At 64.6% G+C, this 55,296-nt stretch carries 47 protein-coding genes and 1 pseudogene; 14 read left to right on the forward strand and 34 right to left on the reverse strand.

What is annotated here, in order from left to right; all coding sequences use genetic code 11:
* Positions 1 to 325 precede the first annotated feature (325 nt).
* From RY1_RS27760 to RY1_RS27780, 5 genes are all read right to left on the reverse strand, one after another.
* Positions 326 to 1,336, reverse strand: coding sequence for a 3-isopropylmalate dehydrogenase (locus RY1_RS27760; protein WP_072807276.1), 1,011 nt, complete (start codon positions 1,334 to 1,336; stop codon positions 326 to 328).
* A 40-nt stretch (positions 1,337 to 1,376) separates the two neighbouring features.
* A complete protein-coding gene (gene serA / locus RY1_RS27765) occupies positions 1,377 to 2,972 on the reverse strand; it encodes a phosphoglycerate dehydrogenase (protein WP_072807277.1) in 1,596 nt (531 codons plus the stop codon).
* A gap of 173 nt (positions 2,973 to 3,145) precedes the next feature.
* Positions 3,146 to 4,147: a ketol-acid reductoisomerase gene (ilvC, locus tag RY1_RS27770; RefSeq protein WP_174565493.1), complete on the reverse strand. Its 1,002-nt coding sequence runs from the start codon at positions 4,145 to 4,147 to the stop codon at positions 3,146 to 3,148.
* Between the two features lie 61 nt (positions 4,148 to 4,208).
* Positions 4,209 to 4,712, reverse strand: coding sequence for an acetolactate synthase small subunit (ilvN, locus tag RY1_RS27775; RefSeq protein ID WP_032397758.1), 504 nt, complete (start codon positions 4,710 to 4,712; stop codon positions 4,209 to 4,211).
* Positions 4,709 to 6,667 carry an acetolactate synthase large subunit gene (locus tag RY1_RS27780; RefSeq protein WP_072807279.1) on the reverse strand — a complete coding sequence of 653 codons (1,959 nt, stop codon included), beginning with the start codon at positions 6,665 to 6,667 and terminating at the stop codon, positions 4,709 to 4,711. Before RY1_RS27780 ends, ilvN begins: the two co-directional genes overlap by 4 nt.
* A gap of 355 nt (positions 6,668 to 7,022) precedes the next feature.
* Here RY1_RS27780 and RY1_RS27785 point away from each other — a divergent pair, with 355 nt between their 5' ends.
* The gene (locus RY1_RS27785) at positions 7,023 to 7,427 is read left to right on the forward strand and encodes a PH domain-containing protein (RefSeq protein ID WP_245819989.1); all 405 of its coding nucleotides are present in this window, start codon (positions 7,023 to 7,025) and stop codon (positions 7,425 to 7,427) included.
* 80 nt (positions 7,428 to 7,507) lie between these two features.
* Positions 7,508 to 9,349 carry a dihydroxy-acid dehydratase gene (gene ilvD / locus RY1_RS27790; protein ID WP_072807280.1) on the forward strand — a complete coding sequence of 614 codons (1,842 nt, stop codon included), beginning with the start codon at positions 7,508 to 7,510 and terminating at the stop codon, positions 9,347 to 9,349.
* Between the two features lie 59 nt (positions 9,350 to 9,408).
* Here ilvD and RY1_RS27795 read toward each other — a convergent pair whose 3' ends face one another.
* On the reverse strand, positions 9,409 to 10,365 hold the full coding sequence (locus tag RY1_RS27795; protein WP_072807281.1) for a DoxX family protein: 957 nt from the start codon (positions 10,363 to 10,365) through the stop codon (positions 9,409 to 9,411).
* Positions 10,366 to 10,479: 114 nt separating this feature from the next.
* Here RY1_RS27795 and RY1_RS27800 point away from each other — a divergent pair, with 114 nt between their 5' ends.
* Positions 10,480 to 11,619 carry a PQQ-dependent sugar dehydrogenase gene (locus RY1_RS27800; RefSeq protein WP_072807282.1) on the forward strand — a complete coding sequence of 380 codons (1,140 nt, stop codon included), beginning with the start codon at positions 10,480 to 10,482 and terminating at the stop codon, positions 11,617 to 11,619.
* Positions 11,620 to 11,632: 13 nt separating this feature from the next.
* Here the strand turns inward: RY1_RS27800 and RY1_RS27805 are convergent, their stop codons facing one another.
* From RY1_RS27805 to RY1_RS27815, 3 genes are read right to left on the reverse strand one after another with little or no spacing between them, the layout of a single operon-like run.
* Positions 11,633 to 13,342 (reverse strand): glycerol-3-phosphate dehydrogenase/oxidase, encoded by a 1,710-nt coding sequence (locus RY1_RS27805; protein ID WP_072807283.1) that lies wholly within the window; start codon positions 13,340 to 13,342, stop codon positions 11,633 to 11,635.
* Complete coding sequence (gene glpK, locus RY1_RS27810) at positions 13,339 to 14,859, reverse strand: glycerol kinase GlpK (protein WP_072807284.1); 1,521 nt, start codon at positions 14,857 to 14,859, stop codon at positions 13,339 to 13,341. The genes RY1_RS27805 and glpK overlap by 4 nt, the downstream gene beginning before the upstream one ends.
* Positions 14,860 to 14,896: 37 nt before the next feature.
* Positions 14,897 to 15,721, reverse strand: coding sequence for an MIP/aquaporin family protein (locus RY1_RS27815; RefSeq protein ID WP_072807285.1), 825 nt, complete (start codon positions 15,719 to 15,721; stop codon positions 14,897 to 14,899).
* Positions 15,722 to 15,872: 151 nt separating this feature from the next.
* Between RY1_RS27815 and RY1_RS27820 the strand changes: the two genes are divergently transcribed.
* Positions 15,873 to 16,850 (forward strand): sugar-binding transcriptional regulator, encoded by a 978-nt coding sequence (locus RY1_RS27820; protein WP_072807286.1) that lies wholly within the window; start codon positions 15,873 to 15,875, stop codon positions 16,848 to 16,850.
* A 14-nt stretch (positions 16,851 to 16,864) separates the two neighbouring features.
* Here RY1_RS27820 and gatB read toward each other — a convergent pair whose 3' ends face one another.
* Positions 16,865 to 18,370, reverse strand: coding sequence for an Asp-tRNA(Asn)/Glu-tRNA(Gln) amidotransferase subunit GatB (gatB, locus tag RY1_RS27825; protein WP_072807287.1), 1,506 nt, complete (start codon positions 18,368 to 18,370; stop codon positions 16,865 to 16,867).
* Between the two features lie 94 nt (positions 18,371 to 18,464).
* Between gatB and RY1_RS27830 the strand changes: the two genes are divergently transcribed.
* On the forward strand, positions 18,465 to 18,968 hold the full coding sequence (locus tag RY1_RS27830) for an acyl-CoA thioesterase (protein WP_245819991.1): 504 nt from the start codon (positions 18,465 to 18,467) through the stop codon (positions 18,966 to 18,968).
* Here RY1_RS27830 and RY1_RS27835 read toward each other — a convergent pair.
* Positions 18,938 to 19,969, reverse strand: coding sequence for an ATP-dependent 6-phosphofructokinase (locus RY1_RS27835; RefSeq protein WP_072807315.1), 1,032 nt, complete (start codon positions 19,967 to 19,969; stop codon positions 18,938 to 18,940). The two genes, RY1_RS27830 and RY1_RS27835, sit on opposite strands and share 31 nt — an antisense overlap.
* A 181-nt stretch (positions 19,970 to 20,150) precedes the next feature.
* Here RY1_RS27835 and RY1_RS27840 point away from each other — a divergent pair, with 181 nt between their 5' ends.
* Positions 20,151 to 21,059, forward strand: a complete 909-nt coding sequence (locus RY1_RS27840; RefSeq protein ID WP_072807289.1) for an SDR family NAD(P)-dependent oxidoreductase — start codon at positions 20,151 to 20,153, stop codon at positions 21,057 to 21,059.
* Positions 21,060 to 21,120: 61 nt separating this feature from the next.
* Here RY1_RS27840 and RY1_RS27845 read toward each other — a convergent pair whose 3' ends face one another.
* The 3 genes from RY1_RS27845 to RY1_RS27855 all read right to left on the reverse strand — a co-directional run bounded on the left by RY1_RS27845 (position 21,121) and on the right by RY1_RS27855 (position 23,738).
* Positions 21,121 to 21,660 carry a TetR/AcrR family transcriptional regulator gene (locus tag RY1_RS27845; protein WP_084727939.1) on the reverse strand — a complete coding sequence of 180 codons (540 nt, stop codon included), beginning with the start codon at positions 21,658 to 21,660 and terminating at the stop codon, positions 21,121 to 21,123.
* A 155-nt stretch (positions 21,661 to 21,815) separates the two neighbouring features.
* Positions 21,816 to 22,478 carry a response regulator gene (locus RY1_RS27850; protein ID WP_072807291.1) on the reverse strand — a complete coding sequence of 221 codons (663 nt, stop codon included), beginning with the start codon at positions 22,476 to 22,478 and terminating at the stop codon, positions 21,816 to 21,818.
* Between the two features lie 21 nt (positions 22,479 to 22,499).
* Positions 22,500 to 23,738 carry a sensor histidine kinase gene (locus RY1_RS27855; protein WP_072807316.1) on the reverse strand — a complete coding sequence of 413 codons (1,239 nt, stop codon included), beginning with the start codon at positions 23,736 to 23,738 and terminating at the stop codon, positions 22,500 to 22,502.
* Positions 23,739 to 23,949: 211 nt separating this feature from the next.
* Between RY1_RS27855 and RY1_RS27860 the strand changes: the two genes are divergently transcribed.
* Both RY1_RS27860 and RY1_RS27865 read left to right on the forward strand, forming a co-directional pair.
* The gene (locus RY1_RS27860; protein WP_174565492.1) at positions 23,950 to 24,594 is read left to right on the forward strand and encodes a hypothetical protein; all 645 of its coding nucleotides are present in this window, start codon (positions 23,950 to 23,952) and stop codon (positions 24,592 to 24,594) included.
* Complete coding sequence (locus RY1_RS27865) at positions 24,591 to 25,973, forward strand: alpha/beta-hydrolase family protein (RefSeq protein ID WP_072807293.1); 1,383 nt, start codon at positions 24,591 to 24,593, stop codon at positions 25,971 to 25,973. The genes RY1_RS27860 and RY1_RS27865 overlap by 4 nt, the downstream gene beginning before the upstream one ends.
* On the opposite strand, the gene RY1_RS27870 is transcribed toward RY1_RS27865, so the two are convergent.
* Genes RY1_RS27870 through gatC form a run of 3 tightly spaced genes read right to left on the reverse strand, consistent with a single transcriptional unit; the run spans position 25,970 to position 28,876 of the window.
* A complete protein-coding gene (locus RY1_RS27870) occupies positions 25,970 to 27,100 on the reverse strand; it encodes an alpha/beta hydrolase (RefSeq protein ID WP_072807294.1) in 1,131 nt (376 codons plus the stop codon). The two genes, RY1_RS27865 and RY1_RS27870, sit on opposite strands and share 4 nt — an antisense overlap.
* 7 nt (positions 27,101 to 27,107) lie before the next feature.
* Positions 27,108 to 28,580, reverse strand: a complete 1,473-nt coding sequence (gene gatA, locus RY1_RS27875; protein WP_072807295.1) for an Asp-tRNA(Asn)/Glu-tRNA(Gln) amidotransferase subunit GatA — start codon at positions 28,578 to 28,580, stop codon at positions 27,108 to 27,110.
* Positions 28,577 to 28,876, reverse strand: coding sequence for an Asp-tRNA(Asn)/Glu-tRNA(Gln) amidotransferase subunit GatC (gene gatC / locus RY1_RS27880; RefSeq protein WP_072807317.1), 300 nt, complete (start codon positions 28,874 to 28,876; stop codon positions 28,577 to 28,579). Before gatC ends, gatA begins: the two co-directional genes overlap by 4 nt.
* A 309-nt stretch (positions 28,877 to 29,185) precedes the next feature.
* Between gatC and RY1_RS27885 the strand changes: the two genes are divergently transcribed.
* On the forward strand, positions 29,186 to 29,836 hold the full coding sequence (locus RY1_RS27885) for an ACT domain-containing protein (protein ID WP_072807296.1): 651 nt from the start codon (positions 29,186 to 29,188) through the stop codon (positions 29,834 to 29,836).
* A gap of 3 nt (positions 29,837 to 29,839) precedes the next feature.
* Here RY1_RS27885 and ligA read toward each other — a convergent pair whose 3' ends face one another.
* The 8 genes from ligA to RY1_RS27925 form a co-directional block, all read right to left on the reverse strand.
* A complete protein-coding gene (gene ligA, locus RY1_RS27890) occupies positions 29,840 to 32,002 on the reverse strand; it encodes an NAD-dependent DNA ligase LigA (RefSeq protein ID WP_072807297.1) in 2,163 nt (720 codons plus the stop codon).
* An 81-nt stretch (positions 32,003 to 32,083) separates the two neighbouring features.
* A complete protein-coding gene (locus tag RY1_RS27895) occupies positions 32,084 to 33,103 on the reverse strand; it encodes a methionine synthase (RefSeq protein ID WP_072807298.1) in 1,020 nt (339 codons plus the stop codon).
* Entirely contained in the window at positions 33,100 to 34,191 is a 1,092-nt protein-coding gene (gene mnmA / locus RY1_RS27900; RefSeq protein WP_072807299.1) for a tRNA 2-thiouridine(34) synthase MnmA, read from the reverse strand. Before mnmA ends, RY1_RS27895 begins: the two co-directional genes overlap by 4 nt.
* Positions 34,191 to 35,429 (reverse strand): cysteine desulfurase family protein, encoded by a 1,239-nt coding sequence (locus tag RY1_RS27905; RefSeq protein ID WP_072807318.1) that lies wholly within the window; start codon positions 35,427 to 35,429, stop codon positions 34,191 to 34,193. The genes mnmA and RY1_RS27905 overlap by 1 nt, the downstream gene beginning before the upstream one ends.
* Before the next feature lie 68 nt (positions 35,430 to 35,497).
* Positions 35,498 to 36,451, reverse strand: a complete 954-nt coding sequence (locus tag RY1_RS27910) for a lysophospholipid acyltransferase family protein (protein WP_072807300.1) — start codon at positions 36,449 to 36,451, stop codon at positions 35,498 to 35,500.
* Complete coding sequence (locus tag RY1_RS27915; protein ID WP_072807301.1) at positions 36,448 to 37,272, reverse strand: GNAT family N-acetyltransferase; 825 nt, start codon at positions 37,270 to 37,272, stop codon at positions 36,448 to 36,450. Before RY1_RS27915 ends, RY1_RS27910 begins: the two co-directional genes overlap by 4 nt.
* 167 nt (positions 37,273 to 37,439) lie before the next feature.
* Positions 37,440 to 38,396 (reverse strand): electron transfer flavoprotein subunit alpha/FixB family protein, encoded by a 957-nt coding sequence (locus RY1_RS27920; protein ID WP_072807319.1) that lies wholly within the window; start codon positions 38,394 to 38,396, stop codon positions 37,440 to 37,442.
* A gap of 80 nt (positions 38,397 to 38,476) precedes the next feature.
* Positions 38,477 to 39,277: an electron transfer flavoprotein subunit beta/FixA family protein gene (locus tag RY1_RS27925; RefSeq protein ID WP_072807302.1), complete on the reverse strand. Its 801-nt coding sequence runs from the start codon at positions 39,275 to 39,277 to the stop codon at positions 38,477 to 38,479.
* A gap of 248 nt (positions 39,278 to 39,525) precedes the next feature.
* Between RY1_RS27925 and RY1_RS27930 the strand changes: the two genes are divergently transcribed.
* Genes RY1_RS27930 through RY1_RS27940 form a run of 3 tightly spaced genes read left to right on the forward strand, consistent with a single transcriptional unit; the run spans position 39,526 to position 43,085 of the window.
* Positions 39,526 to 40,296: a class I SAM-dependent methyltransferase gene (locus RY1_RS27930; protein ID WP_139280007.1), complete on the forward strand. Its 771-nt coding sequence runs from the start codon at positions 39,526 to 39,528 to the stop codon at positions 40,294 to 40,296.
* A gap of 32 nt (positions 40,297 to 40,328) precedes the next feature.
* Positions 40,329 to 41,837, forward strand: coding sequence for a 1,4-alpha-glucan branching protein domain-containing protein (locus RY1_RS27935; RefSeq protein ID WP_072807320.1), 1,509 nt, complete (start codon positions 40,329 to 40,331; stop codon positions 41,835 to 41,837).
* Positions 41,838 to 43,085 (forward strand): glycosyltransferase family 4 protein, encoded by a 1,248-nt coding sequence (locus tag RY1_RS27940; protein WP_072807304.1) that lies wholly within the window; start codon positions 41,838 to 41,840, stop codon positions 43,083 to 43,085.
* Here RY1_RS27940 and RY1_RS27945 read toward each other — a convergent pair.
* Entirely contained in the window at positions 43,068 to 43,844 is a 777-nt protein-coding gene (locus tag RY1_RS27945) for an acyltransferase (RefSeq protein ID WP_072807305.1), read from the reverse strand. The two genes, RY1_RS27940 and RY1_RS27945, sit on opposite strands and share 18 nt — an antisense overlap.
* Positions 43,845 to 44,179: 335 nt before the next feature.
* Between RY1_RS27945 and RY1_RS27950 the strand changes: the two genes are divergently transcribed.
* The gene (locus RY1_RS27950) at positions 44,180 to 45,487 is read left to right on the forward strand and encodes an outer membrane protein assembly factor BamB family protein (RefSeq protein WP_245819990.1); all 1,308 of its coding nucleotides are present in this window, start codon (positions 44,180 to 44,182) and stop codon (positions 45,485 to 45,487) included.
* On the opposite strand, the gene RY1_RS27955 is transcribed toward RY1_RS27950, so the two are convergent.
* Genes RY1_RS27955 through RY1_RS27975 form a run of 5 tightly spaced genes read right to left on the reverse strand, consistent with a single transcriptional unit; the run spans position 45,475 to position 50,315 of the window.
* Positions 45,475 to 46,656 (reverse strand): THUMP-like domain-containing protein, encoded by a 1,182-nt coding sequence (locus RY1_RS27955; protein ID WP_072807307.1) that lies wholly within the window; start codon positions 46,654 to 46,656, stop codon positions 45,475 to 45,477. The two genes, RY1_RS27950 and RY1_RS27955, sit on opposite strands and share 13 nt — an antisense overlap.
* A gap of 28 nt (positions 46,657 to 46,684) precedes the next feature.
* Positions 46,685 to 47,734 carry a class I SAM-dependent methyltransferase gene (locus tag RY1_RS27960; RefSeq protein ID WP_072807308.1) on the reverse strand — a complete coding sequence of 350 codons (1,050 nt, stop codon included), beginning with the start codon at positions 47,732 to 47,734 and terminating at the stop codon, positions 46,685 to 46,687.
* 56 nt (positions 47,735 to 47,790) lie between these two features.
* On the reverse strand, positions 47,791 to 48,570 hold the full coding sequence (locus RY1_RS27965; RefSeq protein WP_072807321.1) for an enoyl-CoA hydratase/isomerase family protein: 780 nt from the start codon (positions 48,568 to 48,570) through the stop codon (positions 47,791 to 47,793).
* 10 nt (positions 48,571 to 48,580) lie between these two features.
* Complete coding sequence (locus RY1_RS27970; RefSeq protein ID WP_072807309.1) at positions 48,581 to 49,435, reverse strand: NUDIX hydrolase; 855 nt, start codon at positions 49,433 to 49,435, stop codon at positions 48,581 to 48,583.
* Between the two features lie 37 nt (positions 49,436 to 49,472).
* Entirely contained in the window at positions 49,473 to 50,315 is an 843-nt protein-coding gene (locus RY1_RS27975; protein ID WP_072807310.1) for an ABC transporter ATP-binding protein, read from the reverse strand.
* Positions 50,316 to 50,346: 31 nt separating this feature from the next.
* Here RY1_RS27975 and glgX point away from each other — a divergent pair, with 31 nt between their 5' ends.
* On the forward strand, positions 50,347 to 52,485 hold the full coding sequence (gene glgX / locus RY1_RS27980) for a glycogen debranching protein GlgX (RefSeq protein ID WP_072807311.1): 2,139 nt from the start codon (positions 50,347 to 50,349) through the stop codon (positions 52,483 to 52,485).
* A 59-nt stretch (positions 52,486 to 52,544) separates the two neighbouring features.
* Here glgX and yczE read toward each other — a convergent pair.
* The 3 genes and pseudogenes from yczE to serB form a co-directional block, all read right to left on the reverse strand.
* Positions 52,545 to 53,123, reverse strand: a pseudogene (yczE, locus tag RY1_RS31120) (membrane protein YczE); the annotation flags it as partial.
* 21 nt (positions 53,124 to 53,144) lie between these two features.
* A complete protein-coding gene (locus RY1_RS27990) occupies positions 53,145 to 53,915 on the reverse strand; it encodes a peptidyl-tRNA hydrolase (RefSeq protein WP_072807312.1) in 771 nt (256 codons plus the stop codon).
* Positions 53,912 to 55,138 carry a phosphoserine phosphatase SerB gene (gene serB, locus RY1_RS27995; protein WP_072807313.1) on the reverse strand — a complete coding sequence of 409 codons (1,227 nt, stop codon included), beginning with the start codon at positions 55,136 to 55,138 and terminating at the stop codon, positions 53,912 to 53,914. The genes RY1_RS27990 and serB overlap by 4 nt, the downstream gene beginning before the upstream one ends.
* Between the last annotated feature and the right edge of the window lie 158 nt (positions 55,139 to 55,296).

Here is a 55,296-nt window from a genome sequence, read left to right on the forward strand (position 1 = left end):
ATCTGCTCACCTCGCAGTGAGCGAATGTCACATGCGGTCACCTGAAACCACCGGCCAGTGAGCGAATGTCACATTGGGTCACCCCGGGGTGCGCGAATGTCACATCCAGTCACTCAGAGTGAGCGAATGGCGCATTCGGTCACCCGAAACCGACTCAGAGTGAGCGAATGGCGCATTCGGTCACCCGAAACCGCCGCAGAGTGAGCGAATGGCGCATTCGGTCACCCGAAACCACCGCAAACGCACGAATGTCACATTCGGTCACCCTGATGAAGTGACCGAATGTGACATTCGCTGACAAAAAAGACGGGAAGCAGCCCCGAACCTACAGCTTTCCGGCGATCCGGTCACCGATCTCGGAGGTACTGGACGAATCCGACCCACGCGAGGCCAGGTCGGCGGCGACCGCAGATTCGACGCGTTCGGCGCCGGCCGCATCTCCAAGATGTGCAAGCAGCAACGACACCGACAGGATTGCGGCGGTCGGATCTGCCTTGCCTTGACCTGCGATGTCGGGTGCACTGCCGTGGACGGGTTCGAACATCGACGGATTGGTGCCGGTCGCGTCGATGTTTCCGCTGGCAGCGAGTCCGATACCACCGCTGACTGCTGCGGCGAGGTCGGTCACGATGTCACCGAACAGGTTGTCGGTGACGACGACGTCGAAACGGCCTGGGTCGGTGACCAGGTGAATCATTGCGGCATCGATGTGCTGGTACGCGACCTCGACGTCGGGGAATTCCTGCGATACTTCCTCGACCGTGCGTGCCCAGAGGCTGCCGGCGAAGGTCAGCACGTTGGTCTTGTGCAGCAACGTCACGTGCCCCCGACGGCCGAGAGCCCGGGCGAATCCATTCCTGACCACCCGTTCGACGCCGTAGCGGGTGTTGACACTGACCTCGGTGGCGACTTCGTGCGGGGTACCGACCCGGAGAGCACCGCCGTTGCCCGTGTACGGACCTTCGGTGCCTTCGCGGACGACAACGACATCGATGGACTTGTTTCCGGCGAGTGGACCGGCGACCCCTGGGTACAGCTTGGCGGGACGCAGGTTGATGTGGTGGTCGAGGGCGAACCGGGCGCGGAGCAGAAGCCCACGCTCGAGAACGCCGCTCGGCACCGACGGATCACCGATCGCACCGAGCAGAATCGCGTCGTGCTGACGAATCTCTTCCAGCACGGAGTCCGGGAGTAGCTCGCCGGTCGCGTTGTAACGGCGTGCGCCGAGGTCGTACTCGGTCTTCTCGGCCCCCGGTGCAACGATGTCGAGCACTTTCAGTGCCTGATCGATGACCTCGGGTCCGATTCCATCTCCGGCGATGACGGCGAGCTTCATTGACTCCTCGTTCTTTTCGGACTTCTGATGCGTGGGTGACTCAGGAAAGATCTACGAGCTCGATCGTCGACGCACCGACGGCGGTCGCGATGGACGAACGCAGCTCGGCCGGCACGTCGTTGTCGACGCGGAGCAGGATCGTTGCGCCATCTCCTTCGGAGTCCTGGCTCAGTGCTGCGGCCTGGATGTCGATTCCGGCGTCGCCGAGCAGTGTGCCGATGCGACCGAGACTGCCCGGCTGGTCGGAGTAGTTGACGATGAGGTTCTTGCCCTCGGCACGGAGGTCGAAGTTGCGGCCGTTGATGTTGACGATCTTCTCGACCTGCGTAGTGCCGGTCAGAGTTCCGGCTACGTTGAGGACGGATCCGTCGCCGTAGACAGCGCGGATATCGACGACGCTTCGGTGGTTCTCGCTTTCGGTTGCCTTGGTGACCTCGGCGGTGACGCCTCGTTCTTCGGCGAGCGACGGTGCGTTGACGAAGGTCACGGCGTCCTCGATGACGGCCGAGAAGAGTCCGCGCAGCGCCGACAGCTTCAGGATCTCGACATCCTCGACGGAGAGTTCACCGCGCACGTCGACCGACAACGACGACGGCAGCTCGTCGGACAGTGCGCCGAGCAGTACACCCTGCTTGCGGACGATCTCGAGCCACGGCGAGACCTCTTCGCCGACGGCGCCGCCCTTGACGTTGACCGCGTCGGGTACGAAATCGCCTGCGAGAGCCAGCAGTACGGACTTCGCGACGTCGGTGCCCGCGCGATCCTGAGCTTCGGACGTCGACGCTCCGAGGTGCGGGGTCACGACGACCTGCGGCAGTTCGAACAGTGGGCTGTCGGTGCACGGCTCGCTCGCGTAGACGTCGATGCCTGCCGCGAAGACGTGACCGCTGGTGATGGCGTCGGCGAGAGCCTGCTCGTCGACGAGCCCGCCGCGTGCGGCGTTGACGACGATGACCCCCGGCTTGGTCTTGGCGAGTGCTTCCTTGCCGATGATGCCCTTGGTCTCGGGTGTCTTCGGCAGGTGCACCGAGAACATGTCGGCGCGGGTCAGCAATTCGTCGAGGCTGACGAGCTCGATGCCGAGCTGTGCGGCGCGCGCGGCGGAGACGTAGGGGTCGTAGGCGATGACGTGGGTTTCGAAGGCTGCGAGCCGGGCGGCGAACAGCTGGCCGATGCGGCCGAGGCCCACGACGCCGACGGTCTTGCCGAAGATCTCGACACCGTTGAACTTGCTGCGCTTCCACTCGTGCTCACGCAGAGTCTTGTCGGCGGCGGGAATCTGACGGGCCGCAGCGAGGAGCAGCGTCACCGCATGCTCGGCGGCGGTGTGAATGTTGGACGTCGGGGCATTGACAACCAGCACGCCGCGCTCGGTGGCAGCGGGTACGTCGACGTTGTCCAGGCCGACGCCTGCGCGGGCGACGATCTTGAGCTTGGTACCTGCGGCGAGCACCTCGGCATCGACGGTGGTGGCGGAGCGCACGAGAATCGCGTCGGCCTCGGGGACCGCGGCAAGCAGTGCCGGGCGGTCCGGGCCGTCGACCCAGCGAACCTCGACGCCGTCACCGAGCGCCTCGACTGTGGACTGCGCAAGTTTGTCGGCGATCAGAACGACAGGACGGCCTGGCTGGCTCACGTGAAGAACTCCCTATATCGGTCGAGGTGACGGTAGCGGTGGAGCTGGTCGTGCGAAGTGCGGTGCGGAACAAGTTTAGAGGTCCGAGTGAAACGCATGGGGTTCACCCTCGCCGAACGAGCGAAGGGCACCCTTCGCGGATGCCCTTCACTCAGGTTCGAACAGAAGAAAGATCAGGCCGTTTCGGTGATCGGACGGTCGACCCAGCTCATCAGGTCGCGCAGCTTCTTGCCGGTGACCTCGATGGGGTGCTCGGCATTTGCCTTGCGCAGGCCCTCGAGTTCGGTATTTCCGTTCTCGACGTTGGCGACGAGACGACGGGTGAACTCACCGGACTGGATGTCGGCGAGGATCGCCTTCATGCGCTCCTTGGTGCCTGCGTCGATGACGCGCGGGCCGGAGAGGTATCCACCGAACTCCGCGGTGTCGGACACCGAGTAGTTCATCCGAGCGATGCCACCCTCGTACATGAGGTCGACGATCAGCTTGAGCTCGTGCAGCACCTCGAAGTACGCCATCTCGGGCGCGTAGCCGGCCTCGACCATGACCTCGAAGCCGATCTTGACGAGCTCCTCGGTACCACCACAGAGAACAGCCTGCTCACCGAACAGGTCGGTCTCGGTCTCTTCCTTGAACGTGGTCTTGATGACGCCTGCACGCGTGCCGCCGATGCCCTTGGCCCACGACAGCGCGAGCGCCTGGCCCTCACCCTTCGGATCCTGATCGATGGCGATGAGCGCGGGAACGCCCTTGCCGTCGACGAACTGGCGACGCACGAGGTGGCCGGGGCCCTTGGGTGCGACCATGCCGACGGTGACGAACTCAGGAGCCTTGATCAGGTCGAAGTGAATGTTGAGACCGTGACCGAAGAACAGCGCGTCGCCGTCCTCGAGGTTCGGCTCGATTTCTTCCTTGAAGATCGCTGCCTGCGCCGTGTCGGGTGCGAGCACCATGATCACGTTGGCCCATGCGGAGACCTCGGCCGGAGTGCCGACGGTCAGGCCCTGCTCCTCGGCCTTGGCGCGAGACTTCGAGCCTTCCTTCAGGCCGATGCGGACGTCGACGCCCGAATCGCGCAGGCTCAGCGAGTGCGCGTGGCCCTGGCTTCCGTAGCCGATGACGGCGACCTTGCGGCCCTGGATGATCGACAGATCAGCATCGTCGTCGTAGAACATCTCGACTGCCACTGGTTTGTTACCTTTCCTCTTGATTGAGCTCGTTCATCACGAGAGGCCGCTAGCGCGACGCCGTGATCGATTTCGGTCCACGTCCGACGGCAACGACTCCCGACTGAACAATTTCTCGAATTCCATAGGGGTCCAACATTTTCAACAACGCGTCGAGCTTCGAGCGGGTGCCCGTCGCCTCGACCGTCACAGCTTCGGGTGATACGTCGATCACCTTGGCGCGGAACAGGTTCACGGTCTCGATGACCTCGCTCCGCACGCTCGCGTCGGCACGCACCTTGATGAGCACCAACTCTCGCGCCACCGAGGAGTCGTCGTCCTGCTCGACGATCTTGATGACGTTGATCAGCTTGTTCAGCTGCTTCGTCACCTGTTCGAGCGGGAATTCGTCGACGGTCACGACGATGGTCATACGCGAGATCTCCGGGATCTCGGTGCCACCGACCGCGAGGGACGAGATGTTGAAGCCACGGCGCGAGAACAGAGCCGCGACGCGAGCCAGAACGCCTGGCTTGTCCTCGACGAGGACGCTGAGGGTATGGCTCGTGCTCACTTGTCCGTGCCTTTCGCTTCTGCGTGCAGTGCATCGCCGTGCGCCTGCTCACGGGCCATCGCCTCGTGGATCACAGCGGGCTCGGCCACGGACGCCTCGTCCTCGTCGAACAGAGGCCTGATTCCGCGGGCAGCCATGATCTCGTCGTTGCCGGTACCTGCGGCCACCATCGGCCACACCTGGGCATCGGCGCCGACGATGAAGTCGATGACGACGGGGCGATCGTTGATCGCTCGTGCCTGGGCGATCACGGCGTCGACGTCTTCCTCACGCTCGCAACGAAGTCCGACGCATCCGAGAGCCTCGGCCAACTGCACGAAGTCCGGGATCCGCTTCGCCCCGTGTGTGCCGAGGTTGGTGTTGGAGTACCGCTCCTCGTAGAACAGGGTCTGCCACTGACGAACCATCCCGAGGTTGCCGTTGTTGATCAGCGCGACCTTGATCGGGATGCCCTCGACGGCACACGTGGCGAGTTCCTGGTTGGTCATCTGGAAGCAGCCGTCACCGTCGATGGCCCAGACCTCCGCGTCGGGAAGTCCCATCTTGGCACCCATCGCCGCGGGGACCGCGTAGCCCATCGTCCCGAGCCCGCCCGAGTTGAGCCAGGTACGCGGCTTCTCGTAGCTGATGAACTGCGCTGCCCACATCTGATGCTGGCCGACGCCTGCACAGTAGATCGCGTCCGGCCCGGCGAATTTGCCGACCGAGCTGATCACGAACTCGGGCGACATGCTGCCGTCGCTCGGGCGGTCGTAGCTGAGCGGGTACGTCTTACGGATGCTGTCCAGGTAGCCCCACCAGTCCTCCAGTTCGAGGGTGGTGCCGGTTGCGCGATCCGCGCGGATCGCCTCGATCAGTTCGGTGATGACCTCTTTGCAGTCGCCGACGATCGGCACGTCCGCGTACCGGTTCTTACCGATCTCGGCGGGGTCGATGTCCGCGTGGATGACCTTGGCTCCGGTGGCGAACGACGACAGCTGTCCGGTGACACGGTCGTCGAAACGCGCACCGAGAGTGATGAGTAGATCGCTCCTCTGCAGCGCAGCGACGGCGGCGACGGTACCGTGCATTCCCGGCATACCGAGATTGAGCTGATGCGAATCGGGGAAGGCCCCACGCGCCATGAGCGTCGTGACCACCGGGATGCCGGTCAGCTCGGCCAGTTCGAGCAGTTCTGCCGAGGCATTCGCCTTGATGACACCGCCGCCGACGTACAGCACGGGCTGCTTTGCGTCCGCGATGTACCGCGCCGCTTCCCGCACCTGCTTGCCGTGCGGCTTGGTGACGGGACGGTACCCGGGCAGACGCATCTCCGGCGGCCACGAGAACGTCGTCTGCGCCTGCAGGACGTCCTTGGGGATGTCGACGAGAACTGCACCGGGTCGACCCGACGACGCGATGTAGAACGCTTCGGCCATGATGCGCGGGATGTCGACACCGTCGGTGATCAGGAAGTTGTGCTTGGTCACCGGCATGGTGATGCCGGAGATGTCGGCTTCCTGAAAGCCGTCGGTACCGATAAGGCTGCGGGCGACCTGCCCGGTGATGGCGACGATCGGAACCGAGTCCATCTGAGCGTCGGCGAGGGGTGTGACGAGGTTGGTGGCGCCGGGACCCGATGTCGCCATGCAGACTCCGACGCGCCCTGTTGCCTGCGCATACCCGGTAGCGGCGTGACCTGCACCCTGCTCGTGGCGAACGAGAACGTGGCGGACCTTCTTCGAGTCGAAGAGCGGGTCGTATACCGGAAGCACGGCTCCGCCCGGAATGCCGAATACCGTGTCGACGTCGAGTTCCTCGAGTGCTCGGACGACCGATTGTGCGCCGGTCACTTTCTCGGGGGCTACGTGACGGCGGGATCCATCGATGGCGCCTGTTGTTTCGGGCGCCATCGAGCTGTTGACTGCCCCCGACTTGCGTGTCGTGGGCCCTGGGCGTGCGGTTGGTGCGCTCACTGCTGCTTCCTCAGGATTTCGGTTACTGGGCGAACTCTGGGCAAGAAAAAACCCCCGTCAGCCGAGGCTGTACGAGGGTGGCGCGTCGATGCGAGTTGGTAATGAACCGGCTCAGGCGACGACGCGCCGGCCGATTACGAGTATCTGATTCCGCTTCACGCGCTAAACGGTAGGCGCGCGCATAGGGAAGAGTCAAACTCGTCACGACGCAATCCCATTATGTGAGATCACGCAGTTGCAATGCGAAGATGTAAGGGTGTCGTCTTCGCAGCAGTCCGAACCACCGGACTCATCATCCCACACGTCCGATCCCTCCCCGCAGGTCATCCGACTCCCGCGCCTTGCACTGATCGGCGTGGCTCTGCTCCTGTTCGGCGTTTCGTTCCCCGCAGCGAGTTGGCCTGCCGCTCTCGGATGGCTGTTCGTCGTTCCCATCGTAGTGGCCGTATGGGTGATTCGGGTCAGGACCGTGGTGAATTCGGACGGTCTCGCCGTTCGCCGATTCGTGGGCTCGGATTTCGTTCCTTGGGATCGCGTTCGCGGAATCCACTTCCCCGACCGCCGGTGGGCCCGAGTAGTCCTGACCGACAAGACGGAGAAGTCCCTTCCTCTCGTGCGCTTCGATCGATTGCCGCAACTCGCGGCAGCAAGCGGTGGTCGGATCACCGATCCCTATGCCGCAGCAGAGGCCGACGCCGTGCGCGCCGAGCAGGAATCGGCATCGGAGTCCACCGAGAGGCCGGAAGATCCGAACCCGTGAGGCGGGAGTAGCCTTGTCGGAGCGATGATCCGCTTCGTATACCGTCGATCCGCTTTCACAGATTGAGGAATCTTCACGCCATGCCGCCGCTACGATCACGAGTGACCACTGTCGGACGCAACGCAGCGGGCGCGCGCTCGCTGTGGCGCGCCACCGGAATGACCGACTCCGACTTCGGAAAACCGATCGTGGCCATTGCCAACTCGTACACCCAATTCGTGCCCGGACACGTGCATTTGAAGAATGTCGGCGAGATCGTGGCCGATGCAGTACGCGCCGCCGGCGGCGTTCCTCGTGAGTTCCACACGATCGCAGTCGATGACGGAATCGCGATGGGCCACGGCGGCATGCTCTATTCGCTCCCGAGCCGCGAAATCATCGCCGACTCGGTCGAGTACATGGCCAACGCGCACACCGCGGATGCACTCGTCTGCATTTCCAATTGCGACAAGATCACCCCCGGCATGCTCAATGCGGCTATGCGCCTGAACATCCCGGCCGTTTTCGTATCGGGTGGACCGATGGAAGCGGGTAAGGCCGTCGTGGTGGGAGGTGTCGCGCAAGCGCCGACCGACCTCATCACCGCAATCTCCGCGAGCGCCAGCGACGCCGTGTCCGACGAAGGTCTCGACGAGGTCGAGCGCAGCGCGTGCCCCACGTGCGGATCGTGCTCCGGCATGTTCACCGCCAACTCGATGAACTGCCTCACCGAGGCACTGGGATTGGCCTTGCCCGGCAACGGCTCCACTCTTGCCACGCACAAGGCGCGCTACGCGCTGTTCGAGCGCGCAGGCACCACCATCGTCGAAGCCGCACTCAAGTACTACCGCGACGAGGACGACTCGGTCCTCCCCCGCAACATCGCCACTCCCGCCGCCTTCCGTAACGCGATGGCGCTCGATGTGGCAATGGGCGGATCGACCAACACCGTGCTGCACACGCTCGCCGCTGCCCAGGAAGGCGAGGTCGACTTCGACCTCGACACCATCGACGCCATCAGCCGCAAGGTGCCGTGCCTGTCGAAGGTCTCTCCCAACTCCGATTACCACATGGAAGACGTGCACCGCGCCGGCGGAATCCCCGCTCTGCTCGGTGAACTACGCCGGGCGAACCTTCTCGAGACCGACGTGTCCACGGTGCACACCAAGAGCTTCGACTCCTGGCTCGACACCTGGGACATCCGTTCGGGCAAGGCGTCGGACGAGGCGATCGAGCTGTTCCATGCAGCGCCGGGCGGCGTACGGACGGTCGAACCGTTCTCGACCGAGAATCGCTGGTCGTCACTCGACACGGACGCGGCAGGTGGATGCATCCGCGACAAGGAGCACGCGTACACCGTCGAGGGCGGACTCGTGGTGCTCCGCGGCAACATCGCGGTCGATGGAGCGATCCTCAAGACAGCCGGTATCGACGAGGACCTCTTCACCTTCCAGGGCCCGGCACTCGTCGTCGAATCGCAAGAGGAAGCCGTCTCGGCGATTCTGCAGAAGAAGATCAAGGCAGGCGATGTACTCGTGGTCCGCTACGAGGGACCGAAGGGCGGGCCAGGCATGCAGGAGATGCTGCACCCGACCGCGTTCCTCAAGGGTGCAGGCCTCGGAAAAGTCTGTGCGTTGATCACCGACGGGCGCTTCTCCGGCGGTACGTCGGGTCTGTCCATCGGCCATATCTCCCCCGAGGCCGCCGCCGGCGGCGTCATCGGCCTCGTCGAGAACGGTGACCAAGTCCGCATCGACGTCCCGACCCGAACTCTCGAAATTCTCGTCGACGACGACGTGCTCGCCGAGCGCCGCGCCAAGATGGACGCGTCCGAACGCCCGTGGCAGCCCGTCGACCGTCAACGCACGGTGACCACTGCCCTGCGTGCCTACGCGGCTCTCGCCACGTCCGCCGACAAGGGCGCCGTCCGCTACGTACCGTGACATGACATTCGGGGACGGCCGAGGGTTCACCCTCGGCCGTCCCCGTATCTTCGGACGTACTACCGAACCAGCGGATTGGCGCCGTTGAGGAAGATCCATAGGCAGACACCGCCGGCGATGCCGAGGATCAATGCGATGAACGATCCGAATCGAGGGCGTGTCGCCCACCCTCGGCGGCCGTCGAACGCGATCTTTCCCGGCCCGGTCAAAATGATGGCGGCCGCAGCGACACCGAGCAGCGTCTCGTACTCGACGCCGTTGGGCGCGAAGAACTGCAGCCCCGGTTCGGCAGCTTGCTTGAAGCACCAGGCGTTGATGATGACCCCGAGCACGGCTGCAGCAGCGAACGGCGTCGCCAGTCCCAGGATCAGAAGGGCGCCGCCTGCGGTTTCTCCTACTGCCCCTGCGATGGCAAGAATGTTGGCCTGCTCGTAGCCGGTGTCCTCGAGCAGTGAGCGAAAACCGTCGAGCCCTGGTCCGTTCCAGATTCCGGTCAATTTCTGCAGACCGTGCACCAGGAAGATCCCGCCGACCACCAATCTCAGCAGCAACAGACCGAGGTCGAGTGTTCCGCGTTTGGCCGGAATCTCCACGGTCTCCGTCCGAACCACAGGTTCGGATGCAGGCTCGGCGGCGTACGAGGAAGCACCGGACGCTGTCGAACCGGCCGCTGTCGTGTCGAGAAACTCCGTCGGCTGATCGGAGTACGTGGACCGACCGTAACTGCTGTCCGGGGCGATCGGCTCGTCGTACTTCGACGGACGGAACGCCGGAATCTGCTCGGTGGGGTACGACGCGCTTCGGTCACCGAAATCCAGGTCGTCCTCGGTACGAGGCAGCTTGTCGGAGCCACCCGAGGTGTCCGAACCGCCCGATCGGGGGTCGGCCGGTGTAGCGGGCGGAGTCGGAGTGGCCGCGGTCTTCGGCCGGATCTGTTCGGTGGGCTGGTCGTACGGACTCGACGCAGGCTCGTAGCCGGTGTCGGGCTTGTCGGAATCTTGGGGCTTGTCGGTCACGGCTTCAACAGTAGATCGGCGGGGCGACGTTCCAGCGGCATTTTCCCTGGCGCGGCGTGCGGAGAAACCAGCCGCCTGGGCGAGCTCGCAGTGCTTTCCGTAACGTTCGTGTACATGAAGTCGGTGCGGTCGTCGGTCCGAAGAGCTACCACCTCGGCAGTGCTGGCCGCCGCGGTGACCCTCGTGGCGGGGTGCGCGCGTTTCGACGATTCCGCATCCACGCCGTTCAGCCCCGAACCATCCTTCGGCGCTGCGGAGATCGAACCTGTCGATCCCGACGCTCCCCCGACGTCCACGACGGCGAACCAGGGACCGCCGCCGGGACCGTGTGTCGATCCGGACCCGAACGTCATTGCAACCTGCCTCGATACGACGGGCGGGCTGGTCATGCTTCCCGGCGGAGCGTCGGCACTGGTCGGTGAGCGTCGTACCGGTCGCATCATGCAGGTCGCGGCAGGACAGACTCCGGTGGAGGTCACGCGCATCGACGTCGACGGCAGTGCCGGCGGCGGCCTTCTCGACCTCGCCCTGTCCCCCAGCTACTCCGAGGACGGACTCCTCTACGCCTACGTCACCACTGGCTCGGACAATCGTGTCGTTCGAGTCGCCGCGGGTGACACACCGAAGAACGTACTGACCGGAATACCGCGTGGCACGGACGGAAATCGCGGTGCCCTCGACTTCTACGGCCCCGATCAGCTGCTCGTACTCACCGGTGACGCGGGAAGCCCGACGGCTGCAACGGATCCGAGTTCTCTGGCCGGAAAGCTCCTCCGTGTGAACTCGTTGAATCCGGCGCAGTCGGGGCCCGCACCCACGGTGGCACTGAGCGGAATCGGAACCGCAGGCGATGTGTGCACCGACCAGACCGGCAACATCTGGGTCACCGACCGCACCGCTGTCGAGGATCGGCTCCAACGCATCGATCCGCTGGGCGCAGTCATCTCACCGGTCTGGACATGGCCGGACAAACCTGGTGTCGCGGGATGTGCTGCAACACCGGGAGCTGTCGCCGTGTCCTTGACGAACGGCAAGGCCATGGCCGTTCTGACGACCGATCAGGACACCGGGGCCGTCTCGGCGGCGCCGTCGTTGCTGGTGCAGGACCGTTACGGTCGATTGAACGGTGCGGCCATCTCGGCCGACGGCACGATCTGGGCCGGCACCGTCAACAAGGACGTCGACGGTGCAGGTCCCAACGACGACCGCGTCGTCAAGATCCCGGTGCCCGCAGGCGGCGGCGGGTTCGACTAGCGAGAGACCGAGGTCAGGCCCGCACGCCCGCCCGTACGTCGGGCGCACCGAGCCTGGCCGCGTCGGCAGTGTCGTCGTCCGGCTGCTGTTGCGAGTCCCGCTCGGCGAGTACACGCAAGCGATAGTGCTCGATTTCCTCGGCTATGTGCGCGTCGGACCAGCCGAGTACGGGTGCGACGAGTGCCGCCACTTCCTCGGCTGCCGCGTCGCCGCGATCGTCGACCTCGATGGAAATTCGTGTTCGGCGCGTCAGGATGTCCTCGAGATGCCGTGCACCCTCGTGGCTCGCCGCGTAGTACGCCTCCGCTTTCAGATATTCGGGGGCGCCGCGCAACGGCTCGCCCAATGTGGGATCGCGGTCGATCGATTCCAGGATTTCGGAGGTCAACGTCCCGTATCGCCCGAGTAGGTGCTCGACGCGGGACACGCGCATCCCGGCGCGCTCTGCAGTCAAAGCCCGACCGTTGAATGCTCCGTGGTAACCATCGGCTCCGACGAGCGGAATCCGCTCGGTCACGCATGCAGGCACCGAACGACCGAGCCCGTGCACTGCGGAATCGACTGCGTCCTTGGCCATGACGCGGTAGGTCGTGTACTTTCCGCCTGCGATGACGGTGAGCCCACGAACCGGACTGGAGACGGCGTGCTCACGCGAGAGTGTGCTCGTCGAATCGGACTCGCCGAACAGCAGCGGACGTAGACCCGCGTACACGCCGACGACGTCACTGTGGTCCAACGGATCCGCGAGAAGCTTGTTGACGTGTTCGAGGATGTAGTCGATGTCGCGCTTGCTGGCGGCGGGATGCGCCAGGTCGAGTTTCCAGTCGGTGTCGGTGGTGCCGATGATCCACTGGCTTCCCCACGGAATCACGAACAGCAAACTCTTCTCGGTGCGCGTGATGATCCCCGTCGCACTGTTGATGCGATTTCGGGGCACGACCAGATGTACACCCTTCGATGCCCGGACCTGGAACTGTCCACGTCCACCGACCATTTCCTGGATCTCGTCGGTCCACACCCCGGCCGCATTGATGACCTGCTTGGCTCGAATCTCGAGTGACTCTCCAGTTTCCAGATCGGTTGCACTGACGCCGACGACGCGGTCGCCTTCACGCAGAAAGCCGGTCACGCGTGTGCTGTTGACGACCGACGCCCCGTACGACGCCGCGGTACGCGCCAACATCATGGTGTGCCGTGCGTCGTCGACCTGACCTTCGTAGAACCGGACTGCCCCGCGGATCGCCGATCTCTTGCCGGACGGGAAGGATTCGAGTGTCTTCTTCCGACCGAGGTGCTTGTGGTGTCCCGGCACGCCTCGGCCGGCACCCATCACGTCGTAGACGCCGATTCCCAGCCCGACGTACGGGCGGTCTATCCATTTCTCGAGCGGATAGATGAACGGTACCGGCCGGGCGAGATGGGGACACAACGTGTTCAGCACCAACGACCGTTCCTTCAGTGCCTCGAACACGAGCGAGAAATTGAATTGCTCGAGATACCGCAATCCACCGTGGAACAGCTTGCTGGAGCGACTCGACGTTCCTGCTGCGTAGTCCCGGGCTTCCACGAGTCCGACTCGTAGACCACGTGTGACGGCGTCGAGTGCCGCGCCTGCCCCGACGACGCCGCCACCGATCACCAGTACGTCCATCTCCTCCGATGCCAGCACGCGCAGCGACTCCGCGCGCGAATCGGGGCTGAGAGCATGTGCACGAGAAGTCATTCTGTATCCACCCAATCCAACGTTCGTGTGACGGCTTTCTTCCAGCCTGCGTAGAGCTTGTCGCGGGTCGCATCGTCCATCGACGGCGTCCACGTCTTGTCCTCTGCCCAATTGGCGCGAATGTCGTCCTCGCTCTTCCAGAATCCAACGGCGAGACCCGCGGCATACGCGGCGCCCAGTGCGGTGGTCTCGGCGACGACGGGACGAACCACATCGACGTTCAGAATGTCCGACTGGAACTGCATCAGCAGCTCGTTGACCACCATGCCGCCGTCGACCTTGAGCACCTCGAGGTCAACACCGGAATCGGCGTTCATCGCCTCGATGACCTCGCGTGTCTGGTACGCCGTCGCTTCCAGAACAGCACGCGCCAGATGCCCCTTGTTGACGAACCTCGTCAAGCCGACGATCGCGCCGCGGGCATCGGCACGCCAGTGCGGGGCGAACAGTCCCGAGAACGCGGGCACGAAATATGCTCCGCCGTTGTCGTCGACAGACCGCGCGTCGTTCTCGATATCTGCTGCGGTGCTGATCATTCCGAGGTTGTCACGCAGCCACTGCACCAGCGAACCGGTGACGGCGATCGATCCCTCGAGCGCATAGACCGTGTCCTGTTCGCCGATCTTGTAGCAGACGGTGGTGAGCAAACCGTTGCTGCTCATGACCTTTTCGGTACCGGTGTTCAGGAGAACGAAATTGCCGGTGCCATAGGTGTTCTTGGCCTCGCCCGGCGCCAGGCAGGCCTGCCCGAACGTCGCAGCCTGCTGGTCTCCGAGAATGCCCGCGATCGGAACACCGCGCAGCGCACCTCGTTCTCGCGCATACCCGTAGATCTCGGACGAGCTCTTGATCTCCGGAAGCATCGACGTCGGGATTCCCATGTCGCTGCAGATGGATTCGTCCCATTCGAGGGTGTCCAGATCCATGAGCAGAGTCCGAGACGCATTGGTCGGGTCGGTGTAGTGCAGTCCCCCGTCGACGCCGCCTGTCATGTTCCACAGAACCCACGTGTCCATCGTGCCGAAACACAGTTCACCTGCCTCGGCACGCGTCCGTGCGCCGTCGACGTTGTCGAGAATCCACTTCACCTTCGGTCCGGAAAAGTACGTTGCGAGCGGCAGACCCGTCGTCGCGGTGTACTTGTTCGCATCACCGTCACCGAGCGCGGTGACTATCTTGTCCGTCCGCGTGTCCTGCCAGACGACGGCGTTGTACACCGGTTCACCGGTAGCACGATCCCAGACCAGAGCCGTCTCACGCTGATTGGTGATGCCCACCGCGGCGATGTCGGCGGCGGTCAGGTCCGCTGCCGCCAGTGCGCCCGCAGCGACTGCACGGACGTTGTTCCAGATCTCCTTCGCATCGTGCTCGACCCACCCTGCCTGCGGGAAGATCTGTTCGTGTTCCTTCTGATCCGCCGCGACGACGGAGCCGCTTCGATCGAAGATCATGCACCGGGTCGATGTGGTGCCCTGATCGATGGCGGCGACGTAGCGCGCCGATTCTCTGTCGTTCATTTCTGTGCTCCTTCGCGCTCGGATGTCCGATGAGATGTCATGCGGCAGCTTTCTCCTTCTCGTGTTCCTCCGGAACCTCGTCGGGAAGGAATCGGCGGATAAGCTTGTCGTACAGGAACACTCCGATCGGCCCACCGACGAGCGGCCCGACGATCGGCACCCAGAAGTACAGCCCGCCGTACTGATCGCGCCACGCTCCGCCGTAACCGGTGATGAACGAGGCGAGCCTCGGACCGAAGTCACGTGCCGGGTTGATGGCATAACCGGCGTTGGTGCCCCACGCGAAACCGATTGCCACGACGATCAACCCGATGATGAACGGGGCCATGTTGGCCAACGGCGGGGTGCTACGCGAATCGGTGACGGCGACGATGAGGAACAGCAGGATTGCAGTTCCGATGATCTGGTCCAGCAGCGCCGATCCCACACCGACAGGGAGAGTTCCGTTACCGGGGAGAGTGGAGAAAATCGTCTGGGTGGCCGTGGTGTGCTCGGGATCGATCGCGGTGATCATGTCGTTGTAGTTCCATCGAACCAGCAACGCTGCAACGAAGGCGCCCGCGACCTGCGCAGCAACGTACGGCAGGACCTTCTTCCACGGCAGATCTCGGAACAGTGCGAACGAGACGGTGACCGCCGGGTTCAGGTGCGCACCGGTCGCGCGGCCCGCAACGTAGATACCGAACATCACGCCGAGTCCCCAGGCCCACGCGATGCTGTTGTGATCTCCCAGGCTTGCCGCGTCGCCTCCCGAAACGACCTGCGCGACAACGCCCGAACCGAAAAGTATCAGAATGGCCGTGCCGGCGAATTCGGCTGCCATCTGAGATGGCAGAGTCCATCTCTCGACTGTGCGCGCCATAGCTCTCCTTCGACAAAAGTGTGTGATGCGTGCCATACCTCTTGTTTTTCACGCTAACTAACGTGCACGTTTTTGCATAACGGATGCACATATGTGCAGGAAATGTCCGGAGACGGTCGTGCCGACAGGAATCGTGAGTCATGATCATGAGATGTCGATCGACCACTTGGAGACAGCAGACCCTCGAACAATCGATGCCGTCCACGCCGCACGCATGTATTACTTCCAGGACATGACGATGGCAGCGATCGGCCGCGAGATGCGCGTATCGAGATCGACGGTGTCTCGTCTCATCACCTATGCACGGATGTCCGGACTCGTGGAGATCAAGATCAGTTCGTTGTCCGGCCATTCGTCGGCACTGGAGAAGGTGTTCGCCGATCGCTACCACGTACGAGCCCACATCGTTCCCGTCGGCGAATCGGTGGGCGATCTCGATCGCCTCGACCGTGTCGCGATGTTCGCAGGCCGACTGCTCACCTCGCTCTTCGAATCCGACATGGTCATGGGCGTCGCGTGGGGAACGACCGTCAGCGCGGTCAGCAGGTATCCAGCCCCGAAAAGGACGCACAACTCACACGTCGTCCAACTCAACGGCGCAGCCAACACGAGAACGACGGGCGTGTCCTACGCAACAGACATCATTCGCACGTTGGCTGCGGCCTACGACGCACTACCGCAAGGGTTTCCAGTTCCCGCATTCTTCGACTACCCGGAAACCCGCCGGTTGCTGTGGAAGGAACGCAGCATCAGGCGAGTCCTCGACCTCCAACAACGAATGGACATTGCGGTGTTCTCCATCGGCGTCCTGGGCGGTGCCATACCGAGCCACGTCTACAGCGCGGGGTATCTGGAGGAGAACGACCTCGACGCACTCGCCGCAGACCGCGTGGTCGGGGACATAGCGACCGTCTTCCTCAGGTCCGACGGCAGCTACGACGGGATAGAACTGAACGACCGATCCAGTGGGCCCAGCCTCGAACTACTCAAAGCCGTCCCGACGAGATTGTGCGTGGTGGCGGGTGCGTCCAAACTCGACGCGTTACGCGGAGCCCTGGCAGGAGGACTGGTCACCGATCTGGTCATCGACGACGTCAGCGCTGCCTCTCTCGTCGTTCAAGATCACTGAGCGACGAGAGTCGCTCAGCTGCAGGCCGCGAGGACCAATTCCTTGACGCGAGCCGCGTCCGCCTGGCCACGCGTCGCTTTCATGACAGCGCCGACGATGGCTCCGGCCGCCTGAACCTTCCCGCTCCGAATCTTGTCCGCGACACCCGGATTCGCAGCCAACGCCTCGTCCACGGCGGCCTGCAACTTGGTGTCGTCCTTCTCCACGACGAGTCCGCGCGCAGCCATGACCTCGGCCGGCTCACCCTCGCCGGCGAGAACGCCGTCGACGATCTGGCGCGCCCCGTTGTTGTTGACTTTTCCGTCCGCGACCAACGCGGCGACGTCGGCGACCTGAGCCGGAGTTATGGCGAGCTCGCCGAGTTCGACACCCGCGATGTTCGCCTGCTGCGCCAAATAGGACACCCACCAGGAGCGTGCAGCCTGCGGCGAAGCGCCTGCCTCCACCGTCGCTGCGACGAGTTCGAGGGCACCCGAGTTGACGAGGTCACGCATCTCCTCGTCGGAGACGCCCCAATCTGCTTGGATGCGCGCGCGCCGCAGCCACGGCAACTCCGGCAACGTGCCACGAAGTTCTTCGATCCACGCCTCGTCCGGCACGACGGGGGTGAGGTCGGGTTCGGGAAAGTAGCGGTAGTCCTCCGCCGTCTCCTTCTTGCGTCCCTTGGAGGTAGTGCCGTCTGCTTCCTGGAAGTGGCGGGTCTCCTGAGTGACCTCACCGCCTGCCTGTAGGACAGCTGCCTGCCTGCGCATCTCGTACCGTACGGCGACCTCGACGCTCTTGAGCGAGTTCACGTTCTTGGTCTCGGTGCGGGTACCGAACTCGGTTGCGGTCTTCTCCATGAGCGAGACGTTGGCATCACAGCGAAGCGACCCCTGATCCATGCGGACGTCGGACACCTCGAGCGATTCGAGCAGATCGCGCAATGCCGTCACATATGCCCGTGCGACCTCCGGTGCGCGCGCGCCCGTACCGGTGATGGTCTTGGTCACGATCTCCACGAGCGGCACACCGGCGCGGTTGTAGTCCAGCAGCGAGTGACTGGCTCCCTCGATGCGGCCCGTCGCACCTCCCACGTGGGTGGACTTGCCGGTGTCCTCCTCCATGTGCGCGCGCTCGATCTCCACACGAAAGGTGCTGCCGTCATCGAGCAGAACATCGAGATAACCCTCGGTGGCGATCGGCTCGTCGTACTGGGAGATCTGGTAGTTCTTCGGCTGGTCCGGGTAGAAGTAGTTCTTCCTCGCGAAGCGACCCCACGGCGTGATCGAACAGTTCAACGCGAGACCGATCCGAATGGCCGACTCGACGGCGGCAGCGTTCACCACGGGCAGAGCACCGGGCAGGCTCAGGCACACCGGGCACACCTGCGTGTTCGGTTCGGCACCGAACGCGGTGGGGCAACCGCAGAACATCTTGGTCGCTGTGCCCAGTTCGACGTGGACCTCCATACCCAGTACGGGGTCGAAGCGAGTCAGCACATCGTCGTAGTCGACCAGATCGACCATGGCAGCAGTCATGCAGAGGAGTTTATGCGGTCGGAAGAACGCGCGAGTAACCCCGGGTGCTCGCTACGGTTGCACAGTGACGGATTCACCGAAGCAGACGTTGTACATGACAGTGCTGATGACCCCGGACATGGCGAACTTCTCCGGCAACGTGCACGGCGGGACGATCTTGAAGCTCCTCGACCAAGTCGCGTACGCCTGTGCAAGCAGGTACGCCGGAGCGTACGTCGTGACGCTGTCGGTCGACCGTGTTGTGTTCCGAGAGCCGATCCACGTCGGTGAGCTCGTGACGTTCTCGGCCTCCGTCAACTACACCGGTAGAACATCCATGGAAATCGGAATCCGAGTCGAGACCGAGAACATCCAGCGCGGCGAAACCCGTCACACCAACAGCTGTTACTTCACGATGGTCGCCGTCGGCGAGGACGGCACGCCGCTGGAGCTACCGCCCCTCACTCCCGACACCGAGGTCGGCAGGCAGCGATTCGAAGCCGCGAGGCGCCGACGCGACCTGCGCCGCGAGACGGAGCAGCGAGAATCGGAGATCCAGCACGCCGCCGGCAGAATCGCTGCCGCAACTCACCCGAAGAATGCTGCCGCATCGACATAGCGGCTCTCGGGCACCCGCTTGAGCTGTTTGACCGCCTCGGAGAGCGACACCAGCCCTATCTCCGCCCCGCGGAGCGAGACCATCTTGCCGAAGTCACCGGAATGCGCGGCGTCGGCCGCGTTGACACCGAAACGAGTGGCGAGAACCCGGTCGTACGGAGTCGGGGTGCCTCCGCGCTGCACGTGACCCAGCACCGTGGTGCGCACCTCCTTGTTGATCCGTCGTTCGATCTCCTGCCCGAGCTGATGCGCAACGCCCGTGAACCGCACATGGCCGAACTCGTCGATGCCGCCGTCGAGCAACGACATCGAGCCTTCCTTCGGTTTGGCGCCCTCGGCGACGACGCAGATGAAGTGCGAATCACCACGCTGGAACCTCTTGCGCACCAAGTCGCACACCTCGTCGACATCGAAGGGCTGCTCGGGTATCAGCGTCATGTGCGATCCCGAGGCCAGACCGGCATGCAGAGCGATCCACCCCGCGTGACGGCCCATCACCTCGACCAGCATGACGCGTTGATGCGATTCGGCGGTACTGTGCAGCCGGTCGATCGCATCCGTCGCGATGGTCAGCGCGGTGTCGAAGCCGAATGTGACGTCGGTGCAGTCGATGTCGTTGTCGATCGTCTTCGGCACACCGACGACGGGAACACCTTCCTCCGACAACCAGTGCGCCGCAGTGAGAGTCCCCTCGCCGCCGATCGGGATGAGGACGTCGATCCCGTTGTCCTCCAGCGTCTGCTTGATCCGGTCCAGCCCGGCCCGTAGTACATCGGGGTTCGTCCGCGCGGTGCCGAGCATCGTGCCGCCCTTGGTCAACAGCCGATCGTTGCGGTCGTCGTTGCGCAGTTGAATTCGCCGATTCTCCAGCAGCCCTCGCCACCCGTCCTGGAAGCCCACTACCGTCGACCCGTAGCGAGCATCCGCAGTGCGGACCACGGCCCTGATCACTGCGTTGAGGCCGGGACAGTCGCCGCCGCCCGTCAGAACTCCGATGCGCATCGAATTTTCGCCTCTCGTCGACTCCATACCGTCACCGTAATCTTGCCGCCTCGACGAGGTGTCCGCGAGCGGTCGGGTCCACGGCATCGTTCGAACCTAGACAATTTGTTTCGGAAACATATAGGCTCGGTTACCGAGGCTCAGCTCCCGTGACCTCTCCGAGCAAAGGGGAAAACCACACATGACCACGCGTTTGACGGACAAGGTTGCACTGGTGACCGGCAGCGGAAACGGCATAGGCAAGGAGATCGCACTCCTTCTCGCGGCCGAGGGTGCGTCCGTTGTGGTGAACGACCTCGGAACCGACGTCGGCGGCGAGGGTCGTAGCTCGGCAGCCGCCGACAGCACGGTCGCCCAGATCATCGAAGCAGGCGGACGGGCGACGGCGAACTACGATTCGATCGCCGACCCGGAGGGGTGCGCGAACGCAGTGCGCACCGCAGTGGACACGTTCGGCTCCTGCGATATTCTCATCGCCAACGCAGGTGCGCTCATCAAGGGCACCCTCGCCGGCATCCAGGCGGACGACGCGTCGTGGCAGAGCTTGGTGAACCTGTATCTCGGCCAGAAGTTCTGGCTTTCCCGCGCCGCGTTGCCTGCAATGCTCGAGCGCGGCTGGGGCCGTGTCATCTTCGCGACCTCCGAAATCGCCCGAGGAACGCAGGCCAACCCGCTCGGCGCTGCGGTGTTCAGCGGGGGCATCGGCATAGCTCACGACCTCGCTACCCAGTACGCCGACAGCGGCGTCACGTTCAATTGCTACGCGCCAGGAGCAGCCACCCGCACCTTCGACTTGTACAAGGGCGAAATGGATGAAGCGCTGCGTGCCCAGGGAGTTCCGGAGGACGATTTCGGCAGCTTCTATCTCCCTCCTGCCGACCGGATCGCGCCGATGATTGCGTGGCTGTGCAGCGATGCCGCAGAGTCCGTCAACGGTCAGGTGTTCAGCGTCAAGGGCACCGAGATCACACGGTGGACACGCGAAGGCGACGGGCCTTCGGTCGTCAAGGAAGGCGACGAGCGTGGTATCTGGACATTGGACGAACTCGACACGATCGTTCCCTCTCGCATTCTGGGCGTCGACGCGTAATCCCCACCGGCGCAACGGCACCCAACAGCAACGGCACACCGCAGCAACTCACGCTATGCTCTCACGCTTCGATACCTTCGAAGACGATGTCGAGTATCTGATCTGCGTAGTCGAGGTCCAGATCGTCCCGCGTCAGCACTCGTAGCAGCAGTGCCCCGACGATGACGTGGGCAACTGCGCGGGTGGACGTGGACGGTTTCAGCTGACCGGCGTCCACCGCCGTGCGCAGTCGATCGGCCAACGCAGCTTCCGTGACCGAGACGACGTGTGTGTTGAACTTGGACGCGATGTCGGCGTTGTCCGCCGAGGCAGCGGTGATCGCGCGCACCCGCGCCATCTCCGCAGCGTTGGATCCGAACTGCGCGAAGCGCCGAACCCAGTCGGAGATATCGCCTCGCACGTCGCCGCTGTCCGCGATGGGCAGTTCCGGAGTGACGACCAGTCCCTCCAGCACACAATCGGCGATCAATTCGTTCTTGGAGGGATACCAGCGGTAGATGGTCTGCTTACCCACCCCCGCCGCACGTGCGACACGCTCGGTCGAGAAGGTGTCGTACCCGGAGGTGCCGAGCTCCTCGACTGTCGCCGAGAGGATAGCCATCCGCGCTCGCTCACTCCGTACCTGCCCTGGACGAGTGCCGGCCAACCGTCGTCAACCGCCTCTCGTTCAGCACCGAATACGCTGCGTGACAGGATACCTGCCGCCCGAATGTTCGCCGCGACCCGATCGAGCACGGAGAGAACGGCAGCGTGGTGTCAGCCCGGCACGACCACGCCCGTTTCGTATGCGACCACCACCGCTTGCGCTCGGTCACGTAGGTGCAGCTTTCCGAGTACCTTGCCGACGTGCGTCTTGACCGTCTGCTCTGCCACGAAGAGTGTCTCGGCGATCTCGACGTTGGACAGACCCTTGGCGATGAGCTCGAGTACCTCGCGCTCGCGAGGAGTGAGCACCGCGAGTGCGGACGCATGTGCCCGCGGCGCACCACGACGCGATGTGACGTCGGCGATGAGCCTACGAGTCACCGACGGCGCGAGCAGCGCATCCCCTGACGCGACCACGCGGACCCCGCGAATCAGTTCCTCGGCCGGGGCATCCTTGAGCATGAATCCACTGGCACCCATCGCCAGCGCCTCGTATACGTAGTCGTCGATGTCGAAAGTGGTCAACATCAGAATTCTGACCGGCGGATCGAGCGCAGCCGAGAGGATCGCACGCGCCGCGTCGAGACCGTTCATCTGCGGCATGCGAACATCCATGAGCACCACGTCCGGGCGCAGCCGCTTCACCTCGGTGACAGCGGCGGCGCCGTTGTCCGCGTCCCCGATCACACTGATGTCCTGCTGGGCACCGAGAAGTGCGCCGAAACCTTGTCGAACCATTGCTTGATCGTCTGCGATGAACACCGTGATGGCCACAAGCGAACCCTATGCGGTCGATCAGAGAGTCGGGCCGACGACCTGCGCGGCAACGGGCGTCGACGGCAACCTGGCCACCACTTCGAATCCACCGTCCTGGCGTACCCGCGCATCGAGCCATCCAGCCGCCCCCAGGGCTCGGTCTCGCATCCCACGCAGACCGTGCCCACCGGTTCCCGCCTCCGCAGTTCCTGACCCAGCAGTTCCTGACCCCACAGTTCCGGGCCCGACCGGACGACCGTTGACGACTTCGAGATAGGTGAGTTCGACGCCGTAGTCGAGCCGAACCCGGACGTCGGTGCCGGGCGCATGCCGCGACGCATTCGACAGCGACTCCTGCAGGATTCGGTACAGGGCCAGACCCGTCGACATCGATACGTCGGCCGGACTTCCGGTCGTCTCCCACGTCAACGGGACGCCCGCGCGCAGACTGCTCTCGAGCAACGACGGAATGTCGGACACCGTCGGTTGGGGCGCATTCTCGGCAAGCACACCGTCGCTGCGAAGGACTCCGAGCATGCCCCTGATCTCGTTGAGAGCCTCACGCGCGGTCGCTCCGATCGACGCGAATTCCGCGGCGGCAGCCGGTGATACATCATCGATGCGGTAGGGCGCGCTCTGTGCTTGCACCACTACCAAGGACATGTGATGTGCGATGACGTCGTGCAGATCGCGTGCGATCTTCGCCTTCTCCTCGAGTATCGTGCGACGGGCGCGCTCGAGCTCGCTGACTTCTTCCTGCTTCGCCAATTCGCGCCGAGACAACACGAGCCAGCGAATCAGCAACCCGAACACCACGATGGCGGACAGTCCGACCGACCAGCCGATTCCGTCCTGGCCCTGTGTGTATCCCAGGAACAGTAGAGCCGTCGACACCCATGCCACGACGACGATCGGCATTGCACACCGAAGACTGACAGCGAACACGAGCGTCAGTAGAACTATCAGATGTGTGACCTGCCACGGAAAGTCGTAATCCGGCAGGCGATCGAACGCCACCGGCACCACGACGGCCGAGCCTGCGGAAATCGCCCATCCGAGAGCCGGATTGGCTCGCACGAGTACGAACGGAAACACCGCGAGGGCCGAGACGATGGGCATGAGCGGGACCGGGACGTCGTGAGTGACCTGAAGCGTCGGCCACGCGATCGAGTACAGGATCACCGTCACCAGGAAGATCGTGACATCGAGACCGCGACCCTTCGGAATGCGAAGAGTTCGGCCGAGCCGTCGGACAGCCGGAGTCCCCACCGCCGTGATCGCCTCATGCGGAGTCGTGTCCTTGGTCGAGCGTCTGATTCCCACTCCGAGAACTCTAGGAACCTCGACCCGAGAAGTCTTCATACCCAGGAGTGAGATCGGTGCAGTACCGCAGAGGCAGCAACGAATGCGTCCGACACCGGGAAGGCACTTCGGTTCGGCACCAGGGACCGATTACCGGCATCGTGATCCATTCCTAGCGTCGTCGACCATGGGAAACAGAGCGGGGATACACACTGCACGCATCGGCATAGGGGTTCTCGCCGTCGGCGCACTCGTCGGAATCGGCGCGACGTTCGCTCCGCCTCCGGCGGGCGCCGACGCCACGCCCGTCCGAGTATCGGAAGCCGAGATCGCTCTCGATGCCCTGACCGGCCACGGCGCAGCGCAGGCCGTCATCCCCGCCGGTTTCACCGAGCAGTACTACGTCCCGGCAGTGGAGGAGGGTCTGCTGGTGAATCCGGGAGGGGGGTGCTCCTCACCGATTCCTCTTCCAGCGGAGTTCGACGTCCCGTGCAAGGCACACGATCTGGGATACGACATGCTGAGATTCGGACATTCCGCCGAGGTGACGGCGACCGCACGACGAGAACTCGACGCACGTCTGAGCGATCGAATGCACGATTCCTGCACCACTCGCACCGGGATCGGCCCACGGACCGCATGCTTTGTCATGGCCGAGATCGCCACTGCAGCAGTATCGTTCAACTCCTGGCGCCAGCACTACGGAAGCCCTGACCCCGAGCCTGCACTGCCCTATCTCCTTGCGGGCGGGCTCGGTGCAGGCCTCGCCGCACTCGTACTACCCACGCTGTCCATCACAGCTCCCCGCACCTCGCGCGAGGTGACGGTATGACCGCCCAACTTCTCGGCGCACCCGATGTCGCCGCGCCACTGCACCGCACTGCGGTCCGCCCGGCGGTACCCCGAACGGCCACATCGATTTTCGTCATGATCACAGTCGTCTCGTCGCTCGCACCCGGATTGCTGCCTCGCTCGTCGTCGACACAGGCGATCGTCACCGCAGTAGCGGCGGCCCTCGGGCTCGCTCTCGCGGCCGTCACACACCGTGCGGTGTCCACGGTGTGGACTCCCCCGGTTCACCTACTTGCTCGACGAATTGCTCTCTGCACCAGCGTGACTGCGATCATCGCGGCCACCGTGGTCGACGCTCGGTGGCAGAACGAGCTTCGCGCGGCGATGGGAGCCGCACCGACCTCGGCCATGCACTGGGTCGAAATGTGGTGTGGTGCGGTATCGATATGCGCGATTGCGGTGGTGACAGGGGTTGGACTCGCACGCGGTGCGGGGCGGCTGGGACCCATCCGGACCATCTGCTCGATCATCGTGATCGGTCTCGCGGGTTATCTCGCCGTTCTCCCGGCGACGGTGTCGTCGTTCACCGAGCGGTTCGAGGCGTCCAACACGTTCGTCGACGCTTCGCTGACGGTCCCCCTGTCGCCCGGCAAATCCGGAAGCGGTGGATCGCTGATCGGGTGGGACGACCTCGGCCGGGAGGGCCGCAAGTTCGCTTCCGGCGGCGCCGAGGATGCAGCCGTGCGGACCTACGTGCCCCTGACCGCCGCTTCGACGGCGCAGGCACGCGCCCGAATCGCAGTCGACGAACTGGAACGCTCGGGAGGATTCACCAAATCTCACATCGTGATCGCCGTTCCGACCGGTTCGGGGTGGATCGACGAGAACGCCGTGAGCGGCGCCGAAGATCGATTCGACGGAGATGTCGCGACCGTGGCGCTTCAATACTCGTATCAACCGAGTTGGGCGACTTTCCTCTTCGCGAAGTCCGAAGCGAAGGACTCGGCGGATGCGCTCCTCGACGCGGTACTCCGTCGTATCGGCGACATGCCCGAATCGACTCGCCCTGCACTCTACGTCTACGGCCAGAGCCTCGGATCGATCGGCGGAAGCGCTGCGGTCGAGGCCCATTCTGGCCCCGTGTGTGGTGCGTTGTGGGCCGGACCCCCTGCGGGCCAGGTCGTTCGGGGAGACGCCGTCGTACTCGCCAACACATCCGATCCGGTCGTCCGGTGGTCCTCCGCCCTCATCGCGGCACCGCCCGATCTCTCCTTCGCACGAGTGGATGCACCCATGCCGCGCTGGATTCCCGTCGTCAGCTACGTCCAGACGGCGGTCGATCTGATCTCCGCCCTCGATGCGCCCGCAGGCCACGGACATCGATACGGCACCGATCAGGGGCAGTTACCCGACTGCTAACCGGTGAGCCCCATCCGCGAACCCAGCCAGTCCATCTGGGTCTCCAGAGCAGGAGCCCATACGTCCATCGAGTGTCCACCGGGTAATTCGAGATAATGTGCATCGATCTCTGCACCGCGCGCAGCCTCGAACGCCCGTCGTGTCTGGGGTCCGAACTCGGCGTCGTCGGAGCCGACGACGAACGCCCCGGACGAGTCGGCGAAGTCGAAACGATCGAGAACGGCCAACGGCGTGGCGTCGTCGAAACGGCGTTCCGACGCCGGGCTGTCGTCACCGAATGCTGCGGCAATCGACTCGGCGCGTGTACCGCGGCGTTGTTCGTCCTCACCGGATATGTCCAGGAACGTCGGAAAGACCTGCGGCGCCGACACCGCGGTCTGCAGCGCACACGTTCCGCCGTAGGAGTATCCGCCGATCGCCCAGGTCCCCTCATCGGGAGAGACCTGAAAATTGTCGCGCATCCAGGCCGGCAGATCGACCGACAGATAAGTGAACACGTTGCCCAGAAGCGAATCCATGCACATCGGATTGGCCTCGGTGTCGCCCAGCGCATCGGCCACGACGACTACCGGTGCCAGTCCGTCGTGCGCGGCAGCGAACGTGTCCATCGTCCGCGCCAGATGCCCTCCCTGGACCCAGTCGACAACATGGCCGGGTTGTCCCGTGATGAGTACCAGTACCGGTAGCTCGGCACGTGGATCGGACAGGTAGGCAGGCGGGAGGTAGATCGACGCAGGCCTGGCGTGGAATCCCGACACAGCGCCGGGAATATCGGCCTCGACGACATCGCCCGTCGGCGGCATCGACACCGGCGGTGTCCACCACGCATCGAGCGGCCGCCCTCCGACCACGTCCGACGCCTCGGACTCGATATCGCTGGGATCGACCACCGGAGGGTGGCCGAGCGCGGCAGCGACGGTCGGGTAGCCGACGACATGCGAGTTGATCTGCGTTGCGCAGGCGAGAACGACCAGAACGGCCGCAGCCACCCCGACGCTGCGCCGCCGCCCCGACAGGAACCACCCGAGCACGACCACAACCGCGACCACCGTCACAACGACGGGCAGCCACCCGTCGATCCGGGCGTGCGCGACCCCCAACGCACTCTCGCGCAGCCAGGGACCCATCGGAGCGCTACCTCAGCGGTCCGCGCGCTGCCTCGTACGCTGCGCCGATCCGGTACAGACGATCATCGGCGAAAGCAGGTGCCATGATCTGGAGGCCGACGGGCAACCCGTCCTCGGATGCGAGGCCGGAAGGAACCGACATCGCACAATGCCCGGCGAGATTCGTCGGCAAGGTGCACAGGTCGTTGAGGTACATGGCGATCGGGTCGTCGACCTTGTCTCCCAACGGAAATGCCGTGGTGGGGGTGGTCGGCGACACCAACACGTCCACCTTCTCGTACGCCGCGTCGAAGTCACGTGCGATGAGTGTGCGTACTTTGAGCGCCTGACCGTAGTACTCGTCGTAGTAGCCGGCGGACAGTGCGTACGTACCGATCATGATGCGCCGCTTCACTTCTGCACCGAAGCCCTCGGCCCGTGTGATCGCCATGACCTGCTCGGCGCTGTGCTTACCGTCGTCACCCGCGCGTGCGCCGTAGCGCATCCCGTCGAAGCGTGCGAGATTCGACGACACCTCGGACGGCAGAATCAGATAGTACGCAGCGAGTGCATGAACGAAGTTGGGGCACGATACCTCGACGACCTCGGCACCGAGCGAGGTCAACGTCGCCACCGCTGCATCGAACGAGGAGATGACACCGGCCTGGTAACTGTCGGAGTGCAATTCCTTGACGACACCGACACGAACACCCGTCAGATCGCCGCCTGCACCGGCACGGGCTGCCTCGACGACCGAGGGAACACGGGTCTCGACGGACGTGGAGTCGCGCGGATCATGCCCTGCGATGACCTCGTGCAGCAGCGCGGTATCCAGCACGGTCCGGCCACACGGACCGCCCTGGTCCAGCGACGACGCGCAGGCGATCAATCCGTAACGCGAGACGGTTCCGTAGGTCGGCTTGGTTCCGACTGTGCCCGTGAGCGCCGCAGGCTGACGAATCGAGCCACCCGTGTCGGTACCGATCGCCAGCGGCGCCTGGAACGACGCCAACGCAGCAGCGCTGCCGCCACCGGATCCTCCGGGAATCCTGGTGGTGTCCCATGGATTCTTGGTCGGACCGTACGCAGAGTTCTCGGTGGAGGAGCCCATCGCGAACTCGTCCATGTTGGTCTTGCCGAGCAGCGGGATGCCCGCAGCGCGCAGCTTCGACGTGACGGTCGCATCGTACGGCGACATCCATCCATCGAGGATCTTCGACGCAGCCGTGGTCGGCATGTCCGTCGTCGTGAAGACATCCTTGAGTGCCAGCGGTACACCCGCCAGTGCCGACGCCGGGGCATCTCCCGCTGCAAGCGAGGCGTCGACCTCCTTCGCAGCCACGAGCGCGCCGGCGCCTGACACGTGAAGGAATGCGTGGAACTCACCGTCGACCTGCTCGATACGATCCAGGTGGGCCTGTGTCACCTCGACTGCCGACACCTCGCGAGAATGGATACTCCGAGCGAGCTCGGAGGCATCCAGTGCGGTCAGGTCGGTCATTCGCTCTCTCCCAGAATTTGCGGCACTGCGAAACGGTTTTCCTCGGCGTTGGGCGCACCCGACAGCGCCTGCTCGGGCGTCAGACCGGGCACGATGACATCGGGACGCGTCACGTTGACGATCGCGCTGGGATTGGCCGTCGGCGGTACGTCGTCTGCAGCAACCTCCGCGACCGTCTTCACATGGTGAAGTATCGAATCCAGCTGGCCGGCGAACTCGTCCAACTCGGCTTCGCTCAGAGCCAACCGAGACAGCCGGGCGAGGTGAGCTACCTCGTCGCGGGAGATATCAGGCACCGCGTAGACCCCTTTCACAGATTCGAAGACGCCTCGCGCAGGCACGCGACACCGTGCAAGCCTAATCGCTCCCCCGGTCGGCCCCGCTCGCGCCTCGATCTCGCCGCGACCCGCGACCCGCGGTGTAGTGAAGATCACCGTGAACCACGTGCAGGTCGATGGTGGGCTCGGACAATGCGAGGATGACTCGCGGCGCACACCGCGATGCACGGCGCAGGGGTGCATAGAGTCGCCTCTGTTCATACTTGTCTCGGAAATGTCACCGAAGTCTGGTGTCACCGAACTCGACTGCCACCGAAAGGGAGCGACATGTCCTATCTGCTCCGCGTCCAGCTACCGGACCGCCCCGGTAGCCTCGGCGCGCTCGCCGTCGCACTCGGCTCGGTGGGGGCGGACATTCTGTCTCTCGACGTGATCGAGCGCGGCGACGGTTACGCGGTGGACGACCTCGTCGTCGACGTCGCGCCCGGCGCACTGCCCGACACCTTGATCACCGCAGCGGAAGCCCTGGACCACGTGCGGGTCGACTCCATCCGGCCGTACACGGGCGTACTGGACACGCACCGCGAACTCGAGCTGATCGACCGCGTCGCCGCAGCTTCGGACGATCGATTGCAGGTACTCGTCGACGGAGCACCGCGCGTCCTTCGAGTCGGCTGGAGTGTCGTCGTCGCGCACAACCGACATGGCTCCTTCAACGTGGTCGGGAGTCCGGGCGCGCCCGAAACTCAGGCCACGGACATGCCGTGGATGCCGCTCGCGCACCCCGCGACACTCGACGGCGACGCCGACTGGGTTCCGCAGGTGTGGCGAGACATGGACACGAAGATCGCGGCAGCACCCCTCGGCTCGACCGGCACGGTGCTGATGCTCGGCCGCCCCGGTGGGCCGGACTTCCGGCCGTCGGAGGTGGCACGACTCGGCTATCTCGCCGGCATCGTCGCCACCGTCCTCGGCTGAGGCCTACTCCGAGCCCTCCGGTTCGGCGGCTCTGACAGCGTCGGGTCCTTCGGTGAGCAGCAGTGTGAATCCAGCCTCGTCGAGCACCGGCACACCGAGCTCGACCGCCTTGTCGTGCTTTGTTCCCGGCGACTCACCGACGACGACGAACGCAGTCTTCTTGGACACCGATCCAGCCGCCTTGCCTCCGCGTACCAGGATCGCTTCCTTCGCCTGATCTCGCGAATAGATCTCCAGCGAGCCGGTGACGACGATCGACAGACCCTCCAGGTTGCGCACGATCGACGCGTCACGCTCGTCTTCCATACGAACGCCCGCAGCACGCCACTTCTCGACGATGGTGCGATGCCACGGCACACCGAACCATTCGGACACGGCCTTGGCGATGGTTCCACCCACACCGTCGACAGCGGCGAGCTCTTCCTCGGATGCGTTCTCGATTCTGTCGAGGCTTCCGAATTCGCTTGCCAGGGCGCGGGCCGCCGACGGCCCGACATGTCTGATCGACAGGCTCACCAGTACCCGCCAGAGCGGCCGATCCTTGGCCTTGTGCAGATTGTCGAGGAGCCGTCGCCCGTTCGCGGACAACGCCCCCGCCTTGGTCCGGAAGATCGACGTCTTCAGCAGGTCTTCCTCGGTCAACGAGAAGATGTCCCCCTCGTCGAGGATCACCTCGGCCTTCAACAGATCCGACGCTGCCTCGTATCCGAGTCCTTCGATGTCGAATCGACCGCGCTCGGCGACGAAGAACAGCCGCTCGCGTCGCTGGCCAGGGCAGAACTCGGAGTTGGGGCACCTGAGGTCGGCGTCGCCTTCCTTCGCCGGTGCCAACTCGGTATCGCATTCGGGGCAGTTCGTCGGCATGACGAACTCGGTCTCGTTTCCGGTGCGCGCATCGACGACAGGACCGAGGACCTCGGGAATGACCTCCCCCGCCTTGCGGATCACCACGGTGTCCCCGATGAGCACACCCTTGCGCTTGACCTCGGAACCGTTGTGCAGCGTGGCAAGCGACACTGTCGAACCGGCCACGAGCACCGGCTCCATGTACGCGAACGGAGTGACACGGCCCGTGCGACCGACACTCACTCGGATGTCGAGGAGCTTGGTCGTCACTTCCTCGGGCGGGTACTTGTAGGCGATGGCCCACCGCGGAGCCCTGGAGGTGGTACCCAGTCGGCGGTGCAAGCTCATCTCGTCGACCTTCACGACGAGGCCGTCGATCTCGTGTTCGACGTCGTGGCGGTGATCGTCCCAGTACGCCACCTTCTCCACGACGGCCTCGATGCCCTCGACACGAGTGGTGTGCGTCGATACCGGCAGGCCCCATGCCTTCAGCGCCTCGTAGGCGTGCATCTGCGAGTCGGGCGAGAACCCTTCCATCCGACCGAGACCATGGCAGATCATTCCGAGCCTTCGCCGCGAGGTGACCGCGGGATTCTTCTGACGCAGCGACCCGGCAGCGGAGTTACGGGGGTTCGCGAACGGCGCCTTGCCCTCCTCTACGAGCGATGCATTCAAGGCTTGGAAGTCTTCGAGCCGGAAGAACACCTCACCGCGCACCTCGAGCAGCGTCGGGATCGGATGGTCCCCGCTTGGAGTCAAGGTCTCCGGGATGTCCTCGATGGTGCGGGCGTTGAGCGTGACGTCCTCACCGGTACGGCCGTCACCGCGCGTCGCGCCGCGGACCAGCTTTCCGTTCTCGTACACCAGATTCAGCGCGACGCCGTCGATCTTGACCTCGCACAGATAATGCAGGTCCTGTCCTGTCTCTGGAGCGGAGCCACCCTTGACCTCGGACTCGACACGCTTGGCCCACGCCCGAAGCTCGTCGTAGTCGAAGACGTTGTCCAAACTCAGCATTCGCTCGAGGTGATCGACAGCGGTGAACTCGGTGGCGAATCCACCGCCGACCAGCTGAGTGGGCGAATCCGCGCTCCGCAGATCCGGGTGAGCATCCTCCAGGTCGTTCAGCTCTCGTAACAATTCGTCGAACTGTCCGTCCGAGACGACAGGTGAATCGCGAACGTAATAGCGGAACTGGTGACCCCGAACCTCCTCGGCCAACGTCTGCCACCGCTCACGGTCCCCGCTCGACGCAGGCGTCCCAGCAGCAACGGGCTCAGGGCCGTCGGTCGATACAGGTACAGCAGTCGATTCGTCCACCCACGAAGATTATCCGAACGCACCGACACGTTCGGCCGCTCTCGCGCGAGTCGGTGGGTTCCACCGGGAGTCGGGCGCGCCCTACAGGGAGTCGGGGGCGTCCTGAAATGCGTCTGCGACGTTCTTGGCCAGCGTCAGGGCGGTGCGTGCCCACTCCGGCGTCGCACCGGCAAGCCCGCATGCGGGCGTCACCGAAACCTGAGTAGCCAGGATCGAGCGCGGAAATCCCAGACGGTCCATCAGCGTCACCGCAGGCGCCGCCACCTCACGCCATGTAGGTGGCCGCTCCGGAGCCACGCCGGGCACCAGCCCGAGAGCAAGAGTCTTACCTGCCTGGAGGAATTCACCGACCGCATCGAGGTCGCGGGATCGCAGCAACGACGCGTCGATCGCGATCGCGTCTGCTGCGCTGCGACGGATCAGATCGATCGGGGCGCCGACCGCGCAGCAGTGCACCATCACGGGCACGCCGATCGAGGACAGAATCGAATCCAACAGATCGAGTGCTTCCGGCTCCGGAACGGCGGAAACCGTATCCAGCCGGGTGACACCCGAGAGCGAACCCTCCAGTACTGCAGGCAGACTCGGCTCGTCGAGTTGGACCACGACGTCGACCCCGAGCCGCGACTTCAGCTCGGCGCAGTGCTGCCGGATTCCCTCGGCGAGCGATCCGGCGAAGTCCCGTACGGCTCCTCGATCGGTGAGCACTCGGTGCGCGCTGCGCAACTCGACCTGAGCCGCCATCGTGAACGGACCGGCGAGCTGAACTTTCAGATCGTGATGCGAGGACCCGTATCCACCTGTCTCCCACAGTTCTTCGAGAACGTCGAGATCGAAGTGCAGCAAGTCCTCGGCGCGTCGACCGGACAACGTCTTTCGTTGCGCAACACGGTATCCCGACGTGCGAACATCCAATTCGACATCGGCCATCAGCGCACCGGTTCGACCGATCAGATCGGCACCGAGTCCGCGTCCTGGTAGCTCGACGATGTGCGGCAGCGCAGGCAGTTCACCGAGCACGATGCCCGCAGACTCGCGTACATCCGTCCCCGGCCACGAGCCGATGCCGGTCGTGAGCGCAGCGAAAACCCCTGCGCTCACTCGCTCTCGGAACGAGTGCCGGCAATGGTGGCGCTACCGATCACGATGTCGCCCAGCATGTCTCGGCGGTACAGTACCGCAGCCTGACCCTTCGCCACACCGGTGAGCGCGGATCGCAGCTGGATCTCCATTCCCCCGTCGGCGGTGGCCTCGGCGACGGCCTCGGTCATGCCGCCGTGCGCGCGCACCTGGACGACGCATTCGATGGGTCCGATGGGTGCGGTGCCTTCGGTCCAGATCGCTCGCTCACCGGTGATCGCCCATACGTCCAGACGCGTCGCCGACCCGACGATGACATTGCCGCTCTCGGGCTCGATGGCCGTGACGTAACGCGGCTTTCCGTCTGCCGCCGGGCCTTCGACTCCCAGACCCTTTCGCTGGCCGATGGTGAACCCGTGCACGCCTTCGTGGTCCGCGAGTTCGGCCCCGGTGTCGGCGTCGACGACCTTGCCCGGTCTGATCCCGATCTTCGCGCCGAGGAACGCACGCGTGTCACCGGACGGAATGAAGCAGATGTCGTGGCTGTCCGGCTTGTCGGCGACAGCGAGACCACGCTCGGCTGCCTCGGCACGGATTTCGGACTTCGGGGTGTCGCCGATCGGGAACATGGCCCGCGAGAGCTGCCCCTGGGTCAACACGGCCAGAACGTAGGACTGATCCTTGTCGGCGTCGACGGCACGACGCAGCACACCGTCGTGCAGTTGTGCGTAGTGTCCGGTGGCCACGGCGTCGAAGCCGAGGGCGAGAGCGCGGTCGGCCAGCGCCGAGAACTTGATCTTCTCGTTGCAGCGCAAGCACGGATTCGGCGTTTCACCCGCCGCATAGGACTCGATGAAATCGTCGATGACGTCTTCTTTGAACCGGTCCGCGAAATCCCAGACGTAGAACGGGATTCCGAGGACGTCCGCGGCACGTCGAGCGTCGCCTGCGTCCTCCTTCGAGCAGCATCCGCGTGAACCGGTCCGCAGTGTGCCCGGCTCGCTGGACAGTGCGAGGTGCACGCCTACGACGTCGTGTCCCTCGTCGACAGCTCGCGCCGCCGCGACGGCCGAATCGACTCCGCCGCTCATTGCAGCCAAAATACGCATCAGCGTTGTCCTCCCCGAGCTCCTACGCTCGCCAGTCCCGCAGCGCGGGCACGTTCGATCACCTGAGGCAACGCTGCCAGAAGTGCGTCCACATCCTTGTCCGAGGACTCCGCGCCGAGCGAGAATCTGAGCGATCCTCGCGCCGTCGACGGGTCGGCACCCATTGCGATCAACACATGACTCGCGCGGGCAACACCCGCGGTGCATGCGGATCCGGTCGAGCACTCTATCCCTGCCGCATCGAGCAGCATCAGCAGCGAGTCACCCTCACACCCGGGAAACGTGAAGTGGGCGATGCCCGGCAACCTGTCCTGACCCAGTGCGCCGTTGACGACGACGTCCGGATCCAGCTCACGAACGCCGGCAATCATCTTCTCGCGTAGCCGGGTCAGTTCGTGGTGACGCACGTCCAGACTCTCGACGGTGTCCGTCAGCGCCGCAGCCATGGCGACCACCGACGCGGTGTCGTGAGTGCCCGAACGGACATCACGCTCGTGGCCTCCGCCGTGCAGCAGCGGCACACACGTGACGGTGCGACCGAGAAGAAGAGCACCGACGCCCTGGGGCCCACCGAACTTGTGCGCCGCGACGCTCAGCGCGGACAACCCACTCGCGGTGAAATCGACCCGAAGGTGCGGCACCGCCTGAATCGCGTCGCTGTGCATCGGAATCCCGTACTCACGGGCGACCGCGGCGAGTTCTGCGATCGGCATGATGGTGCCCACCTCGTTGTTCGCCCACATCACGGTGATCAGAGCGATCTCGTCTGCAGCGCGTGCCAGTTCTGCGCGCAACGTGTCCGGGTGCACCCGGCCCTCGCTGTCGACGGGTAGCCACGTGACCTGAGCACCCTCGTGAGCGACGAGCCACTCGACCGCGTCCAACACGGCGTGATGCTCGACGGAGCTGGCGACGATCCGCGTGCGAGACGGCTCGGCGTCGCGACGAGCAGCGAAGATGCCCTTGACCGCGAGGTTGTCACTCTCGGTTCCACCTGAGGTGAAAATCACTTCCGACGGCCGCGCACCGAGGTTCGCAGCGATCGATTCACGGGCTTCCTCCACGCGGCGCCTGGCCGCTCGACCCGAACCGTGCAGCGAGGACGCGTTGCCGACGGTGGCGAACACCGCCGTCATCGCCTCGATTGCGGCGGGCGACATAGGCGTCGTCGCAGCGTGGTCGAGGTACACGGGTGCACTCACGTGAGGGGAAGCAGCCGAACTGCGGGCAGAAGGCATAACGCTCTTCAGGATAGCCGTTCCCCACGACCCGCCCGCGCACGAGACCTCGCGGACCGGCTCGACCATCAGGCGATAGAGGTTGTCCGATGCATCTCCTGGTCCCTGGCTGCGTGAACCGTCGAATCGGGAGCCGCGCGTGCCACCGAATCGAGAGCTACATGTGCCACCGGACCCCGGCCTGCGCCCGCGCGTACCGAAGCGTTGCACCGGCGAGCGAGATCGCGCCTGTCGTTCCCCGGCGCCTCGGGCGCCACCATCTCGATCTTCGCGACGATGCCCTTCAGCCGGAAGATGCGAGAAATGGATTGCCCGATCGTCTCGTCGCCGACGAAACACGTAGCCGTCGTGAGTTCGCCTGCCGAGTCGACGTAACGAAGCCGGATCGGCTGCACCCACGTTTCGGTGTCGACGGCAGCCTGGAACAGTGCGGGTCGAAATGTTCCGTACGCGCGTCCGCACCAGGTCGTGGCCTCGGGGAACACGACGACCGTTCCACCCGATCGAAGTCGGTCCGCGACCTGCTCGACAGTGCGCGGGAGGGTTCTCAGGTTCCGACGATGGATGGGCAGCACTCGCATCGCGCGCGCGAGCAAGCCCAGGATCGGCCAATCGATCAGATCACCGCGGGCGACGAACGTCGCCGGCCGCAGCGCGGTCAACACGATGACGTCGGTCCACGACACGTGACCAGCGACGAGCAGAGCACCGGCATCCGTCCGTGACTTCTCACGCATCGACCGCGTGTCGTCGATCTGCAAGCCGATACCCACGGCGAACAGAAGCAGCCGAGCACCGAAGCGGGTGACCCGTCGTCGCGCCCGGGGTGACATCGTCCCGACGACCACGAGAATCGGTAGCAGCGCGAACGCCAGAACGGCGACGAAGACACGGAGAACGACCGTGACGGCCCGGACCGTCTCGATGCCGCGGCCGATGCAGCTGTCGCTGCACGGACTCGACGGCATCCACGCGTGATCGATCTCCGGTTCGATGACGACGCCGTTCGTCACCGTGTTCATGCCTCGCCCCTCGATTCGTACGTGGAGGCAGCGCTCCTGAGTCGATCCAGGTAGCGGGTGTTCGCCTCGTGCAGCCCCAGAAGCGCAACGAAGTCGGCGACCGCGAACGCCGGATCGTGGGCGGGTTCTCCGCAGATGCTCGCTCCCAGGCGTAGGTACCCCTTGAGCAACGGAGGAACGGCGGGTCGAGCGGGAGCCGGGAGTTCGTCGAGACCGGTACCGTCCACGATCACCGGGTTGTAGGGCACCACTCGGCGGTTCGCGTCCGATCCGTGCTTCGACAGCAGCAGATCCCGAACACCCCGCACATTCTCACCCGGCCGATCCGCCGGTGATCCTTGCATCGGTACCGATACGCAGCCCATCACCCATTCGAGTCCCGTCACTTCGAGGTAGTGCAGAATCCCGGCCCACATCAGCCCGAGCACCGAACCGGAGCGGTGTTCGGGACGAACGACGGCTCGTCCCATCTCGACGACGCGAGACTTCGTCGGGTCGAGCGCAGTGAGATCGAATTCCGTTGCGGTGTAATAGCCCCCGGCGGCGATCGCCGCATCGGGCGGGAGCATCCGGTAGCACCCGACGAACGAGTCCGTGCGATTGTCGCGCACGAGCAGGTGGTCGCAGTAGTCGTCGAATCGGTCGGCATCGCGACCGCCGGTGGCCGCCGGCATCTCGAAACCGGGTTCGGAGGTGAAGACGTCGAATCGAAGTCGCTGCGCGGCTTCGCGGTGGTGCCGGTCGGTGGACAGGACCAGGGTGTATCGGTCCGTGGCAACGGTCGGGCGGGCGCCGTGCTTGGTCATGACTGAAGTGGTCATGATGCTGTGTCTAACGAGCGGGAGCGGCGTCAGTGCATCACCTGGGTAACGTGTCCGAACACGTTGAATGAACGACTGCGAACAGCGCTCGGCCCCCGCATCGACGAGGATGCGGGGGCCGTGCCTCAGGGTGAGTGAATCAGCCTGTGTGAATCAGCCTGTGTGAATCAGCCCTTGTGCTTCTTGACTGCCTCGGTCAGCTGAGGAGCCACGTTGAAGAGGTCTCCCACGATGCCGTAATCGGCGATCTCGAAGATCGGTGCTTCCTCGTCCTTGTTGACCGCGACGATCGTCTTCGAGGTCTGCATGCCTGCGCGATGCTGAATGGCCCCGGAGATGCCGAGTGCGATGTACAGCTGAGGTGAGACCGTCTTACCGGTCTGGCCTACCTGGAACTGGCCTGGGTAGTAACCCGAATCGACTGCGGCACGCGACGCGCCCACTGCCGCTCCGAGCGAATCCGCGAGCTCTTCGACGACATGGAACTTGTCTGCACTGCCGACGCCACGTCCACCGGAGACGACGACGGTGGCCTCGGTGAGCTCGGGGCGGTCGCCACCGACGATGGGGTCGCGCGAGACGACCTTGGTGACGCCCTCTTCCTGTGCGGGAACGTCCACGGTCTCGCGTGCGCCTGCACCTGCCTTCGGCTCGGCCTCGATGGCGCCGGGGCGAACAGAGATGACGGGAACGTCGCCGTTCGCCTTGGCCTCGACGGTGAAGGCGCCGCCGAAGATGGAGTACACGGCACTGCCGTCACCGTTCACAGCGATGACGTCGGAGTGCAGCCCTGAGCCGAGGCGTGCGGCGAGGCGACCTGCGACCTCTTTGCCCTCGGTGCTGGAGGCGGTGATGATCGCGGCGGGACTCACCGATTCCGCGAGCGAGGACAACACGTCGACCTTCGGCGTGAGGAGGAATCCCTCGATGTCGTCGGACTCGGCGGCGTAGATCTTCTCGGCGCCTGCCTCGGTCAGTGCGTCGGCGAGCTTGTCCGTGGTGCCGGCGGGGCCGGTCACGACTGCAGACGGCTCACCGAGTGCGCGAGCTGCGGTGATGAGTTCGAGGCTGACCTTCTTCAGGGCACCCTCGGCGTGCTCGACGAGCACAAGTACTTCTGCCATTTCTTGCTCCTCTTGTGTCTGCTGCTTCATCGGGGTCGCTCCCGCGGGTTACGGCTCCCGTGTCTGCGAAGGGTGTGCGATCAGATGATTTTCTGGCCGACGAGGTAGGTAGCGATCTTGTCGCCGCCGTCGCCCTCGTCGGTGACGCGCTCACCAGCAGTCTTGGGAGGCTTGGGCGTCGACGACGTCACCGTGGTGCCTGCGTTCTCGAAGCCGACCGTCTCCGCCTCGACCCCGATGTCGGCGAGTGTCAGCGTCTGCACCGTCTTCTTCTTGGCGGCCATGATGCCCTTGAAGGACGGGAAGCGCGGCTCGTTGATCTTCTCTGTGACACTGACGATGGCAGGCAGGGTTGCCTCCAGGCCGAAGATGCCCTCGTCCGTCTCGCGCTCGCCGGAGACGGTGTCGCCGTCGACGCTCAGCTTGCGCAGCTGGGTCAGCTGCGGAATGCCGAGGTACTCGGCGATGATGGCGGGAACGGCACCGGTGCGTCCGTCGGTTGCCTCGTTGCCGGCGATGATGAGTTCGGTCGGTTCACCGTTCTCGAACTCGATCTGTCCGAGTGCTGCCGCGAGCGCCCACGCGGTCTGAATTGCGTCGGAACCGTGCAGCGCAGGGTCGTTCAGGTGAACAGCGCTGTCGGCGCCCATGGACAGGGCCTTGCGGATGGCGTCCGTTGCGCGATCGGGGCCTGCGGACAGGACCTTGACCTCACCGCCCTTGGACTCCTTGATGAGCAGTGCTTCCTCGACTGCGCGCTCGTTGATCTCGTCGAGCACTGCGTCGGCGGCTTCGCGATCGAGGGTGAAGTCACCGTCGGTCAGCTTGCGCTCGGACCACGTGTCGGGAACCTGCTTGATCAAAACAACGATGTTCGTCATGGGTCTGCGTCGACCTCCTGGTCAATGTTCCGCTTATTCGAATGTCTCGTATGGGTTCTTGCAGTTCTACGGCCTCGCCGTAGATTACCCCATCATTAGTTACTGGTGGGTAACATACCGCGTTTCCAGACTGACCATACATCCGCCCCCGTGGCGTTCCGACTGCATGTCCTGTTCTTCCGTCCAGCCAAGGCACTACCCTCTCGTCGGTGACCGAATCTTCGAACGCAGCCGAGGCCGCGGACCCCATGTCGACACCGTTGCCTCTCACCGGCGAGAGAACGGTGCCCGGCATCGCCGAGGAGAACTACTGGTTCCGCCGACACGAGGTCGTGTACCAGCACCTCCGTGAGCGCTGCGCGGGCGGCGTCGTCCTCGAGGCAGGATCCGGAGAAGGCTACGGCGCCAACATGATCGCGGACGTCGCGTCCACTGTGCTCGGTCTCGACTACGACGCATCCGCGGCCGCTCACGTTCGCGGTCGCTACCCACGCGTGGGCATGGTGCGAGGCAATCTCGCCCAACTTCCGGTCGCCGACGACTCGGTGGATGTGGTCGTCAACTTTCAGGTCATCGAACATCTCTGGGATCAAGCGCAGTTCCTGGCCGAGTGCTACCGAGTCCTCGCCCCCGGTGGTGCGTTGCTGATCAGCACCCCCAACCGCATCACGTTCTCCCCCGGACGCGACACGCCGCTCAACCCGTTCCACACCCGCGAACTCGCGGCCGCCGAACTCGCCGAGCTGCTCGTGGATGCGCGGTTCACGGTCGAGAGCATGACCGGAGTTCATCACGGCGCAGTGCTGCGCGAGCTCGACTCCAAACACGGTGGCTCGTTCATCGACGCCCAGATCGAGCGCGCGCTGGCAGGTCAGCCGTGGCCCGCGGACCTGACGGCGGACGTCGCGGCGATCCGATCCGCGGACTTCGACATTCGAGCCTCCGAGATCGACGCCAGCCTCGATCTGGTCGCGATCGCCGTCAAGCCGGCAGCATCGACCTCTCCGGTAAGCGGGTGACCGACCGCAACGCACCGGTGACCGAACCCGGGATGTTCTCCCTCGTTCTGCACTCCCACCTCCCCTGGCTGGCCAATCACGGGAGATGGCCGGTCGGCGAGGAATGGCTCTACCAATCGTGGGCGGGGTCGTATCTCCCGCTGACCGAGATGCTGTCACGGCTCGCCGGCGAGGGTCGAACCAATCTCCTCTCGCTCGGCATCACTCCGGTCCTCGCCGCGCAACTCGACGATCCGCACTGTCTCGCCGGGATGCATCACTGGCTGGGCAACTGGCAACTGCGTGCCCACGAAGCGACCGACCGCGACATGTCCGTCCGCGAACATCGGGCAGCATCGGCCGCTCTCGGGAATTTCGAAACACACTGGCGCCATGGCGGTTCCGCCGTCCTCCGCGGTCTCGTCGACAGTGATGCGATCGAGTTGCTCGGCGGGCCGCTTGCACATCCGTTCCAACCACTGCTCGATCCTCGTCTGCGTGAATTCTCGCTCGCAGAAGGACTTTCGGATGCGCAGATGCGATGGGGCACCAGACCCACGGGAATATGGGCACCCGAGTGCGCCTACGCACCGGGAATGGAAATCGGTTATGCCGCAGCAGGTGTCTCGCATTTCATGGTCGACGGTCCCGCCCTGCGCGGCGACACCAGCGCCGGTCGCACGGTCCGCGACTCCGAGGTGGTGGCCTTCGGACGCGATCTGAAAGTCAGCTATCGGGTCTGGTCACCGAAATCGGGATATCCAGGGCATTCCGCGTACCGCGACTTCCATACCTACGACCACGCGACCGGCCTCAAGCACGCACGAGTGACCGGGCGGACGGTGGACTCGGCCGACAAGGCGCCCTACGACCCCGACCTGGCATCGGCAGCGATCGACCGACACGTCGCGGACTTCGTCGAGTCGGTCCGTTCTCGACTTCGTGAGGAGTCGAGCAGAATCGGGCGGCCGGCCCTCGTGGTGGCCGCATTCGACACCGAACTCTTCGGCCACTGGTGGTTCGAGGGGCCGGTGTGGCTCGAACGGGTGCTGAGGGCACTGCCGGAAGCAGGAATCGACGTCGGCACTCTCGACGACGCCCGCACGCGGGGTTACGTCGGAGCTCCCGTCGAGCTGCAGGAGTCGTCGTGGGGGTCGGGGAAGGACTGGCGGGTCTGGGCGGGAGATGCCGTCGCCGATCTCGTGTCGCTGAACTCCGAGGTCGTAGCTCTCGCGCTCGACACCATCGACAAGAGCAGGCGTAACGCTGCCGAACGACCTGAATTGCGTAATCGTATAAACGATCAGATTCTGCGTGAGACACTGATGGCGGTATCGAGCGACTGGGCTTTCATGGTCAGCAAGGACTCGGCCGCAGGCTATGCCCGCCAGCGCGCACACGTTCACGCACACGCGCTGCGCGAGATCGCCGACGCGGTCGATCGGGGGCACGAGACGGAAGCCGCCCGCCTCGCGGCACAGTGGAACAGAGCAGACGGACTGTTCCCCGCGCTCGATGCCAGACGTCTGCGTGGGGACCGGTCGTACGAAGGGGAGCGATAAGTGAAGATTCTGATGGTGTCGTGGGAGTATCCCCCGGTCGTCGTCGGTGGTCTGGGGAGGCACGTTCACCATCTGGCGACGGAGCTGGTCCGGTCCGGCCACGAGGTGGTCGTGCTGTCGCGTCGGCCCACCGGTACCGATGCGGCCACCCATCCGACACACCATCGAATCGAGGACGGCGTACTCGTCGTCGCTGTGGCCGAGGATCCCGCGCATTTCGTCTTCGGTCGAGACATGCTGGCATGGACGCTCGCAATGGGGCACGCGATGGTTCGAGCAGGAATCGCTCTCGGTAAACCCGGCCTCGGCGACGGGTGGCAGCCCGACGTCGTGCACGCACACGACTGGCTCGTGGCGCATCCCTCGATCGCTCTCGCCGAACACTTCGACGTACCACTGGTTTCCACCATTCACGCCACCGAAGCCGGGCGTCACAGTGGATGGATCTCGGGCCCGGTCAACCGTCAGGTGCACTCGATCGAATGGTGGTTGGCCAACGACTCCGATGCAGTGATCGCGTGTTCGGCGTCGATGAAGGACGAAGTGAGCCGACTCTTCGGCATCAAGGACGCATCCGTCAGCGTCATCAAGAACGGTATCGACATCCGAACGTGGAGCTTCCGCCGCCGCGAACCACGCTCCGAACCTGCGAAACTTCTGTACGTCGGGCGGCTCGAATACGAAAAGGGGATCCAGGACGCCATCGCAGCACTCCCCCGCCTGCGCCGCAGCCACCCGGGAACAACGCTGCACATCGCCGGTGAGGGAACACAATTCGCGTGGCTCGCGCAGTTGGCCCGCACCCACCGTGTGTCTCGCGCGGTCTCGTTCCTCGGAACACTCGACCACACCGAACTACTCGGCTGGCTGCACGGCGCGGACGCCATCGTTCTACCGAGCCGGTACGAGCCGTTCGGAATCATCGCACTCGAAGCAGCTGCCGCGGGAACCCCGCTCGTCGCATCCACCGCAGGTGGACTCGGCGAGGCGATCGTCGACGGACAGACCGGACTGTCCTTCGAGCCCGCGGACATCGCCGGTCTCGCAGCCGCAGTACGACGCGTGCTCGACAACGTCGATGCGGCACAGGACCGCGCCGACGCCGCACGAGCACGCCTCACCACCGACTTCGACTGGAAGCACGTCGCCGACGCGACGGCCCAGGTCTACCTGGGAGCCAAGCGAAAAGTGCGCTACCCGCTGGCTCGGCCCGTCATCGTCGAACGCGCCCTACCCGAGCGAAGCTGAGTCTCCGCGAGCGGCCTCGGCTGCCCGAAGTGCCTTCTTACGCTCGATGTCCTCGAGAGCAGCAATGTACTCGGCGCGCGACGCCGCTCCCGCCTCCCAGTCGACCTTACGATTGCGGACCACTTTCGCCGGAGCACCGACCGCGATGCTGTAGTCGGGAACGACGCCTTTCACGACAGCATGCGCCCCGAGGACACACCCACGCCCCACACTCGTTTCGCGCAACACCGTCACCTTGGCCGCGATCCACGTGTCCGGACCGATTCGCACAGGCCCCTTGACTATCCCCTGATCCTTGATCGGCGTCGTGACATCGTCCATACGGTGGTCGAAATCGCAGATATAACACCAGTCCGCAACCAACGTCGACGCACCGATCTCGATGTCCAAGTACGTGTTCACGACATTGTCCTTACCGAAGACGACCTTGTCTCCGATCCGCAACGAACCCTCGTGACACCGGATGGCATTGCCGTCACCGATGTGAACCCATCGCCCGATCTCCAGCCGCGACAGCTCAGGCGTCGAATGAATCTCCACATTCTTGCCGAGAAATACCATCCCGCGCAGAATCACATGCGGATTCGCAGCCTTGAACCGCGCCAGACGGTAATACCGCACCAGATACCACGGCGTGTAGGCCTTGTTCTGCAGAACCCACCTCAACGAATCCCGTGTGAGGAACCGTGCCTGATCCTCATCGCGCCGTCTCGATCCCCGCCAGCGCGAACGCAACGGTGCGTTCCACATACTCGTCATAACAGGCACCCTAGTTGGGACCTCCCGCCGACTCCACTCCTGCTCTTGTCCGGTCGTTCCGCAAGCTCCACTCCCGCTCTGATCCGGTCGTTCCGCAGGCTCCACTCCTGCTCCGATCCGGTCGTTCCGCAGGCTCCACTCCTGCTCTGATCCGGTCGTTCCGCAGGCTCCACTCCTGCTCTGATCCGGTCGTTCCGCAGGCTCCACTCCTGCCTCGTAACCAAGGCGCTTCCGGGGCAACCGCGCACACCGCGATAGTCTCTTTCCCGACGCGTGTGCACCCGCCGAGTGGATCGGGGCTGTGCGCGAGAATTCACTACGAAGGAGATCACAACGTGCGTGGCGGCAGAGCGAACTCCGCTCGAGTAGCGACGCTGGCAGCTGTCGGCATGTTGGCCGTTGCGTGCTCCGGCAGCAACGACACCATCGATGCATTCGCAGCGGGTGCGTGGCCTGCCGCGCACGGCGATGCTCGCAACAGCAGTTCCACCGATCACACCGGACTGTCGAACTCGTCGTTCGACTGGTCCCGTCCACTCGGCGGTGCCGTCGTCTCCCCCGTCTCGATCGCTGCTTCCGGGCAGATGTTCGTGTCCACGTACTCCGCAACGGGATGCAACCTCTTCTCCTTCGACATCGAATCCGGCAGAAAACGGTGGTGCAACCGAGTCGGTCCAGCCGTTGCCACGACGACACCGCTCGTCGACTCCGTCGCGAATATCTACGTCGGTGACGACGGAGGATTCGCCTCGTACAACGAACACGGCCAATTACGTTGGCGCACCCCGGTGTACGGAGTTCCTCGATCGGCCCAGTTCCTGGGCGACGGAAGTGTGCTCGCGGTGACCCAACTCGGACAGGTCAACGTGTTCGACACGCAGACAGGCGCGCTCACGGTTCCCATCCACGACCTCGTCGAGCCTCCGCAATTTCTGGACTCGCCCAACACAGATTTCCTCCCACCCGATGCAGGCCTCGACGAGTGCGGACGTGGATCGGCCGATTGCCCCGTCGGTGCCGCACCCGCGGTGGACCTGGAGTCGTCGAGAATCTATCTGGTGCTCTGGCGGCCGGGAGCGATTGCACCGCAACTCGTCTCACTGTCGTACGACGCGACCGCGACACCGGCGGTCACCGAGGTCTGGTCGTCCGAGTTGCTGCCTGCCGCCGTCACATCGAGTCCCGTCCTGTCCGAAGACGGCCGTAGCGTCTACATCTCCGACGTCGACGGACGACTCTCCGCGTACAACTCCGTGGACGGTGCATCGAAGTGGACGTACGGCGCAGGCTTCGGAACGTCCGGCGCTCCCTCGGTCTCGGCAGACGGTTCGATCGTCCCCTCCGGCGGTGACGGCGAACTTCGATCGATTCGCGACGACGGTGACCACGCCACTCAGGTCTGGTCCCGCGATGACCTCCGGCAGGCGGGCATTCCGGTGCACACCGCGGACGGCACCGTACAGACGGTCGTCCGGCGCGGCGACGAACTCGTACTGTCGTCCATCGATGCCAACTCCGGTGAGACGATCACAGATCGGCCACTCCCCGGTGCAACAGGATCGACCGTCGGGACATCCGTCGGCCCGGACGGGCAGCTCGTCGTCTCGACCTATCTCGGCGAGATCTTCACCTACTCACCGTGATCGAGTCCGCCCGGCCGTCGGGCAGCACACACGAACGCTGCTGCTGAACGCTCCAACCTGGTGATCACCACCGACAGAGCGACATCCCCGCGAAGTTTGAGTCTCGGACGCAGCAGAGCCGGGTCCACATCCACACCGCGCACCAGTATCTCCACCGAACCGCAGCCACGCGCCGCCAAGGCCTGACGCAGAGCCCTCTCGGAGTACTTGATCCGATCGAGTATCCGAAAACCGTTGACTCCCTCGGGAACCGAGTTGCCGGTCAGGTACGCGATACGCGGATCGAGTTGCCACAGACCGTGCCGGGCGCCGTAGTGCCGAACCAGCCCCGCACGGACCACCGCGCCATCCGGGTCGACGATCCATTCTCCAGGCTCGGCGACGTCGATGTCGTCCGATTCACTGTCGGTGATCTCGAACGAGGAGCCGTTCGACTGGAGAACCGATGCGCGCCTGCGTATTCGGTCGGGAGTCGATCCCGGCGACCACAGGCACGCTTCGCGTACTCCACCGTCGAGCGAGACGACCTCGACCTCTCCGTCCCACCCCAATCTGTCGAAATCCAGACCAGGTGCACATTTGACCACCAGGTCACGGCCGGCATAGGCGTCGAGCAGCGACGGCAGAGGAGGTTCGAGCGCTGAGGGATCGTGCGTACGCTTGCCGCCGGCCCGTCGACCCGGGTCGGCGAGCACGACGGTCTCGCGCGTGGTCGGCGTGAGCGCGTCGGCGCGCAGGATGTTCGCGTCAGGAACGTTGTGCGCCGCCATACGCAACCGGATCGGGTCGAGATCGCTCCCGACGACGACTCCCTGCGTCGAGCGCAGCGCAGCGAGTTCGGTTCCGATCGAGCACGTCACGTCGTGGACGGCTCTGCCGGCGAGTCGTCGCGCACGACGACGCGCGACGAGAGTGGGAGTTGCTTGCTGGACGGCGTCGTCGGTCAACAGCCAGTTCTCGGCGCCGACGAGTTTCGATCGCGCCTTACGTCGCAGGCGCGTCGTTTCGACGATGGCGGCAGTCATGTCGCCATGAGCGGCACGTACCGCGGCGATGTCCGACAGCATCGACGCTTTCGTCAACGCGCGATCTTCGGTTTCGCGCAACGCTGCGACGCCGACATCGCTACACAGGTAGTCGATGTCGGCGTCGTCGAATGCATAGGCCATGCGTGGTACCGATGAAGGACGGGGAGGATCAGTCCGACTTCACTCCGGTGATCATCACGTTGTAGAAGAAGCCGCGAGGCACGACGTGCTTGAGCACCTTCTCGTCCACCCAGCTCAGCGTCTTCCATCCGCCGAATGCGAATCTCGCCCAGTTCCATCCGAGCTTGTCCGCCGGCACCGCTGCTTCGAATGTCCGAACGGGCCAGCCGAGAAGTGCGGCGGCGAATTCTTCGGTCTCCGCGCGGACGCCGACGGCCCCTGCGCTGCGAGCAATGTTCTCGAGGTCGCTCGGATCGAACGTGTGCAGGTCCACAACAGCTTCCAGCGCCGCCGCACGCGAGGACTCGTCGAGCTCCTCCTGTGGTTTACGCCAGCTGCTGAGGAACGGCAGCTTGGTAGCACGTGTGGTTGCTTCCCAGGTCACACGGCCCAGCCAGCGAGCATAGAAATTGCCGACCGTGGTGGGCTCACCTGCGAACACGAAACGCCCACCTGGCTTGAGCACACGAAGTACCTCACGAAGCGACTGCTCGACGTCGGGGATGTGATGCAGGACCGCGTGGCCCACCACCAGGTCGAACGTGTTGTCCTCGTAGGGAATGGTCTCGGCATCGGCGACGCGGCCGTCGACGTCGAGCTTGAGGTGACCTGCGTTCCGCAGAGCGACCTTGACCATCCCTGGCGACAGATCCGTGACCGAGCCCTTGTCGGCGACGCCTGCCTGCATCAGATTCAGAAGGAAAAATCCTGTACCGCACCCCAGTTCGAGCGCACGCCCGTACGGCAGAGCGTCCTGGGCGCCGGGCTGCCCGCTCACTGCCTGATCGAACCTGCCGCGCGCGTACTCGATGCAACGTTCGTCGTACGAGATCGACCACTTGTCGTCGTACGTTTCCGCTTCCCAGTCGTGATAGAGCACCTGTGCGAGTTTGGTATCACTCCGAGCAGCCTCGACCTGCTCGGCCGTGGCGTGCGGATTCGGCGCCGGATCGTTCACGGCATCGGGGACGGCGTGCAGGCTGGCGTCAGCGCTGCTGGTCGACGAATCGGTGTCGCCGTCGTGCGGGCTTGCAGTCATGAGGGCAGCCTACTATCCGGTAGTCGATGAACAAGTTCTAGTCCGGCCAACTATTTTCACGCACCCGTGAACTGCGCCTTGCCAGGTCCGTTGGCCACGAACGATTCCATGCCGATGGTGCGATCCGCAGTGGCGAACAACGCCGCGAACTGCTGAGCCTCGATCTTCAGACCGGTGTTCAGATCGGTATCGAGTCCCTGGTCGATCGAGGCCTTCGCCGCGGCTAGCGCACGTGAGGCGGCCTTGGTGAACTGAGATGCCCATCGCACTGCTGCGTTGTACACCTCGTCGGGCGCGACGACCTCGTCGACGAGTCCGATGCGCAGAGCCTCCTCGGCGCCCACGAAACGTCCGGTGAAGACCATGTCCTTGGCCTTGCTCGGACCGATCAGTCGAGCGAGCCTCTGGGTTCCACCGCCACCGGGAATGACACCGAGCAGTGACTCGGGCACTCCGAGCTTGGCGTTGTCACCCGCAATCCGGCGATCGGCGCCGAGCGCGATCTCCAGGCCACCACCGAGGGCGTAACCGGTGATCGCCGCGACCACGGGCTTCGGGATCTGCGCCAGCGAGCCGAGCGCGGACTGCAGTTCACCGATGATGTCGGCCATCTGGCCTGCCGTCAGTTCCGCCATCTCCTTGATGTCCGCTCCGGCAGCGAAGACCTTCTCACCGCCGTAGACGACGACCGCCTTGACGGACGAGTCCACTGTCGCCGCACGCGAAGCGGCCCTGATCTCCTCCTGGACCTGACGGTTCAGAGCATTCATCGGAGGTCGGTCCAACCGGATCGTGCCGATACCGTCGGACACCTCGAGATTCACGAATTCAGCCATGAACGTCACGCTACCGGTGCAGGTCCTTGCGGCCGGTCCACGGGTGGGCGCTACCTGCGTAATACGCGTCCTGGCCCGGGAACTCGACGCGGAGTTCTCCGTCGACGTGGTACAGATTCGGCTGGATCGGCGTGATCTCCGCACGTGCGGCCACGACATCGGCGACCGAGGCGAACTCGGTGAGCCCTGCCAATTGACTCCACGTCGGTGGCAGCAGAATCGTCTCGCCCCGCTGCCAGTCGGCGAGCGCCGCGGACAGTGATCGCCACCCCACCGATGCCGCTTCGCTCGTGGCGCCGTCGGCGGTCTGGCCGTCCGGAACCACCGCGACGAAGAAGCGCGTGTCGTATCGCCTCTTCTCACCGACCGGAGTGATCCAGTTCGACCAAGGACGAAGGAGGTCCGCCCGCAGCACCAACCCGTGGCGGGTGAGGAACTGGGCGAACGTCAGCTCGCGACGCTCCAATGCGCCTCGCTCGTCGGCATAGTCGCTCGTGTCGGTGACCACCGAGTCGGCCGTCGGGCCGGCAAGCAGGATGCCGCATTCCTCGAACGTCTCCCGTGCGGCAGCACACACCGACGCTTTCGCCTTGCGCTCGTCGACGCCGAACTGCTCTGCCCACCAGGTCGCATCCGGGCCCGTCCATTCGAGATCGGCATCGGCGTCGGAGATGTCCACGCCGCCGCCGGGAAAGACCGTCATTCCGCCCGCGAACGCCATCCCTCCGACACGCTCGAGGAGGAACACCTCGATGCCCTCGGTCGCGTCGCGAACGAGGATGACGGTCGACGCATCGCGCACCGGGACGGCCTCAGCGGGTTCGGGCGCGGTATCGGGAGGGGTGGAAGCACCGAATGTGGACATTCTCGGAACTTACCCCGCGGCCGTAACGGACATCACGTCACCGGCGGTGCTGCGCTCCCGATCGTGTGCGACGGGCGAAGAATCGTCCGTCGACGCGGTCGAGGGTGATCGATTGGCTGAATGCCTCGGTGAGGTTTTCGGCGGTGATCACATCGTCGACGAGTCCTTGCGCGACTACGCCGCCTTCCTTCAGCAGCAGCGCGTGGCTGAACCCCGGTGGGATTTCCTCGACGTGATGTGTGATCAGAACCGTCGCGGGGGCGTCGGGATCCGCAGCGAGATCGGCCAGACGCGCGACGAGCTCCTCGCGTCCACCGAGATCGAGCCCGGCGGCGGGTTCGTCGAGAAGGAGCAGTTCAGGGTCGGTCATCAGCGCCCTGGCAATGAGAACTCGCTTGCGTTCACCCTCGGACAGGGTGCCGTACGTGCGCTGCGCGAGATGCTCGGCACCGAGGCTCTCCAGCATCTCCACCGCGCGCTCGGTGTCCATGTCGTCGTAGCGCTCCCGCCACCGACCGAGCACGCTGTAGCCCGCCGACACCACCAGGTCGCTGACCGTCTCGTCGGCGGGAATGCGATGCGCGAGCGCCGACGACGACAGTCCTATACGGGGCTTGAGGTCCGCCACGACGGCTTTGCCGATCACCTCACCGAGAACGTGTGCGACGCCCGACGTCGGATGCACCTCCGCGGCGGCGATGCGCATCAACGACGTCTTGCCTGCCCCGTTCGGTCCGAGCACGACCCATCGTTCGTCGAGTTCCACCTGCCAGGTCACGGGGCCGACGAGCGTTACCCCGCCTCGCCTGATGAGTACGTCGTTGAAATCGATGAGCAAGTCGGGATCCGGTTCAGACACGATGCCTATCTTGTCCCACATCCGTCGCGCTTTCACGGCAGGATCTCCATGCGTGTCGTCCATTTCTCATCACACCCCGCAGTCGGACCTTCCCGCACCCGGATCGCCGTTTCCTCTCGGTGCGCTCGCTCGGGAAGGTGGCACTCAATTCGCAGTCCACTCTCCGGACGCCGACGGCATCGAGATCTGCATCGTCGACGCCGACGGAGGCGAGCAGCGGATCGAGCTCGGCAGCCGAACTTTCGGCGTCTGGCACGGCTTCCTGCCCGGAGTACGAGCTGGAGCAACCTATGGAATCCGCGCGCACGGACCGTGGGACCCATCGCGCGGGCGTCGATTCAACTCCAAGAAGCTTCTCCTGGACCCTGCCGGTAGGCAATTGACCGGTCACCTCGGCTCAGCGGAGGCACTACTGGCCTACGAGGACGATCCGTTCGGGCACAGGAGCGACACGGACTCACTCGGTCACATGCCGTTGTCGGTCGTCACCTCGGCATCGTCTCCACCGACCGAACCGAAGCCGAACATCCCGTGGGACCGGACCGTCCTCTACGAGATGCACGTCGGCGCGTACACGGCTCGACACCCTGGTGTTCCCCCCGAGCATCGCGGCACGTATCTCGGACTGACCGCCCCGGCAGTTCTCGAGCATCTGACGAACCTCGGAATCACCACGGTCGAACTGCTGCCCGTGCACGCGATGCTCACCGAGCCGGGAGTTCGGGCCCGCGGCATGCGAAATCACTGGGGATACTCCACCGGGTCGTACTTCGCTCCCGACCCGCGGTTCGCATCGGTACCCGGCAACGAGATCGCCGAGTTCACGGCGATGGTCGACGCCCTGCACTCCGTCGGGATCGAGGTCGTTCTCGATGTCGTCTACAACCACACCTGCGAGTCCTCCGTCGACGGCCCGTCGATCAGTTGGCGCGGACTCGACGCACCTGGTTACTACCTGCTCGACGGTCGCGGATACGACGTCGATCTGACCGGCTGCGGCAACACCCTCGATTCGGCATCGCCCGCCGTCGTACGGATGGTGTGCGACAGCCTGCGCTACTGGGTCACCGACATGGGCCTCGACGGGTTCCGGTTCGATCTGGCGAGCACGCTCGGACGTCCGGGGGGATGGAGATTCGATTCGCGGGCACCGCTTCTCACTGCCATCTCCACCGATCCGATCCTGTCGGGAGTCAAACTCGTCGCCGAGCCGTGGGACGCCACGGGAGCCGGATATCAAGTCGGCGGGTTCGGCACCATGTGGTCGGAATGGAACGATCGATACCGTGACACGGTTCGCCGTTTCTGGGCCGGCCAGAGCGGCGTCCGCGAACTCGCCTCGCGTATGGCCGGTTCGGAGGACATCTACGGCGGTGGAGTCCGCAAGCCATGGGCGTCGATCAATTTCATCACCGCCCACGACGGGTTCACCGTCCACGACCTCGTCTCCTACTCGGTCAAACACAACGAGGCCAACGGCGAGGAGAATCGGGACGGCACCGACAACAACATCTCCGACAATCACGGAGCCGAGGGCCCGACCGACGACCAGGACATAGGGTCGGCGCGGTCTCGGCACGTACGAGCGTTGCTCGCCACCCTCGCGCTGTCGACCGGCACTCCGATGCTTCTGGCAGGAGACGAGATCGGCCACAGTCAGTTCGGCAACAACAACGCCTACTGCGTGAAGGAAGACGCCCCGGCGGCCGAGTCGTGGGCTATCGATTGGAGCGCAATCGACATGGATCTGTACGCATTCGTGGCCCGACTTCTCCGCATCCGCCGCAGCGCCCCGTCACTGCGCCAGCAGGAGTTCTTCTTCGGACGCGACACTCCGACGGGCAGACCCGACCTGGTGTGGTTCGACGCACGTGGTCACGAACTGCGAAACGAATCCTGGAACGACGACTCGGTACGGACGTTGCAGGCGTGGGTCGACGGCGCAGACGTCCGCTCTCACGACGCCGACGGGCACTCGGTGGACGATGCGAGCTCACTGCTCGTCCTGCACGCGGGCGATCCGACCGAGGTCTCGCTCGCCTGCCCTCCCTGGGCATCGACGAGTTTCGTACCGGTGTTCGACTCCAGCTCGACGGAGGGGCTACCGGCGGACTCACGGGCGGTGGAGGCAGGAGCGACCATCTCGCTCTCCGGTTCGACGGTCCTCGTATTCCGCAGCGAGGGGAGGTAGTGCATGAAGAGCTGAACCAGCGGGCCGATTCCGAACGCATACAAGAGCGTTCCGGCTCCCACGGTGCCACCGAGAACCCAGCCGGTCGCCACGACCGTCAGTTCGATGCAGGTGCGGACCAGCCGAATCGAGAGTCCCGTGCGTGCCACCAGTCCCGTCATCAGCCCATCTCGTGGACCCGGGCCCATTCCTGCACCGATGTACAGCGCCGTGGCGAACGCGTTGACGACGATGCCCGCCACCATCATCGGAACGGCGATCGCCAATCCACCGGCGTCGGGCAGCCATCCGAGTGACACATCGACCGCGACGGCGATGACCACGACGTTGCTGACGGTCCCCAATCCTGGCTTCTGCCGCAGTGGTATCCATGCCAGCAACACGAGAACGCCGGTCACCGCCGTGATCGCCCCGAAACTCAGCGGAACGTGTCGGCCGACCCCCTGGTGAAACACATCCCACGGGTCGAGGCCCAGCCCTGCGGAGATCATCAGCGCCATCGAGAACCCGTACAGCCACAATCCGACGTACAAGGCCATGAGACGACGTGCGAGGTGACGGTGATGTCGACGTCGAGAGACAAGATCGGGCAAGCGCATGAATTCCAGTGTCGAGCACACTGGAATGTACGGATACATCCAGTTTCGAAGCAGTGGACCCTAGTGCGTGCCGGCGTCCAGCGCAGCGACCACCGTCATCGATCCTGGGGCCACCTCGGTGAAACCGGCGTCACGCACCGCGACAGCCGAACCTGCGTCCACCAAACGGCGCGCGTGGGCCCACCGGTCGGGGTCGGCGTCGCGAACGGAGCATTCGAATCCCCTGGCCGCCCACGCCTCGCACTCGTCCAGCGTCATTGCACCGGCGAGCAACATGCTCGCGTGTCCGACCTGCGCTGCGGCCTTGCCGACGGTCATCTCGAGCGACCGATCGATCCAGAAAACGGGCACGCCCTGCACCGCCGGTCCCGGATCGTCGTGTTCGAGGTCGGTGCCACCGATCTGGAGGCGCTTGATGCGGGGATCGAGATCACCGACGCGTCCCGGCACCAGCGCACGGGCACGCGCATCACCGAGGTCGACGGTCAGACCGTCCACTTCCTGGGCGGCATTCCACTGCGCTCCCCGTGCACGCCGAGCCACCTTGCGTATGCGAGCCGAAGTCCAGTCCGTGAACCGGCTCTCCCATTCGCCGCCGGCGCCGACCCGTTCGTCGAGGCACAGTGCCACAGCCACAGAAGCAGCTGCTTCGAGCAACCGGCTACGCGGAGGCGGATCGACTTTGGGGATCTCGAGCACAATGGGCATCGCGAGAACATCCGCCGGGTCAGGTGGATCGGCGCGTCCACCGTAGCCACGAGCGAGCACCGCATGACGCTCCGCGAAGGTGCTCCGCGGCCCGTCGATATCGTCGACGGTCTGCTCGCTCACAGGATCGGGACGCGGCGAACGCCACCGTCGATCGCGTCGGCTGCCTCGATTTCGCCGCGGGTGACCCCGAGCATGAACAGAACGGCATCGAGATAGGGATGCGAGATAGCAGTGTCGGCGATCTCCCGGAGCGCGGGCTTGGCGTTGAACGCAACGCCGAGACCTGCCGCGGTGAGCATGTCGATGTCGTTCGCACCGTCACCGACTGCAACGGTCTGCTCCATCGGAACTCCGGACTGCGACGCGAACTCACGCAGTGCAGTCGCCTTCGCAGCCCGATCGATCACCTCTCCCACCACTCTGCCCGTGAGCTTGCCGTCGACGATCTCGAGCGTGTTGGCCTTGACGAAGTCGAGTTCCAATTCGTGAGCGAGTCCCTCGATGACCTGACGGAATCCTCCGGACACCACGCCGCAGTAGTAGCCGAGGCGTCGCAAGGTTCTGATGGTCGTGCGGGCACCCGGTGTGAGTTCGAGTTCCTCGCCGACCTCGTCGATGACCGAGGCGTCGAGTCCCGCCAACGCGGCCACCCGCTGATGGAGCGACTCGGAGAAGTCGATTTCGCCGCGCATAGCGGCTTCGGTCACGGCGCGAACTTCGTCCTCACGGCCCGCCTTGGCGGCGAGCATCTCGATGACTTCACCCTGTACGAGTGTGGAATCGACATCGAACACGATGAGCCGCTTCGACCGACGAGCGATTCCCGCCCGTTCGACAGCAACATCGACACCGACACCAGCTGCAATCTCGGACAGTCCGGTGCGAAGTTGTTTGTCCGCACCGGGCGAGGTATTGGTTGCCGTCACCTGAAGTTCGAGTCCGGTGACCGGGTAATCGGCGACGCCTCGGATGGAGTCGATGTTGGCACCTTGGCGTGCCAGCTCACGCGAGATGGTGCTGAATGCGCGTGCTGTCACCGGTCGACCGAGCACGACGACCACGTGCGTCGGTAATTCCGGCTTACCGTTCAGGTCGGCACCGATTTCGACATCGACGTGTACGCCGACGGTCGCCATCGCCTCTTCGAGTTCTTCTTGAAGATCCTCGGGGTCTTTGGGGCAGTTCAACAGCACGCCCAGGGTGAGTCGGCCTCGAATGACGACCTGCTCGACGTCGAGCAGACTCACATCGTGCCGCGACAGCGCAGCGAACAGAACAGATGTGACGCCGGGCTTGTCGGGTCCGGTAACCGTCACGAGTACAGCGGTGCCCGATGACGCCACCGAATCTCCCTTCGCGCGCGTATCCGCTCGGTAGCGGACCGCTGACTGATTTTCTCGTGCGTGTCGATTCTTGCAAGCGAAGAGCCCCGCCCGGGTACCGGGAGGGGCTCTTTCGGGTTACCAGATCGGAATTACTTCGGATCCGGGTCGCCGGAGGC

Source organism: Rhodococcus yunnanensis NBRC 103083, from assembly GCF_001895005.1.
In the GTDB taxonomy this organism is placed as follows: domain Bacteria; phylum Actinomycetota; class Actinomycetes; order Mycobacteriales; family Mycobacteriaceae; genus Rhodococcoides; species Rhodococcoides yunnanense.

Excerpts from the sequence above, each read along its gene's own strand:
- RY1_RS27760 (WP_072807276.1), bottom strand. The coding sequence starts at position 1,336 with ATGAAGCTCGCCGTCATCGCCGGAGATGGAATCGGACCCGAGGTCATC.
- RY1_RS27920 (WP_072807319.1), bottom strand. The coding sequence starts at position 38,396 with ATGGCAGAAGTACTTGTGCTCGTCGAGCACGCCGAGGGTGCCCTGAAG.
- RY1_RS27815 (WP_072807285.1), bottom strand. The coding sequence starts at position 15,721 with ATGGCGCGCACAGTCGAGAGATGGACTCTGCCATCTCAGATGGCAGCC.
- glpK (WP_072807284.1), bottom strand. The coding sequence starts at position 14,859 with ATGAACGACAGAGAATCGGCGCGCTACGTCGCCGCCATCGATCAGGGC.
- RY1_RS27840 (WP_072807289.1), top strand. The coding sequence starts at position 20,151 with ATGACCACGCGTTTGACGGACAAGGTTGCACTGGTGACCGGCAGCGGA.
- ilvD (WP_072807280.1), top strand. The coding sequence starts at position 7,508 with ATGCCGCCGCTACGATCACGAGTGACCACTGTCGGACGCAACGCAGCG.
- RY1_RS27860 (WP_174565492.1), top strand. The coding sequence starts at position 23,950 with ATGGGAAACAGAGCGGGGATACACACTGCACGCATCGGCATAGGGGTT.
- RY1_RS27925 (WP_072807302.1), bottom strand. The coding sequence starts at position 39,277 with ATGACGAACATCGTTGTTTTGATCAAGCAGGTTCCCGACACGTGGTCC.
- RY1_RS27835 (WP_072807315.1), bottom strand. The coding sequence starts at position 19,969 with ATGCGCATCGGAGTTCTGACGGGCGGCGGCGACTGTCCCGGCCTCAAC.
- RY1_RS27800 (WP_072807282.1), top strand. The coding sequence starts at position 10,480 with ATGAAGTCGGTGCGGTCGTCGGTCCGAAGAGCTACCACCTCGGCAGTG.
- RY1_RS27960 (WP_072807308.1), bottom strand. The coding sequence starts at position 47,734 with ATGACTGCAAGCCCGCACGACGGCGACACCGATTCGTCGACCAGCAGC.
- RY1_RS27910 (WP_072807300.1), bottom strand. The coding sequence starts at position 36,451 with ATGAACACGGTGACGAACGGCGTCGTCATCGAACCGGAGATCGATCAC.
- RY1_RS27820 (WP_072807286.1), top strand. The coding sequence starts at position 15,873 with ATGTCGATCGACCACTTGGAGACAGCAGACCCTCGAACAATCGATGCC.
- RY1_RS27935 (WP_072807320.1), top strand. The coding sequence starts at position 40,329 with ATGTTCTCCCTCGTTCTGCACTCCCACCTCCCCTGGCTGGCCAATCAC.
- RY1_RS27915 (WP_072807301.1), bottom strand. The coding sequence starts at position 37,272 with ATGACCACTTCAGTCATGACCAAGCACGGCGCCCGCCCGACCGTTGCC.
- RY1_RS27975 (WP_072807310.1), bottom strand. The coding sequence starts at position 50,315 with ATGTGGGACAAGATAGGCATCGTGTCTGAACCGGATCCCGACTTGCTC.
- RY1_RS27865 (WP_072807293.1), top strand. The coding sequence starts at position 24,591 with ATGACCGCCCAACTTCTCGGCGCACCCGATGTCGCCGCGCCACTGCAC.
- RY1_RS27970 (WP_072807309.1), bottom strand. The coding sequence starts at position 49,435 with ATGTCCACATTCGGTGCTTCCACCCCTCCCGATACCGCGCCCGAACCC.
- RY1_RS27885 (WP_072807296.1), top strand. The coding sequence starts at position 29,186 with ATGTCCTATCTGCTCCGCGTCCAGCTACCGGACCGCCCCGGTAGCCTC.
- ilvC (WP_174565493.1), bottom strand. The coding sequence starts at position 4,147 with ATGTTCTACGACGACGATGCTGATCTGTCGATCATCCAGGGCCGCAAG.
- mnmA (WP_072807299.1), bottom strand. The coding sequence starts at position 34,191 with ATGCGTATTTTGGCTGCAATGAGCGGCGGAGTCGATTCGGCCGTCGCG.
- RY1_RS27830 (WP_245819991.1), top strand. The coding sequence starts at position 18,465 with ATGACAGTGCTGATGACCCCGGACATGGCGAACTTCTCCGGCAACGTG.
- RY1_RS27930 (WP_139280007.1), top strand. The coding sequence starts at position 39,526 with ATGTCGACACCGTTGCCTCTCACCGGCGAGAGAACGGTGCCCGGCATC.
- RY1_RS27965 (WP_072807321.1), bottom strand. The coding sequence starts at position 48,570 with ATGGCTGAATTCGTGAATCTCGAGGTGTCCGACGGTATCGGCACGATC.
- gatB (WP_072807287.1), bottom strand. The coding sequence starts at position 18,370 with ATGACTGCTGCCATGGTCGATCTGGTCGACTACGACGATGTGCTGACT.
- RY1_RS27955 (WP_072807307.1), bottom strand. The coding sequence starts at position 46,656 with ATGGCCTATGCATTCGACGACGCCGACATCGACTACCTGTGTAGCGAT.
- RY1_RS27945 (WP_072807305.1), bottom strand. The coding sequence starts at position 43,844 with ATGACGAGTATGTGGAACGCACCGTTGCGTTCGCGCTGGCGGGGATCG.
- RY1_RS27805 (WP_072807283.1), bottom strand. The coding sequence starts at position 13,342 with ATGACTTCTCGTGCACATGCTCTCAGCCCCGATTCGCGCGCGGAGTCG.
- gatA (WP_072807295.1), bottom strand. The coding sequence starts at position 28,580 with ATGACCGACCTGACCGCACTGGATGCCTCCGAGCTCGCTCGGAGTATC.
- RY1_RS27905 (WP_072807318.1), bottom strand. The coding sequence starts at position 35,429 with ATGCCTTCTGCCCGCAGTTCGGCTGCTTCCCCTCACGTGAGTGCACCC.
- RY1_RS27845 (WP_084727939.1), bottom strand. The coding sequence starts at position 21,660 with ATGGCTATCCTCTCGGCGACAGTCGAGGAGCTCGGCACCTCCGGGTAC.
- RY1_RS27870 (WP_072807294.1), bottom strand. The coding sequence starts at position 27,100 with ATGGGTCCCTGGCTGCGCGAGAGTGCGTTGGGGGTCGCGCACGCCCGG.